The 55,182-nt window shown below is 64.7% G+C and carries 55 protein-coding genes (1 of these 55 only partly in view); 25 read left to right on the forward strand and 30 right to left on the reverse strand.

The features are described from left to right. On the forward strand, positions 1-225 hold a 225-nt coding region (locus IVB13_RS01220; protein ID WP_247487449.1), incomplete at its 5' end, for a hypothetical protein. Between the two features lie 185 nt (positions 226-410). Here the strand turns inward: IVB13_RS01220 and IVB13_RS01225 are convergent. From IVB13_RS01225 to pncA, 5 genes are all read right to left on the reverse strand, one after another. Next, a complete protein-coding gene (locus IVB13_RS01225) occupies positions 411-1,664 on the reverse strand; it encodes a DUF1236 domain-containing protein (RefSeq protein WP_204511244.1) in 1,254 nt (417 codons plus the stop codon). 92 nt (positions 1,665-1,756) lie between these two features. After that, positions 1,757-2,143 carry a GrlR family regulatory protein gene (locus IVB13_RS01230; protein ID WP_204511245.1) on the reverse strand — a complete coding sequence of 129 codons (387 nt, stop codon included), beginning with the start codon at positions 2,141-2,143 and terminating at the stop codon, positions 1,757-1,759. Positions 2,144-2,157: 14 nt separating this feature from the next. After that, complete coding sequence (locus IVB13_RS01235; RefSeq protein ID WP_247487451.1) at positions 2,158-4,188, reverse strand: NAD(+) synthase; 2,031 nt, start codon at positions 4,186-4,188, stop codon at positions 2,158-2,160. Positions 4,189-4,334: 146 nt separating this feature from the next. Continuing rightward, the gene (locus IVB13_RS01240; protein WP_247487453.1) at positions 4,335-5,450 is read right to left on the reverse strand and encodes an alpha/beta fold hydrolase; all 1,116 of its coding nucleotides are present in this window, start codon (positions 5,448-5,450) and stop codon (positions 4,335-4,337) included. 16 nt (positions 5,451-5,466) lie between these two features. Next, positions 5,467-6,105: a bifunctional nicotinamidase/pyrazinamidase gene (pncA, locus tag IVB13_RS01245; RefSeq protein ID WP_018457894.1), complete on the reverse strand. Its 639-nt coding sequence runs from the start codon at positions 6,103-6,105 to the stop codon at positions 5,467-5,469. 254 nt (positions 6,106-6,359) lie between these two features. Between pncA and glk the strand changes: the two genes are divergently transcribed. The 3 genes from glk to IVB13_RS01260 all read left to right on the forward strand — a co-directional run bounded on the left by glk (position 6,360) and on the right by IVB13_RS01260 (position 7,985). Next, positions 6,360-7,331 carry a glucokinase gene (glk, locus tag IVB13_RS01250; protein ID WP_018457895.1) on the forward strand — a complete coding sequence of 324 codons (972 nt, stop codon included), beginning with the start codon at positions 6,360-6,362 and terminating at the stop codon, positions 7,329-7,331. 143 nt (positions 7,332-7,474) lie between these two features. Then, positions 7,475-7,678, forward strand: coding sequence for a hypothetical protein (locus IVB13_RS01255; protein ID WP_018457896.1), 204 nt, complete (start codon positions 7,475-7,477; stop codon positions 7,676-7,678). 142 nt (positions 7,679-7,820) lie between these two features. Further along, complete coding sequence (locus IVB13_RS01260; protein WP_162847220.1) at positions 7,821-7,985, forward strand: hypothetical protein; 165 nt, start codon at positions 7,821-7,823, stop codon at positions 7,983-7,985. Between the two features lie 61 nt (positions 7,986-8,046). On the opposite strand, the gene IVB13_RS01265 is transcribed toward IVB13_RS01260, so the two are convergent. Both IVB13_RS01265 and IVB13_RS01270 read right to left on the reverse strand, forming a co-directional pair. Further along, on the reverse strand, positions 8,047-8,424 hold the full coding sequence (locus tag IVB13_RS01265; RefSeq protein ID WP_026233459.1) for a response regulator: 378 nt from the start codon (positions 8,422-8,424) through the stop codon (positions 8,047-8,049). 111 nt (positions 8,425-8,535) lie between these two features. Further along, positions 8,536-9,327, reverse strand: a complete 792-nt coding sequence (locus IVB13_RS01270; protein ID WP_018457899.1) for a Spy/CpxP family protein refolding chaperone — start codon at positions 9,325-9,327, stop codon at positions 8,536-8,538. 483 nt (positions 9,328-9,810) lie between these two features. Between IVB13_RS01270 and IVB13_RS01275 the strand changes: the two genes are divergently transcribed. The 6 genes from IVB13_RS01275 to IVB13_RS01300 all read left to right on the forward strand — a co-directional run bounded on the left by IVB13_RS01275 (position 9,811) and on the right by IVB13_RS01300 (position 15,944). Next, a complete protein-coding gene (locus tag IVB13_RS01275; protein WP_026233460.1) occupies positions 9,811-11,151 on the forward strand; it encodes an extracellular solute-binding protein in 1,341 nt (446 codons plus the stop codon). A 148-nt stretch (positions 11,152-11,299) separates the two neighbouring features. After that, the gene (locus IVB13_RS01280; RefSeq protein ID WP_007590928.1) at positions 11,300-12,238 is read left to right on the forward strand and encodes a sugar ABC transporter permease; all 939 of its coding nucleotides are present in this window, start codon (positions 11,300-11,302) and stop codon (positions 12,236-12,238) included. Further along, complete coding sequence (locus tag IVB13_RS01285; RefSeq protein WP_018457902.1) at positions 12,238-13,149, forward strand: carbohydrate ABC transporter permease; 912 nt, start codon at positions 12,238-12,240, stop codon at positions 13,147-13,149. Before IVB13_RS01280 ends, IVB13_RS01285 begins: the two co-directional genes overlap by 1 nt. 6 nt (positions 13,150-13,155) lie before the next feature. Then, complete coding sequence (gene ugpC / locus IVB13_RS01290; protein ID WP_247336700.1) at positions 13,156-14,256, forward strand: sn-glycerol-3-phosphate ABC transporter ATP-binding protein UgpC; 1,101 nt, start codon at positions 13,156-13,158, stop codon at positions 14,254-14,256. 33 nt (positions 14,257-14,289) lie between these two features. Next, complete coding sequence (locus IVB13_RS01295) at positions 14,290-15,279, forward strand: hydroxyacid dehydrogenase (RefSeq protein ID WP_018457904.1); 990 nt, start codon at positions 14,290-14,292, stop codon at positions 15,277-15,279. 185 nt (positions 15,280-15,464) lie between these two features. Further along, positions 15,465-15,944: a hypothetical protein gene (locus IVB13_RS01300; protein ID WP_247336703.1), complete on the forward strand. Its 480-nt coding sequence runs from the start codon at positions 15,465-15,467 to the stop codon at positions 15,942-15,944. A 33-nt stretch (positions 15,945-15,977) separates the two neighbouring features. Here IVB13_RS01300 and IVB13_RS01305 read toward each other — a convergent pair whose 3' ends face one another. Beyond that, on the reverse strand, positions 15,978-16,475 hold the full coding sequence (locus IVB13_RS01305) for a DUF1993 domain-containing protein (protein WP_018457906.1): 498 nt from the start codon (positions 16,473-16,475) through the stop codon (positions 15,978-15,980). Positions 16,476-16,613: 138 nt separating this feature from the next. On the opposite strand from IVB13_RS01305, the gene IVB13_RS01310 reads away from it, so the two are divergent. The 3 genes from IVB13_RS01310 to IVB13_RS01320 all read left to right on the forward strand — a co-directional run bounded on the left by IVB13_RS01310 (position 16,614) and on the right by IVB13_RS01320 (position 19,005). Then, positions 16,614-17,396, forward strand: coding sequence for a transporter substrate-binding domain-containing protein (locus IVB13_RS01310; RefSeq protein ID WP_018457907.1), 783 nt, complete (start codon positions 16,614-16,616; stop codon positions 17,394-17,396). A gap of 172 nt (positions 17,397-17,568) precedes the next feature. After that, positions 17,569-18,477: a DUF2147 domain-containing protein gene (locus IVB13_RS01315; RefSeq protein WP_247336706.1), complete on the forward strand. Its 909-nt coding sequence runs from the start codon at positions 17,569-17,571 to the stop codon at positions 18,475-18,477. 177 nt (positions 18,478-18,654) lie between these two features. Then, positions 18,655-19,005, forward strand: a complete 351-nt coding sequence (locus tag IVB13_RS01320) for a hypothetical protein (protein ID WP_007590916.1) — start codon at positions 18,655-18,657, stop codon at positions 19,003-19,005. Between the two features lie 143 nt (positions 19,006-19,148). Here the strand turns inward: IVB13_RS01320 and IVB13_RS01325 are convergent, their stop codons facing one another. Then, entirely contained in the window at positions 19,149-19,553 is a 405-nt protein-coding gene (locus IVB13_RS01325; RefSeq protein WP_018457909.1) for a cupin domain-containing protein, read from the reverse strand. Positions 19,554-19,578: 25 nt separating this feature from the next. Beyond that, positions 19,579-20,277, reverse strand: a complete 699-nt coding sequence (locus IVB13_RS01330; RefSeq protein WP_018457910.1) for a ribonuclease activity regulator RraA — start codon at positions 20,275-20,277, stop codon at positions 19,579-19,581. Between the two features lie 247 nt (positions 20,278-20,524). Between IVB13_RS01330 and pxpB the strand changes: the two genes are divergently transcribed. The 3 genes from pxpB to IVB13_RS01345 are packed head-to-tail and all read left to right on the forward strand — an operon-like array spanning position 20,525 to position 23,093. Then, complete coding sequence (gene pxpB / locus IVB13_RS01335; RefSeq protein ID WP_085353084.1) at positions 20,525-21,256, forward strand: 5-oxoprolinase subunit PxpB; 732 nt, start codon at positions 20,525-20,527, stop codon at positions 21,254-21,256. Then, positions 21,253-22,290, forward strand: a complete 1,038-nt coding sequence (locus tag IVB13_RS01340; protein WP_018457912.1) for a biotin-dependent carboxyltransferase family protein — start codon at positions 21,253-21,255, stop codon at positions 22,288-22,290. The genes pxpB and IVB13_RS01340 overlap by 4 nt, the downstream gene beginning before the upstream one ends. 32 nt (positions 22,291-22,322) lie before the next feature. Continuing rightward, the gene (locus tag IVB13_RS01345) at positions 22,323-23,093 is read left to right on the forward strand and encodes a 5-oxoprolinase subunit PxpA (RefSeq protein WP_018457913.1); all 771 of its coding nucleotides are present in this window, start codon (positions 22,323-22,325) and stop codon (positions 23,091-23,093) included. On the opposite strand, the gene IVB13_RS01350 is transcribed toward IVB13_RS01345, so the two are convergent. From IVB13_RS01350 to IVB13_RS01370, 5 genes are all read right to left on the reverse strand, one after another. Further along, entirely contained in the window at positions 23,094-23,246 is a 153-nt protein-coding gene (locus IVB13_RS01350; RefSeq protein WP_007590908.1) for a hypothetical protein, read from the reverse strand. A 200-nt stretch (positions 23,247-23,446) separates the two neighbouring features. Next, positions 23,447-25,054, reverse strand: coding sequence for a sulfite reductase subunit alpha (locus IVB13_RS01355; protein WP_018457914.1), 1,608 nt, complete (start codon positions 25,052-25,054; stop codon positions 23,447-23,449). Continuing rightward, positions 25,051-26,832, reverse strand: a complete 1,782-nt coding sequence (locus tag IVB13_RS01360) for a NirA family protein (protein WP_018457915.1) — start codon at positions 26,830-26,832, stop codon at positions 25,051-25,053. The genes IVB13_RS01355 and IVB13_RS01360 overlap by 4 nt, the downstream gene beginning before the upstream one ends. Before the next feature lie 331 nt (positions 26,833-27,163). Next, the gene (locus tag IVB13_RS01365; RefSeq protein ID WP_018457916.1) at positions 27,164-28,327 is read right to left on the reverse strand and encodes a CmpA/NrtA family ABC transporter substrate-binding protein; all 1,164 of its coding nucleotides are present in this window, start codon (positions 28,325-28,327) and stop codon (positions 27,164-27,166) included. Continuing rightward, the gene (locus tag IVB13_RS01370) at positions 28,324-28,914 is read right to left on the reverse strand and encodes an ANTAR domain-containing protein (RefSeq protein WP_007590901.1); all 591 of its coding nucleotides are present in this window, start codon (positions 28,912-28,914) and stop codon (positions 28,324-28,326) included. Before IVB13_RS01370 ends, IVB13_RS01365 begins: the two co-directional genes overlap by 4 nt. A 111-nt stretch (positions 28,915-29,025) precedes the next feature. On the opposite strand from IVB13_RS01370, the gene rimO reads away from it, so the two are divergent. Beyond that, a complete protein-coding gene (gene rimO, locus IVB13_RS01375) occupies positions 29,026-30,351 on the forward strand; it encodes a 30S ribosomal protein S12 methylthiotransferase RimO (protein ID WP_018457917.1) in 1,326 nt (441 codons plus the stop codon). Between the two features lie 90 nt (positions 30,352-30,441). Here rimO and IVB13_RS01380 read toward each other — a convergent pair whose 3' ends face one another. The 3 genes from IVB13_RS01380 to IVB13_RS01390 form a co-directional block, all read right to left on the reverse strand. Continuing rightward, positions 30,442-30,861 carry a carboxymuconolactone decarboxylase family protein gene (locus tag IVB13_RS01380; protein ID WP_026233462.1) on the reverse strand — a complete coding sequence of 140 codons (420 nt, stop codon included), beginning with the start codon at positions 30,859-30,861 and terminating at the stop codon, positions 30,442-30,444. Further along, on the reverse strand, positions 30,794-31,225 hold the full coding sequence (locus IVB13_RS01385; protein WP_018457919.1) for a MerR family transcriptional regulator: 432 nt from the start codon (positions 31,223-31,225) through the stop codon (positions 30,794-30,796). The genes IVB13_RS01380 and IVB13_RS01385 overlap by 68 nt, the downstream gene beginning before the upstream one ends. Before the next feature lie 125 nt (positions 31,226-31,350). Then, positions 31,351-32,298: a hypothetical protein gene (locus IVB13_RS01390; RefSeq protein WP_018457920.1), complete on the reverse strand. Its 948-nt coding sequence runs from the start codon at positions 32,296-32,298 to the stop codon at positions 31,351-31,353. Positions 32,299-32,701: 403 nt separating this feature from the next. On the opposite strand from IVB13_RS01390, the gene IVB13_RS01395 reads away from it, so the two are divergent. Beyond that, on the forward strand, positions 32,702-33,898 hold the full coding sequence (locus tag IVB13_RS01395; RefSeq protein ID WP_018457921.1) for an acetylornithine transaminase: 1,197 nt from the start codon (positions 32,702-32,704) through the stop codon (positions 33,896-33,898). A gap of 122 nt (positions 33,899-34,020) precedes the next feature. On the opposite strand, the gene IVB13_RS01400 is transcribed toward IVB13_RS01395, so the two are convergent. The 3 genes from IVB13_RS01400 to pcsA all read right to left on the reverse strand — a co-directional run bounded on the left by IVB13_RS01400 (position 34,021) and on the right by pcsA (position 36,569). Next, positions 34,021-34,995, reverse strand: a complete 975-nt coding sequence (locus IVB13_RS01400) for a quinone oxidoreductase (protein WP_018457922.1) — start codon at positions 34,993-34,995, stop codon at positions 34,021-34,023. Positions 34,996-35,070: 75 nt separating this feature from the next. Beyond that, positions 35,071-35,805 carry a TerC family protein gene (locus IVB13_RS01405; RefSeq protein WP_018457923.1) on the reverse strand — a complete coding sequence of 245 codons (735 nt, stop codon included), beginning with the start codon at positions 35,803-35,805 and terminating at the stop codon, positions 35,071-35,073. After that, positions 35,802-36,569 carry a phosphatidylcholine synthase gene (pcsA, locus tag IVB13_RS01410; protein WP_085353096.1) on the reverse strand — a complete coding sequence of 256 codons (768 nt, stop codon included), beginning with the start codon at positions 36,567-36,569 and terminating at the stop codon, positions 35,802-35,804. Before pcsA ends, IVB13_RS01405 begins: the two co-directional genes overlap by 4 nt. Positions 36,570-36,656: 87 nt before the next feature. Between pcsA and IVB13_RS01415 the strand changes: the two genes are divergently transcribed. Continuing rightward, entirely contained in the window at positions 36,657-37,841 is a 1,185-nt protein-coding gene (locus IVB13_RS01415; protein ID WP_018457925.1) for a UbiH/UbiF family hydroxylase, read from the forward strand. Between the two features lie 7 nt (positions 37,842-37,848). On the opposite strand, the gene IVB13_RS01420 is transcribed toward IVB13_RS01415, so the two are convergent. Further along, positions 37,849-38,802, reverse strand: coding sequence for an AEC family transporter (locus tag IVB13_RS01420; protein WP_247487455.1), 954 nt, complete (start codon positions 38,800-38,802; stop codon positions 37,849-37,851). A gap of 106 nt (positions 38,803-38,908) precedes the next feature. Between IVB13_RS01420 and hspQ the strand changes: the two genes are divergently transcribed. Beyond that, positions 38,909-39,238, forward strand: a complete 330-nt coding sequence (gene hspQ / locus IVB13_RS01425) for a heat shock protein HspQ (protein WP_018457927.1) — start codon at positions 38,909-38,911, stop codon at positions 39,236-39,238. Positions 39,239-39,315: 77 nt separating this feature from the next. On the opposite strand, the gene IVB13_RS01430 is transcribed toward hspQ, so the two are convergent. Further along, positions 39,316-40,140 carry an invasion associated locus B family protein gene (locus tag IVB13_RS01430; RefSeq protein ID WP_018457928.1) on the reverse strand — a complete coding sequence of 275 codons (825 nt, stop codon included), beginning with the start codon at positions 40,138-40,140 and terminating at the stop codon, positions 39,316-39,318. 260 nt (positions 40,141-40,400) lie between these two features. On the opposite strand from IVB13_RS01430, the gene IVB13_RS01435 reads away from it, so the two are divergent. The 3 genes from IVB13_RS01435 (at position 40,401) to IVB13_RS01445 (ending at position 45,091) form a co-directional block, all read left to right on the forward strand. After that, complete coding sequence (locus tag IVB13_RS01435) at positions 40,401-42,269, forward strand: extracellular solute-binding protein (protein ID WP_018457929.1); 1,869 nt, start codon at positions 40,401-40,403, stop codon at positions 42,267-42,269. A 4-nt stretch (positions 42,270-42,273) separates the two neighbouring features. Then, on the forward strand, positions 42,274-43,779 hold the full coding sequence (locus IVB13_RS01440; protein ID WP_247487458.1) for an AMP-binding protein: 1,506 nt from the start codon (positions 42,274-42,276) through the stop codon (positions 43,777-43,779). 85 nt (positions 43,780-43,864) lie between these two features. Next, positions 43,865-45,091, forward strand: a complete 1,227-nt coding sequence (locus IVB13_RS01445) for a hypothetical protein (protein ID WP_018457931.1) — start codon at positions 43,865-43,867, stop codon at positions 45,089-45,091. Between the two features lie 202 nt (positions 45,092-45,293). Here IVB13_RS01445 and IVB13_RS01450 read toward each other — a convergent pair whose 3' ends face one another. The 3 genes from IVB13_RS01450 to IVB13_RS01460 form a co-directional block, all read right to left on the reverse strand. Then, a complete protein-coding gene (locus tag IVB13_RS01450) occupies positions 45,294-45,503 on the reverse strand; it encodes a cold-shock protein (RefSeq protein WP_018457932.1) in 210 nt (69 codons plus the stop codon). 237 nt (positions 45,504-45,740) lie between these two features. Next, the gene (mfd, locus tag IVB13_RS01455; RefSeq protein ID WP_247395471.1) at positions 45,741-49,259 is read right to left on the reverse strand and encodes a transcription-repair coupling factor; all 3,519 of its coding nucleotides are present in this window, start codon (positions 49,257-49,259) and stop codon (positions 45,741-45,743) included. Then, positions 49,256-49,546 carry a succinate dehydrogenase assembly factor 2 gene (locus tag IVB13_RS01460; RefSeq protein WP_018457934.1) on the reverse strand — a complete coding sequence of 97 codons (291 nt, stop codon included), beginning with the start codon at positions 49,544-49,546 and terminating at the stop codon, positions 49,256-49,258. Before IVB13_RS01460 ends, mfd begins: the two co-directional genes overlap by 4 nt. Positions 49,547-49,728: 182 nt before the next feature. Here IVB13_RS01460 and recG point away from each other — a divergent pair, with 182 nt between their 5' ends. Continuing rightward, entirely contained in the window at positions 49,729-51,837 is a 2,109-nt protein-coding gene (gene recG, locus IVB13_RS01465; RefSeq protein WP_247487459.1) for an ATP-dependent DNA helicase RecG, read from the forward strand. Here recG and panE read toward each other — a convergent pair. The 3 genes from panE to IVB13_RS01480 form a co-directional block, all read right to left on the reverse strand. Next, complete coding sequence (gene panE, locus IVB13_RS01470; RefSeq protein ID WP_247487461.1) at positions 51,834-52,763, reverse strand: 2-dehydropantoate 2-reductase; 930 nt, start codon at positions 52,761-52,763, stop codon at positions 51,834-51,836. The genes recG and panE overlap by 4 nt on opposite strands. 66 nt (positions 52,764-52,829) lie before the next feature. Then, positions 52,830-53,660, reverse strand: coding sequence for a helix-turn-helix transcriptional regulator (locus IVB13_RS01475; protein WP_026233463.1), 831 nt, complete (start codon positions 53,658-53,660; stop codon positions 52,830-52,832). Between the two features lie 106 nt (positions 53,661-53,766). Then, the gene (locus IVB13_RS01480; protein ID WP_018457938.1) at positions 53,767-54,156 is read right to left on the reverse strand and encodes a hypothetical protein; all 390 of its coding nucleotides are present in this window, start codon (positions 54,154-54,156) and stop codon (positions 53,767-53,769) included. A 177-nt stretch (positions 54,157-54,333) separates the two neighbouring features. Here IVB13_RS01480 and IVB13_RS01485 point away from each other — a divergent pair, with 177 nt between their 5' ends. Further along, complete coding sequence (locus tag IVB13_RS01485; protein WP_018457939.1) at positions 54,334-54,849, forward strand: adenylate kinase; 516 nt, start codon at positions 54,334-54,336, stop codon at positions 54,847-54,849. Between the two features lie 28 nt (positions 54,850-54,877). Here IVB13_RS01485 and IVB13_RS01490 read toward each other — a convergent pair whose 3' ends face one another. After that, positions 54,878-55,182 carry the final stretch of an NAD(P)-dependent oxidoreductase gene (locus IVB13_RS01490; RefSeq protein WP_026233464.1) on the reverse strand. It continues 553 nt past the right edge of the window, so only the last 305 of its 858 coding nucleotides appear in the window; its start codon lies beyond the right edge, outside the window — the gene reads right to left on this strand; the stop codon is at positions 54,878-54,880.

Here is a 55,182-nt window from a genome sequence, read left to right on the forward strand (position 1 = left end):
GACCGGCAGCGTGGTCACGACGATGGTGGTCGCCGGTGCCGGCATGATGAGGGCCACATGCGCTCGCGCGCTTGCATTGGTTTCAGGCAACCGCGCGTGCAGGCGCATGCGCCGCGAAAATTCAAGCGCGATGAAATCCGTAGTGATCCGGAATGGAATCCTATTCCGATGTCGCGTACATCGCGGTACATCGATCGGCGGCCTTCCAAGGGCATCACCCTCTGATCGCGCACCACGGGGTTGGGGGACCACATGGGGCGGGGGGATCAAAGGCTGGGGCAAGGTTACGAGGTCCGGACTCCTAGGCACTCCGGACCTCGGGACTTTCTAGTTTGAACGTGATTTCGCGCCGCCGGTTTGATCAGCCGTGCGGCGCGAAGTCGTTTTGGCGTCGTTATGCCGACACGGCGCTAGCGTGTCTGCGGCTCGATCGTCACCGTGCAGTCGCCCTGCCCTTGCGTCGCGACCACGATGTTGCCCGCGGGAGCGCCGAGGGCGATCGGCGCGGATGAGCCGCCGCCGGGCATCTGGACAGTCACGCTCAGGGAGTCCGTTCGCGCGGTCGAGCCCACGGTCGAGGGTTCTGCCTGGGCCACATTACCCGAGGCGTCACGCCGCATGATCTGGCAGTTCACATTGCTGCCCCCGGCGGCCGCCATGCTCGATGAGGTGCCGCCGCTCATCTGGGCGCGGGCTCGTGAGGGATCGCGGGGCACCTGGCTGACGATGCGATGCGTCCGCGGCTCCACAATGACGACGTCGTCGCCCGTCGAAAAATATTCGTAGTCCCGATACTCGGGCTCGATCGCGACGATCTCGGGCGGAAGCCTGTGGAGGCGCACGCGCGAGGGAATGGTTTCACCGACCCGGATCGAGATGTTCAGATTACGCTCCGGCTCCGCCAGGCGTGCGCGGCTCACCGTTTCGGAGATCCGCACCTGCTTCTCGGACGTCACCTGGGTCTGCTGATTGGCCTGCGTGTTGGTCTGGGGCGTCTGATTGGCTTGATTGGTCTGCGTGCCTGAAGTGGCAGGCGCGGTCTGCGCATTGTTGGTCGGGGCCGTCCGGTTCGTGTCGGTCGCTGTGGCCGGTCGGTTGTTCTGTTGCGCCGGCTGCTGCTGCTCGGCCGCGTTGCGCGGCGGCTGGGTCTGGTTGCGCTCGTTCTGGTTGGCCGCAGCTCCCGTGCGCTCGTTCTGCTGGCCAGACGTGCCGGACTTGGACTTCTCGGACTCGGCCGTTGATTTCTGCGGCGCGGACTTGTCCTGCTTCGTCTCGGCGCTGTTCTTGCCGTCGCGTCCCGGTTTCGGGCTCTCCGCCTCACGGTTGCGATCGCGCGAAGGCTCACGAGATTCCTGGGCCTGATCCTTCGACTTCGGCTGGCTGCGCTCGGCAGAACTGGCCGGCTGGCGCTTGTCGTCACTCGCGTCCTGCTTGGCAGCGCCGCCCTTCTCCTCGCGGCCCGCACCCTGCAATCGCTCCTGGGCGCCCTGCGCGCGCTCTTGAACCCGTTCTTGGGCGCCGCCGCGTTGCGGCCCGGCACCTTTCGCCGGCTCCTCGGTCCGTCTCGGCTCGTCCCTTCGCTCACCGGGCGCCTGGGCGTAGGCGAAGCCGGAAGCAAGCATCAGTCCGATAGCCGCGGTCGATAACATCAAGTGCTTGCGCATGGTCCCTCTCCTGGAAAATTCGCAACGACAGACGCGAACGTTCTGTGGGTGCGAAGGTTCCTGATCAGGAACGAGGGCTGATCACGCGGGTCTCACATCGGGTCCTTCAGCGTGAGCCGCGCCGTGAATGTCACGCTGGTCTTGCCAACCAGCGCCATGCCTTCGACTTCGGCGCCGTCGGCGGAATAGTCGCCGGAAAAGCCGCAGGTCACTTCCCTGCCGCCGAACGCGAGCGGCTTGCCGACGGCCTCGGTGTGCTGATTGACGGTCATGTCGCCGCGCCATTTCCCGTTCCGGAAGGTGTAGCTGCCGGTGTAGTAGAAATAGCTGTCGCCGCCCATGATGCGGCCATCGCAGAGCACGACGACGCCTTTGGCCTGGCCGCGCTTGCCGTCGCGCATCTCGATCTCAAAGATGTAGAGGCCGTTGAGGACCTTCTGTGGGTTGCCGCCCTGCTCGGGCCCATCGCCGGCCGACATCGCTCATTTCCCGTTCAAACCGGCACATTCCGCTCGAGATCTTCAAGCCACGCCGCAGCGCTCGAATCCGACGGCGCACGCCAGTCGCCGCGCGGCGACAACGAGCCGCCGGCCGAAACCTTGGGTCCGTTCGGCATCGCCGAGCGCTTGAACTGGCTGAAAGCGAAGAAGCGGCGCAAGAACACCTCCAGCCAGCGGCGTATTTCCTTGAGATCGTAGGCCTTGCGCTCGGTCGGAAATGCCGGCGGCCACTCGCCCTGGGCAACGTCTTTCCAGGCCTGCAGCGCCATAAAGGCGATCTTGGACGGCCGCATGCCGAACCGCAGCGTGTAGAACAGGTTGAAATCCTGGAGCTCGTAGGGGCCGACCGAAGCTTCCGTGCTCTGCGGCTTCTCGCCCGGCTCAGCCGGAACCAGCTCCGGCGAGATTTCGGCCGACAGGATCGATCCAAGCGTTTGGTTGACGTCGTCGCTGAACTGCTTGGAAGCAATCACCCAGCGGATCAGATGCTGGATCAGCGTCTTCGGCACTCCGGCATTGACGTTATAGTGCGCCATCTGATCGCCGACGCCGTAGGTGCACCAGCCCAGTGCGAGCTCGGAAAGATCGCCGGTGCCGATCACGAGGCCACCATGATGGTTGGCGAGCCGGAACAGATAGTCCGTGCGCAGGCCCGCCTGCACGTTCTCGAATGTGACGTCGTAGACCTTCTCGCCCTTGCCGAAGGGATGGCCGATGTCCTTCAGCATCTGCGTCGCCGTGGTGCGAATGTCGAGTTCCTGCCAACTCGTCTGCAGCGCCGTCATTAGCCCCAGCGCATTGGTCTTGCTGTCGCTGCCGGTGGCAAAGCCCGGCATGGTGTAGGCGAGAATGTTCTCTCGCGGCAGGCCAAGAAGGTCGACGGCCTTGGCGGCGACGATCAAGGCGTGGGTAGAATCGAGTCCGCCAGAGACGCCGATAACGACGCGCTTGGTACCGGTCGCACGCATGCGCTGGACAAGGCCCGCGACCTGAATGTTGTAGGCCTCATAGCAGTCCTGCTCGAGCAGGCTCTCGTCGCTCGGCACGAACGGAAAGCGCTCGACCTTGCGCAGGAAGCCGATATCGGCGGCCGGGGGCTTCAAGGCGAAGCCGACTTTTCGGAAGAAGGCTTCGCGCTGCCGGCGATTGTCATCGAACGTACCCATCAGCGCGCGTTCCTGCCTGAGCAGGTCGAGATCGACGTCGGCCAGCGTGATCTGGCCGCCCTGCCGGAACCGCTCGCCCTCGGCCAGCAGCACGCCGTTCTCGTAGATCGAGGTCTGGCCGTCCCAGGCCAAATCCGTGGTCGATTCCCCTGCCCCTGCGGCGGAATAGACGTAAGCCGCGAGGCAGCGGGCTGAAGTCGATTGGCACAAGAGCGCGCGCGAGCGGGCGCGGCCGATCGTGATCGGGCTGCCCGAGAGATTGATCAGCACGCTCGCACCCGCGAGCGCGAGCTCGGAGGCCGGCGTCACCGGGATCCACATGTCCTCGCAGATCTCGACGCCGATGGTCAGGCCCGGAACGTCCTCGGCTGCGAACAGGAGGTCGACGCCGAACGGGGCATGCAGCCCGCCAAAGGCGACCATCTCTCCGACGATGCCGGCGCCGGAGGCGAAATGCCGCCCCTCGTAGAATTCGCGATAGGTCGGCAGGTAGCTCTTGGGCACCACGCCGAGGATCTTGCCGCGATGGATGACGACCGCGCAATTGTAGATCCGATTGCCAAAGCGCAGCGGCGCGCCAACGATCAGGACGGTCATCAGGGACGAGGATGCCTCGACGACGGCCACAAGCCCGCGCTCGACCGCATCGAGCAGCGGATCCTGCTTCACGAGATCTTCGATTGCATAGCCGGACAGGCCGAGCTCGGGAAACACGGCAACTGCCACCGACTGCGCGTGGCAGTCCTTCGCCGCCGCCAGAACCGCAGCTGCGTTGGCCGTCGGATCAGCCACATGAGAGGTGGTGACGCAGGCCGCCACGCGCGCAAATCCGTGGGCATAGATCGAGTGGAAACTCATCGAGCAAAGTCCCTTTGTCTCGTCGCGACCGGCCTCCGCCAGCTCTGGACTCCATTTAACCCATCGACATGGCCCCGTGCAGGTCATTCAACGGCATGCATAACGGATTTGCAGCTTCGCTGCCCGGCCGTGCCCTTGAGGCAGTCTCAGGCTCTGCGCGCCAGCATGCCGGGCAGATCGTCGCGCAGCCACTCGGCGATCCGGGGCCAGGCATGGGCGTGGGTCCGCGCGCCCATGAACAGGCCAAGATGGTTGCTGGGCTGGGAGGCCGCCGCAATGAAGGCCGGCGGTGTGCCGAGCAAGCCGGCGGTGGCGAGCGCCTGCGCAGCCGGCACGACGTCGTCATCGAGTCCGGCCAAAAGGAAGACCGGCGCCTTCACGTCCTTCAGATCAATCCCGCGGCCGAGTGCCGTGAACTGGCCGCGCGCGATCCGGTTCTCCCGGAAAATCCAGTTGACGATCTCGAGATAATAGGTGCCGGGCAGATTGAGGGGCTCGGCATTCCAGCGCTCGAAGCGCGCCAGCAGCGCCGCACCGTCCTCGCCGGAGAGGTCGCTCTGCAGCGCCGTCGCGATGTCGTCGCGGCTCGGTGCCTTCGACCAGACCCGCAGCATCTCTTCGCCGCTGACATTGCCGCCGCCGCGGGCGACGAGCTGGTCGTAGACCATCTCCGGCGCGTTGCGGGCGAGCTGCGACAGCCTGGAGTCAATGGAGAGGTCGACGGGCGCGCCAGCCAGTACCAGCCGCCGCACCTTGGCGGGAAAGCGCGCCGCATAGAGCAGCGAGAGCCAGCCACCCTGGCACAGGCCGACGAGATCGACCGGCGCGCCGATTTCGTCGATGGCGACGTTGAGATCACCGAGATAGCTGTCGATCGAGAGATAGCGCATGTCGAGTGCGGCCGAGCGCCAGTCGGTGAGATAGACCCGGTCGATGCCGCCATTTTGCAGGGACTGCACAACGCTGTGGCCGGGCGCGAAGTCGGCGATCAGGGCCCGGTGCAGCGCATAGGGCGCGCAGACCAGTGCCGGCTGGCCGGCCCCCGTCCGCGCGCAATTACGCAGGCGCATGGTCGCAAGCTCCAGCGCGACGGAGTTGGGCGTGGTCCAAGGCAGGCTGCTGTCGGCCAGCTCCGACGGGCCGCGCTCGAGCCATCCAAAGCAGGCGTCCATGGCAATCCGCGCCGCAGCGAACGGCCACAGCAGCGGGTCATCCGGGACCGGCTCCGGTGCGCGCAGCTGTTTGCCGGTCTTCTCCGCCATGGCTATCCCACGGTCCTCACAGGAAGGCCTCGAAGCTGACGAGCGAAATACCGCGCTCGCGAAAACTCTGATGGGTCGCGGCCACCGAGCCGTCGAGATCGATGCCGCGGCAGGCGTCCTCGATGACGGCGACCTCGAACCCGGCCTTGCGGGCATCGTCCGCCGAGAAGCGAACGCAGAAGTCGAACGCGAGGCCGGCGACGAAGACGGTGTTCAACTCGCGTTCGCGCAAATATCCGAGCAGGCCGGTCGGCGTTGTCCTGTCGTTCTCGAACAGCGCCGAATAGGAATCGATGCCGCGCCGAAATCCCTTCCGCACCACCAGATTTGCGCGGGTGACGTCGAGATCGCGATGAAATTCGGCGCCTGCGGTGCCCTGCACGCAATGGCTCGGCCACAGCACCTGGACGCCGTAGTCGAGCACGATGGTCTGGAACGGCTGTTTGCCCGCATGGTTCGGCGCAAAGGAGACATGATCGCGGGGATGCCAGTCCTGGGTCAGCACCACATTGGCGAATTTTTGGGCGATCCGATTGATGGCGGGGACGACCTTCTCGCCGCCGGGCACGGCGAGCGCCCCGCCCGTGCAAAAATCGTTCTGCACGTCGATGACCAGCAGCACGTCGCGGTCGGAAATCTTCATCGCAAGGTCCATTCCAGGCCATCTGCGCGAGCGGCGCCGAAGGCACGTCTGCAGTGTCGATCTTCCCGGGCTGCTTCGCAACCAACGAGAAGGTGCGGCGATCTGCGCGAATGCGCCCCGTCGGTCCCGGGATGCAACGGTTTGGGCTGATGCGTGTTGACTAGATCCACCCGGGGACGGATTCTGACAGCCGTTCGCGTCTTGCGATCGGATAGAGCGGAGGAAGCGGTTCCCGCAGCCGGAAACGCTGCGGCAGCCATACGCACATGACCATCGGCAAGACAGGACAGATTCTTCTCGCCGATATCGGCGGCACCAATGCGCGCTTCGCGCTCAGTCAGGGCGATCAGACCGGACCGATCGACTACGTCAAAGTGGCAGACTTCCCGACCGTCCGGGAAGCCATTGCCGATGTTCTCGCGCGTCGCTGCCACGGCCAACCGCCCCCAAGGGCCGTGCTGGCCGTCGCAGGACCGGTGACCAACAACCGCTGCGTCATGACCAACAGCCCATGGGTCATCGACGGCAACGAGCTTCAGCCGGCCCTCGGCTTCGACAGCGTCCATGTTCTTAACGATTTCGAGGTGGTGGCCTGGTCCCTGCCCGCCCTGCAGCCCGCCGACCTGATCCCGCTCGGCGGACAGGATGGCCTTCCCGGAGAGCCGTTGCTGGTGGTTGGCCCTGGAACCGGCTTTGGCGTGTCCTGCCTGGTCGAGCGCCACGGCTCACGGCTGGCCGTCGTCACCGAGGCAGGCCACGCGACCCTGCCGGCGGAGGACGAGCGCGAGGAACGCGTGATCGCGTGCATGCGCCGACGCCTCGGCCATGTCTCCATCGAGCGTGGCGCGTTGTCCGGTTCGGGCCTGCAAAGCCTGTACGAGGCGCTGGCCGAGGTGGAAGGCGCTCAGGTGCCGCATCGCGATGCTGCCGCCATCACGAAGGCCGCCCTGGAAGGCAGTTGCGAGCTCAGCCGCAAGACGCTGGAGATGTTTTGCGCCATCCTCGGCTCGGTCGCGGGCAATCTCGCGGTGACCTTCGGCGCACGCGGCGGCGTTTATATCGCCGGCGGAATCGTGCCGCGCTTTCCTGACTTCCTCGCAGCCTCCGCATTCCGGGCGCGCTTCGAAGCCAAGGGACGCTTCCAGGACTATCTGCGCGACATCCCGACCAGACTGGTCACGAAACCTGATGCGAGTTTCCTCGGCCTGACGATGTTCGCGGAGCACAACCAGCCTTAAACGGCGCGCGCCTCCGTCCGCGGGTTCCAGTCATGCACAGCTGATTGCGCGGCACGCGCGCGCGACGCGGGATCGTGCTTGCGCGCACGTCCCGGATGAGAAACAATCCTAGCTTGTGCGTGGCGTAGTTGCGGGGGCGTGACATGCGTAAGCAGGATCTGGGTTTCGACTATCACCGCTATCACCGCCTGCTGCTCGAGGCGGACGACGAGGGCAAGCGGCTGGCCCTGATCGAGCTCTTGATCGAGGAAAAGGCGCGTGACCGCCTCGCAGCCCAGCGCGCTTCGGACCGCGCCGCCATGACGGCCCACACCATCGCCACGGTGCTGAAGAACGGGCGCCACTGAAACGCGTGATCGCACTCCAGTGCCCGAAAATGCGGTATCGATTGCGATTTCGTTAACGATCCCTCGAAAGCTCGCGTCAAACTTTTTGCTCTAGGAGTTCCCCACCTGATCCAATTCAGGGGCAACAAAGGGGGGAATGAACATGAGCATGATTTCGATCGCCGCGATGCCGGCCACCAGCGAAACGCGTTTGGCCGATTCTTCGTTTTCTTCGTTCAAGACCATCTTGCTGTTTTGCTGCACGGGCCTGGTCGCCTCGTTCGGCCTGATGGCGCGCGGCATCGATCTCGGCGCCGGCCTGATGTGAAGCCGCGACGAATTCCGTCGCGAAATGGCCGCCCCTGTGGGCGGCCATTTTCATTTTGGTCTCAGTTCGGCGTCTTCGCTGCCGCTTCCGGAAACATCGAATCGATCATCGCCTTGAGCTGATCGATCGAAATCGGCTTGCGCAGGATCGGCCGGCGCCTGAGCAAGGACGGCAGCAGCTCCGGACCGTAGCCCGTGGCGAACAAAAACGGCTTCCCGCGACGCTCGATCAGATCGGCGACCGGATCGACGTAGAGGCCCTTGAGATTGATGTCGAGGATCGCAAGATCGTACTGCGCGGTCATGGCGAAAGCGCTGGCGTCCCGAACATTATCCGCTTCCGCGATGACGTGGTGGCCGAGTTCCTCCACCATGTCCGTCATCATCATCCGGATCAACGTCTCGTCTTCGACCAGGAAAACGGAGAGTCCGTCCGCCATATCAACCCCGCCCATCAGCTTCCCAAGCTAATCATAACCGAATCGCGAAGAGGATTCACGAATTCGTGGCGGGGTCCGTTAATTCGACCCGCCCGATCCGATTCCACTTGATCAATCCAATCCTCGTTCGTGGCTGAGCCGCACCATCTCCTGCACGAACACCTGCTTTTGTTTGTCATCGAGGCTCGAATAGAGGGGCTCGGCGGCGTCGGCGACATTGCGCTGGTCGGCAGCGCGGTCGATCAGGAATTGGGCCTCGTTGCGCATCTGCTCGACGATGTCGTCGGGAGGATCCCGCTTGGCGCGCGCAACCCGCAGGTTGAGCCGCTCGGCACCGTTATGCCCGAGGTAGTGCATGGCGCTCGAGAAACCGTACCAGTGCTTCTCCTGCTCGGGCGTGAGGTTCAGCTCGGTCTTGATCCGCTCGATATAGGAGTCGCTGTTGGTGACGATCTGGTCGGCGGTCAATTGCGGCGCGCCGGTCTGGGTGAGGACCGTGACATCCTTGTCCTGCGGCGCGTTCTTCGCCTCCTTGCTCGCCTTGGCGCCCTTGCCCGCCTTGGCGCTCTTGGCATCTTTGTCCTTGCCGGCGCCCTGCTTGGCGTCCTTGGCCGCATCCTTGCTTGCATCCTTGCTCGGATCTCTGGCGGCAGGCGCCTGATTGCCATTATTGCCAACGCCGAGCACGCCGGTGAAAACACCGACCACGCCGCCGATCGCGCCGCCAAGCACGCCGCCGACCGGACCCGCCGCCTTGTTCCCGGCCGCCGCTCCTTCCTGAACCCCTTTGACCAGGCCTTGAGCGTTCGCCACCGCGGCTGCGCCGAGCAGCAACACGAAAACGGACCCCAGCGCGAACCATCGTCGCAGGTAAAGCCGCGCGGGCGGCGCCGGGTTGATCATTCTGGTCTCCATCTCGATCTGATTAGGCTCTTGGGGATGAGAACCACCCGCCAGCTGCAACTCTATCGTTTTCACCGCTTCGAGGTCTAGGCGCCGACAAATGCTATCCACGCCCGAAAAGTGTTTGCCGCGAGGTGCTTATGCAGGCTCCTTGGAAACTGCGGCGTAATTGCGCACATGTCGGTCGGGCGCGCCAGCGCCAAGTGTGCGTCGCAAAACAACCGGCCGTGGTTCATGGTCCGCGCATGAGGTCGAGGGCGCTGCCGCGTTCCCGGACACAACGTTAGTTCTAGGCGCAAGCCGTTCGGTTTTCTCGACAGACGCAATCAATCATGATCTGATCGCGCTACCAATTTGCCTTCGAAGCCGACGGCATCAACAAGAAACGTCGAACAAGAAACTTTCGAAAAGAAAATCAAAAGCAGAACTCGGAAGAGTTCAGAGGAACGCCAGAACAATAAAACACCCAAGCGAGGAAACGAGATGTCACGCAAGACACTGACGCGACGTCAATTTGTGGCTGCCACTGCAATGTCCTCCGCGGCGCTGATCACGGCGCCCTATGTCCGAGGCGCTTACGCCGCCGGCAAGCTCTCGATCGGCTTCTGGGACCACTGGGTGCCCGGCGCCAACGATGCCTCCACCGCGCTCGTCAAGGAATGGGGCGAGAAGGAGAAGGTCGAAGTCTCGATCGACTACATCACCAGCAACAACAAGAAGATCGAGCTGACGGCAGCGGCCGAAGCCCAGGCCAAGTCCGGTCACGACATTCTCCAGATGCCGAGCTGGTGGCCGCACGCCTATTCCGAGAATCTCGAACCGCTCAACGACGTCATGGAGCCGCTCATCAAGCAGAACGGCGAGGTGAACGACACCGTCAAATATCTCGGGCGGTCGGGCGGCAAATGGCTCGCAGTGCCCGCGACGCCGGGAAGCCAGATCAAGGGCCCCTGCTCCCGCATAGATCTCATGAAGAAACACGCCGGCATCGACGTGCAGGAGATGTATCCAGTCGGCGCTCCGCCGAAAGCAGACAACTGGACCATGGAGACGTTCCTGAAGGCGGCCGAGGCCTGCCACAAGGCCGGCTTCCCCTTCGGCATCGGTCTCGGCGAGACCACCGACAGCGTCGACACCGCCGGCGCGATCTTCCAGTCGTTCGGCGCCGAGCTCGTCAACGCCAAGGGCGATATCACCGTCAAGACCGATGCAGTGCGGCAGGCGCTCGAATTCTACAAGAAGCTGATCGCCGTCCTGCCCACCGACGCGCCGTCCTGGGACGATGCCTCCAACAACAAATGGCTGATCTCGGGCCGCGGGGCGATGATCCTGAATCCGCCGAGTGCCTGGGCGGTCGCCAAGCGCGACGCACCGCAAGTCGCCGAACAGTGCTGGACGCACGGCTTCCCGTCCGGTCCGAAGGGACGTTTTGCGCCCTTCCTGCCGTACTTCTGGGGCGTCTGGGCCTTTGGCAAGAACAAGGAAGCGGCCAAGAGCTTGCTTGTTCACCTGTCCTCGCCGGCGGCGATCGAGAAGTTCGTCGCGGCAAGCGGCGGGTACGATCTCCCGGCCTACGCGAACATGACGAAGTTCAAGACCTGGGCCGAGGAAGGGCCGCCGAAGGGCACGCTCTTCCACTATCCGGATCCCTACAAGCAGCAGACGATGTCGATCGCCGCGTCTCCGGCGCCGCCGAAGATCGCCCAGCAGATCTACTTCCAGGCGACGCTGACCAAGATGGCGCTGCGCTTTGCGCAAGGAGAGAAGTTGGAAACCGCGCTCGCCTGGGCCGAAGGCGAGTGCGAAGGCTTCATGCGAACCTGAGCCGGGTATGTGCCATGGCGGTTCACGCTTCGCGCGTGAGCCGCCGAGGCCCCACTCGCTCGATCCGCTTGCCGAATGAAGCCGACGGCTGCGCCGGCTTCGCCGTCCTACATGTCCTGCTACGTGTCCTGCAAAAGAGGCTAACGTCATGGCCGATGTCGTCGTTGAGCAAGGCCGTCCCGCTCGAGCTGCGAGCCCGCGCAAACGGGCGAGCCTGCGCAATGCAATGGGACGGAAATCGACCGTCGCGTTCTTCCTGACGCTGCCGCTGATCCTCCTGATCGCCCTGCTCGTGCTCTATCCCGCCTTCTATTCGGTCTACCTGGCGACGCTGAACAAGGCGATGACGAAGTTCGTCGGTCTCAGCAACTTCACCTTCCTGTTCAAGCGCGAAACGTTCTGGATGGTGGTGAGACAGTCCTGCATTTTTGCGATTACCGCCGTGGTCTTCAAGGCGCTGATCGGCTTCATCGTCGCGCATTTCGTCCACAACATTCCCGGCAAGAAGCAACGTAAATGGCGCGGCATGCTGCTGGTGCCTTGGGTGATCCCACCGGCGATGAGCACGCTGGCATGGCTGTGGCTGTTCGATCCCTCCTACAGCGCCTTCAACTATACGCTGTCGTTCTTCGGCATCGGTCCGATCCCGTGGCTCGGTGACACCTTCTGGGCGCGTTTCTCCGTCATCCTCGTCAACGTCTGGTACGGCGCGCCGTTCTTCCTGATCATGTACCTGGCCGCCTTGAAATCCGTACCCGACCAGCTCTACGAAGCCGCAGCGATCGACGGCGCCAATTGGTGGCAGAAGATCTGGCACATCACCCTGCCGATGATGCGCAACATCATCGCCATCACCACGCTGTTCTCGCTGATCGTCACTTTCGCCAATTTCGACATCGTGCGCATCCTCACCTCCGGCGGTCCGCTGGACCGGACGCATTTGTTCGCCACCTGGGCGTTCCAGGTCGGCATCCAGAGCAGCGACATTCCGCTCGGCGCCTGCGTCTCGCTGTTCATGGTGCCGATCCTCGCCGTCGCAGCGGTCTTCATCCTGCGCGATGTCAACAAACGTGGGAACGAAGCCTGATGAGCACGCTCGCAATCGACAAGGCCGGACCGACACGCAAGGTCAAGCTTCGAAGCATGAGCCGCGACCGCACCTGGGCGTTGCGCTGGTCCTACTTTTTCCTGGTGCTGTTTGCGATCTTCTTCCTGATCCCGCCGATCTACATGCTGATCACCTCGCTCAAGAGCAGCGCGGAGATCTCGGCCGCCACCAATCCGTGGTGGGTATTTCATCCGACGCTGTCGAACTATGTGGAGCTATTGACCTCGAACCAGTTCCTGCGATTCTTCTGGAATTCGTCGATGATCTCGATCGTGGTCGTGATCGTGACGATGCTGATCAGCATTCCGGCGGCGTTTGCATTGGCGCGGATGAAGTTCTGGGGCTCGGCGACGCTCGCGACCGGGGTCTTTCTCACCTATCTGATCCCGGACAGCCTCCTGTTCATTCCCTTGTTCAAGATGCTCGCGGTGGTCCAGGACGTCACCGGCATCACCCTTCTCAACCGCTGGTACGTGCTGGTGTTCATCTATCCGACGCTGACCGTGCCGTTCTGCACCTGGATCATGATCGGTTATTTCGCCTCGATCCCGAAGGAGCTGGACGAGGCGGCTCTCATCGACGGCGCCTCCTGGCTCCAGACCCTGACGCGGATTTTCATTCCGGTTGCCCTCCCTGGCCTGATCGCAGCGACCATCTTCGCCTTCACCGTGTCCTGGGCGCAGTTCCTCTATCCGCTGGTGTTCACGACATCCATCGACCAGCTCGTGCTGCCGGTCGGCATCACCACCACGCTGATCAAGGGCGACGTCTTCAACTGGGGGCAGATCATGACCGGCGCGCTGCTTGGCGCTGCCCCGCCGCTGGTCATCTACGCCTTCCTGATGGACTATTACATTGCCGGCCTGACCGCCGGCGCCACAAAGGGTTGATGTCTTATGGCTGAGGTTGCGTTGCGGAAGGTGGTCAAGCGTTACGACGACGTCGAGGCGGTGCGCGGCATCGATCTCGACATCTCTGACCATGAGTTCATCGTGCTCGTCGGCCCCTCCGGCTGCGGCAAGTCGACGACCTTGCGGATGATCGCGGGACTCGAGGACATCACCGACGGCGACATCATGATCGGCGGGGACGTCGTCAACGACGTGCCGCCGAAGGACCGCGACATCGCGATGGTGTTTCAGAACTACGCGCTCTACCCGCACATGACGGTCGCGGAGAACATGTCGTTCGGGCTGCGGCTCAAGCACTATCCCAAGGCCGAGATCAAGGCGCGGGTGACGGAAGCCGCCCGCCTCCTCGACATCACCGACCTGATCGACCGCAAGCCGAAGCAGCTCTCCGGCGGCCAGCGCCAGCGCGTCGCCATGGGGCGGGCCATCGTGCGCAACCCAAAGGTCTTCCTGTTCGACGAACCGCTGTCCAATCTCGACGCCAAGCTGCGCGTGCAGATGCGGATCGAGATCAAGAAGGTGCACCAGAAAGTGCGCACCACGACGGTCTACGTCACCCACGACCAGGTCGAGGCGATGACGCTGGCTGATCGCGTCGTGGTGATGAACAAGGGTCGGATCGAGCAGATCGGCACCCCGAACGAGCTCTACCACAAGCCGGCGACGCGCTTCGTCGCGGGCTTCATTGGCTCGCCGGCGATGAACTTCATTCCGTGCCGTCTCGAGGACGTCGGCGGCAAGCTCAACGTCCGCCTGACGGATCGCATCTCATTCCCGTTGCCGCCGGCCCGCGCCGCCCGTTACAGCGCGCTGCCCCGATCTGAAAACCTGTTGCTCGGCATCCGTCCCGAACATCTCACGGAATCGCATGCGCATCTCGAGCCGGGTGTCGAGACCTTCGACACCGTGCTTGATGTCACCGAGCCGATGGGAATGGAGACGCTGGTCTATTTCGGACTGGAAGGCACGCCCGTCTGCGGCCGTGTCGATCCCAATGCGGGCGCCAAGGACGGAGCACCCATGCGTTTGGCGATGGACCTCAACAATATGCACCTGCTAAACGAGGCGACCGGCGCCGTCTTGTGACGGCCGGCCAAGAAACTCGCGCAGGTAGGGACGATGTCGACCAACAAGAAGAAAATTTTTGTCACGCAAACTTTGTCGCAAGGGGCGCGCGCCCTCCTCACCCAGCGAGATGATATCGAGCTCATCGAGTTTCCGAACCTGATCTCCGCCAGGGATTTCGAGGCCTTGCTGAAGAGCCACGCGCCGGTCCATGGCGTGGCGCTCGGCGCCACCGCTTTCGGCGAGACCGAGCTCGAAGCCTCGAAGGACATGAAGGTGGTGACCCGGATCGGCGTCGGTTACGACGCCGTCGACGTCCCCGCCCTCTCCCGCCGCAAGGTGCCGCTGATGGTCGCCGGCAGCGCGAACTCGCCCTCGGTCGCCGAACAGGCGCTGTTCATGATGCTGACACTGGCAAAACGCGCGCAGGAGATGCACGCCTGCGTGAAAGACGGCAAATGGGCGGACCGTCTCGGCATGCTGCCGTTCGATCTCTACGGCAAGACCGTCCTCATCATCGGCTTCGGCCGCATCGGCACCCGCACCGCCAAGCGCTGCCTGGCGATGGACATGAATGTGCAGGTCTATGATCCCTACAAGGCAGCCGCAGAGATCAAGGCAGCAGGCTGCGAGCCGGTCGCCGATCTCGATGCCGCGCTGCCTCACGCCGATTTCGTCACCATCCACTGCCCGAAGACGCCGGAGACAGTCGGCCTGTTCGATGCGGCGCGGATCGGCCGGATGAAGCCGAAATCCTACCTCATCAACACCGCACGCGGCGGCATCGTGAAGGAGGCGGCGCTGTACGACGCGCTGGTCTCGGGCAAGCTCGCCGGTGCCGGCATCGACGTGTTCGAGGTGGAGCCGCCACCGGTCAGCAACGCGCTGTTCGCGCTGCCCAACGTCATCATGGCTCCCCACGTCGCCGGCGTGACGGTCGAGGCGGTGAGCCGGATGAGCGAGCAGACCGCGCGCAACATCCTGAGTGTGCTGGACGGCGATCCTATCCGGCAGAACATCATCAATCAGGATGTCCTGGGCTGAGCGCATCTCCGGGCTAGGCGGTTCTCCTGGGCGGGCGGCTGCCCCCCGCCTTCGGAACGCCAGAATGAGTCCCATTTTGGTGCAGATCGAGCCCTCACTCAGCCTTAATCAAACCCGCGTAATAGGTCCGGCCGCGGCGGCGGTGGGACAGACTTGCCGGCCGCGTCGAGCTGGAGGATGGACCCTTGTCAGAGATCGACCCGACCGACCACGCGTTGGCGACCATCGCCAGCATCCTGGAGCATCCTGAACCCGTCCTCGTCGTGCGCGAGACCGAGACTGTCACCGTGACTGAAATGGTGGTTGCTGGTGAGCATGGGGTCGCGGACGAGCACCCGATGGTCGACGAGCATCCGGTGGTCGAGGAGCAGCCGCTGGTGCCGGAGCACGCCGACGCCGACGGCTACAGCAAGGTCGGCCCCGGGCCGATGGTGGCGATCCGTCTGAAATGGACGGTCCATCGCGGCGATGACGGCCAGTTCTACGTCCACGAGACCATCGGCGAGCAGTCCGTGCCCGTGGTCAGCGGCCCGATGACCGGCGAAGCCGCGGTGCATTTCGTCGACGCGCATGAGGACGAGGCGCATCGGCGCTTCGAAGAGCTGCGCAGCGAGATCGCCGGCCGCAGCTCGCTCGCCGATTACGAGCGCAAGGGCGAAGCCTAGCGCGCTCTCGCGCGAAGTGGATGCCGGTTCGGCTTATCGTCGTCCGAGATAATCCTTCTTCACGAGCTCGACGCCTGCGTGCCGTAACAGGTCGTAGGCGGTCGTGACGTGAAAGAAGAACTGCGGAACGCTGAAGGTCAGCAGCAGCGTCCGCCCGGTGAAGGGCAACTCGGTCCCGTTCTTCAGCCTGAAGAAGACATTCCGCTCCGCCGCAGCATTGATCTCTGCGCGCGGCAGGCTTTCGATGAACTCGATTGACGTCGCGATGCGGGCCTGGAGCCCGGCCATGTCGTGCTCCAGCACCGGCAGCGCCACCGGCTCGCGGTCGGCGAGCAAGGCCGCGGCGACCGTGGCGTGGCGACAGGCCTCGCCGATCTGTTGCGCCAGATCGTACATGTCGGGCGCCATGCGCATGCCGAGCAGGACGGCCGGGTTGAACTTCCGGGCCTCGGCATAGGCAACGCCCTTGTCGAGCAATGCGGAGAGGTTGCGCAGATACGGCACGAAGAGTCCGACCGAGGCGTCATACATTGAGATCGTCACTTCAAAATTCCCTTCAATTCCGCCTCGCCAGAGACGGGCATCTGGTCTAAATCCAGGCCTCAAGACAGGCCTCGAGAGCTGCACAATGACAGCTTGGACATGGGTGGAAAAGAGATGATCGTTCGAATGACCATTCGAATTCTGGCGACTTTGGCCGTGGTCCTGCTGGCAAACCTTTCGGCCCACGCACAGCAGACGGCGCCGTCCCGCCTCGACGAGATAGTCAAGCGCGGCACTTTGCGCGTCGGCATGACTGGCGACTACAAGCCCTTCACCTATCTCGACAAGACGACGCAGCAATTCAGTGGCTTCGATGTCGACATGGCGGAGGCACTCGGCAAGGCGCTCGGCGTCAAGGTCGAATTCGTGCCGACGGCCTGGCCGAAGCTGATGAAGGATTTCGAGGCCGATCAGTTCGACATCGCCATGGGCGGCGTCTCGGTCACGCTCGACCGGCAGAAGAAGGGCTTCTTCTCCACGCCGATCATGCGCGAGGGCAAGACGCCGATCGCGCGCTGTGCCGATGTCGGCAAATACCAGAGCATCACCGACATCGACAAGAAGGGCACCCGCGTGATCGTCAATCCCGGCGGCACCAACGAGCGCTTCGCGCGTGCCAACATCAAGGACGCCGACATCACCGTCTTCCCGGACAATACCGTGATCTTCGACGAGATCGCCAAGGGCAATGCCGACCTGATGATGACCGACGCCTCGGAGACGCGCTACCAGCAGAAGCAGCATCAAGGCGTGCTCTGCGCGGTGCATCCCGACAAGCCGTTCGATTTTTCCGAGAAGGCCTATTGGCTCCAGCGCGACATGGCGCTGAAGGCCTTCGTCGATCAATGGCTGCATATTTCGATGCAGGACGGCAGCTACAAGAAGATCTACGCCGCCTGGTTCGATTAGGGCCGCGTCCTCCTGTCGCTTGTGCCGGCCAAACTTTGGACCGGCTCCGGTGTTATTGAACCCGAAACGCAGAAGCCACGACTCATACGGTGACAGTGATCTAGATCACTTTTTGCGATCGAACCGGGGCGTATGCGTCGGTGCGGGGACCACCTGTTTCAGGAGATGCGAAATGAGGAAGCTGTTGGCCACGGCCGCATTCCTTTTGGCGAGCACCGCTGCGCAGGCGCAGTACACCTTCGACTATGGCGGGCGCACCATCCGCATTGATCCCGACCGCGGCACGGTGCAAATCCCCGGCGTCTACGACAACACCGGCCAGGGCAAGGCGAAGAAAGCCAAGAACGATGCCAAGGGGGCTCCCAAAGCGGACCCGCAGGCACCGCAACAGGCCAAGGCTGATCCGCAGCCGCCTGCCAATCCGGCGCCGGCCCCAACACCTGTCACGGCGCCGCCCGCGGCCGAGCAGGCCCCTGTCCAAGCTCCCGTCCAAGCCCCCGTGGCCGTGGCGCCTCCTGCCCCGCCAGCGCCTCCGGCCACCACGGCTAACAAGGCTCCGGCCGAAGAGGCGCTTGTGCCGCCGCCTCAGCCGGCCCCAAGTGCTGCCCCGACGGTGGCCGCAGTACCGCCCGCCCCGCCTCCACCGCCCGCCCCGACGGTCGCAGTCGCGCCGCCGGCGCCATCTCGGCCTCCCGTCCCGGCGCCTGCTCCCGTTCAGTCGGCCGCCGTCGCGCCGCCGGCTACCCCAACCGCGGCCACGCGCGACCTCAATTCACCGCTCGGCGTCTGGCTCACCGAGGAGAAGGAAGGCAAGGTCCGCATCGAGCAATGCGGCAGCAATCTCTGCGGCTACTCGGTCGATTCGAAATCGAACCAGAATGGCGAGCAGGTTCTGATCAACATGAAGCCCGGCAAGGACCAGAACAAGGACCCAAAATGGTCCGGCCGGATCCTCGATCCGAACTCCGGCTCGACCTACGATTCAACCATCGCGCTGAAGGGCACCGATCGCCTGCGCGTGCAGGGCTGCGCCTTCGGCGGCATGTTCTGCGGCGGCCAGACCTGGACGCGGGTGAACTGACTTCCCGCGACACTCTGACCGAGACAAAGGGCCCGCAATGCGGGCCCTTTTGCTTTTGCCCCTCGATTTCCGGGATGTGCGCGACATCACAGAGCCCGTCGCGCGCGTGACAGCCCTCACATCGCCGGTTCCGCGTCCGTGACACGATCCCCGCATGATCAACCCTAGGGGCGTGTCATGAACGGATTTCGCAAGGCTCTCTTCGCCACAATCATAGTCATCGCGTTGCCGGCCGCGCAGGCCAGCGCCAGCACATTCGACGGCGCATGGAATGTCCGCATCTCGTCATCGAGCGAGACCTGCGGCAACGGCTCGACCGTCGCCATCGGCATCAACAACGGTCAGATCGCCTCGAGCAGCGCAATGGTGACGGCGTCGGGCCGCGTCGCGGATGCCGGCAGCATCAATGTCACCTTGAGCACCGGCATCAAGCGCGCCGTCGGCTTCGGCCGCCTCAGCGGCACCTCCGGCTCCGGCACGTGGCGCGGCAGCATGTGCACGGGAACGTGGACCGCCGAGCGGATGTAAGGTGTCGTGCCCCGGACAAGCAGCGACGAGAAGCGTTGCTGCGCAGAGCCGGGACTCAGCAGTCCTGATGCCGTCAAAAGTTTTGGGCCCCGGATCGGCGACGCATCGCCGCGGGGCGATGCGTCTTGTCCGGGGCACGAGAGCTAGCCCAACGCGGCCCCATACTCCGCGTCGCTCACCGGCTCCAGCCACGTCGAATAGACGCCGTCGAGCGCTTCTTGCATGGCGATATGGCACATGCCGTTGGTCGGCGATCCGCCGTGCCAGTGCACCTCACCCGGCGGAATCCAGACGGTGTCGCCGGGACGGATCTCCCTGACGGGCCCGCCTTTGGTCTGAACGCGGCCGACACCGGAGATGACGTAGAGGGTCTGCCCGAGCGGATGATGATGCCAGTTGGTGCGTGCGCCAGGCTCGAACGAGACACGCGAGCAGTTCAGCCGTGCCGGCGCGGGCGCCATGATCACCGGGTCCTGCCAGACGGTGCCGGTGAAATTTTCCTTGGGCGCGCGGCGGGTCAGCCGCGTGCCTGCAACAGTGATCTCCATTGGGATTACCTCGCTTCTTTCCCGATTACTTCTTGCTTGCTGCGTAGCGCGCCTTGGTCTCGGCGTTCATGGGATAGAGGCCCGGGAGCACCGCGCCATTGTTCACCTCGTTGACGATCCAGGCTTCCATCCGCTCCTGCTCGACACCCTCGTTGAGCACTTGTTCGAGCATCGCCTGCGGGATCAGCACGCAGCCGTCCTGGTCGGCAACAACGATGTCGTTCGGGAACACCGCAACGCCGCCGCAGCCGATCGGCTCGCCCCAGCCGACGAAGGTCAGACCGGCGACTGACGGCGGCGCGGCATAGCCGTCGCACCAGACCGGCAGGTTGGTGCCGAGCACGCCCTCGACGTCACGCACGACACCGTCGGTGACGAGTGCGGTGACGCCGCGCTTCATCATGCGCGCGCATAGGATGTCGCCAAAGATGCCGGCGTCGGTGATGCCCATGGCGTCGACCACGGCGATGCAGCCCTCCGGCATTGCCTCGATCGCGGTGCGGGTCGAGATCGGCGACGACCATGACTCCGGCGTCGCCAGATCCTCCCGCGCCGGCACGAAGCGCAGCGTGAAGGCCGGTCCCACCAGGCGCGGCAGACCCGGACGCAGCGGACGCGCGCCGCGCATCCAGATGTTGCGCAGGCCCTTCTTCAGCAGGACCGTGGTGATGGTGGCAGTGGTGATGCCGGCGAGGGTCTTGCGGGCTTCGGGGGACAGCGACATGGAAACAGACGAGCTCCGGATGGGCGGGAAAGAACGCGCGCATCTTGCGGGGTGCGGGCCTTGCGTCAAGGGCCAATAGGATACCAATCATGCAGGGCCGCAGCGCAGTTATGCGTCGCGATAACAAGGGTTTATCGCCTCCCCCTGCATTAATTTATTGGACTTGCGGGCGCATTTACGCGAAGCAGGGACAAGCGGAGCTCAAGGCCGAGCCCGCGTATCTCCAGAAGCCCGATTTCGACAGCCCATGTCCGCGACGCTTCCCCCGCCCCGCCTGCTGCCCAGTGGCGACAGCGCCGTCACGGTCGAGTTCAGCCGTACCATCGACGACGACGCCAACCAGCGCGTGCTGGCGCTCGACAAGGCGCTCGCAGCGAGTCCGATCGATGGCATCACCGAGTCCGTGCCGACCTATCGCTCGCTGCTGGTGCATTACGATCCCGGCAAGATCGGCTTTGATGAACTTGGCGAAAAGCTGCTCGCGCTCGCCAGCCAGCCGCTGCCGCCGGCCACCAAGGCCCGCCGATGGCGAATTCCCGTCGCCTATGGCGGCGAGCACGGCATCGACCTCGAGGACGTCGCGAAGGCGCTGAACACCACACCCGACGACATCGTCGCGCGCCACGTCGCCGGCGACTACAAGGTTGCCATGATCGGCTTCACGCCGGGCTGGTCCTATCTCAGCGGCCTCGACAAATCCCTGCAGATGTCGCGGCGGCAGAATCCACGGCTGCTGACGCCTGCCGGCACGATCTCGATCGGCGGCATCCAGGCCGGAATCCAGTGCCTGGCGGCCCCGAGCGGCTGGCACCTGCTCGGCCGCACGCCGGTGCGGACCTATCAGCTCCACCGCAATCCGACCTTCCTCACCGAACCCGGCGATCGCGTGACGTTTTTCGCGATCGACCACAAGACATTCGAGGAACAGGACCGCGCTGCCGAGGCCGGCGAGATCATTGCCGAGCAGGTGGTGGCATGAGCCGGCTCGTGATCGCCAGCATCGGGCCCGCAAGCTCGGTCCAGGACGGCGGACGCCATGGCGCGCAACGCTATGGCCTGACGGTCAGCGGAGCGATGGACCGCCTGTCGCTCGCGGCGGCGAACACGCTTGTCGGCAACGAACCGTTCGCAGCCGCTGTCGAGGTCGGCCCGTTCGGCGCCGCGTTCACCGCGCGCGACGGTGCCGTGCGCGTCGCGATCTCAGGCGCGCCGCGCAATGCGGACATCGCCGGCAGTCCGGTCGCCACGGACACATCGGTGACGCTGAAAGACGGCGAGACGCTGACGCTGGGTTTTGCTCGCGGCGGTGCGTTCACCTATCTGGCGATCGAAGGCGGGATCAAGGGCGAGCCGGTGTTCGGCAGTCTCGCAGTCAACGCCCGTGCCGGTCTCGGCAGCCCCTACCCGCGCCCGCTGCAGGCCGACGACGAATTCAGCGTCGATGCCGCAAGCGGTGCACCGGAACAGCGCATCGAACTGCCGAAGCCGTCGAGCGGTCCGATCCGCGTCCTGCTGGGTCCGCAGGACGACGAGTTCGACGACGCCAACAAGGCGCTGTTCCTCGACAGCGAGTGGAAGATCTCGGCGACCTCCGATCGCATGGGCTACCGGCTGGAAGGTCCCGCGATCAAGCATCTGCACGGCCACAACATCGTCTCCGACGGCACGGTCAACGGCAGCATCCAGGTGCCCGGCAACGGCGCGCCGATCGCGCTGATGATGGATCGCGGCACCTCCGGCGGCTACCCGAAGATCGCGACCGTGATCACGGCCGACGTCGGCCGTCTCGCGCAGACCTCAGCGGGAACGGCGTTCCGCTTCAAGGCGGTCAGCATGGCCGAGGCGCAGGACGAGGCGAAGAAATTTGCGCAGCTGATCCGCAACCTGCCCGATCGCCTGCGTTCTGCCGACACCGTGGCGCTCAACATCGAAGCGCTCAGCGATGCCAACGTCGCGGGCTATGCTGTCAGTGCCGTCGACGCCGGGACCTGGCAGGTCGCGGCCGAGCCGTAAACGACAAGACGACCAGAGACGGAGAGCAACCCATGAAGACGATCGATCTGAATTGCGATCTCGGCGAAGGTTTTGGCGCTTGGGAGATGGGCAATGATGCCGCCATGATCGAGCTGGCGAGCTCGGTCAACGTCGCCTGCGGCTTCCACGCGGGCGACCCCGACATCATGCGCCGAACGGTCGAGCTGGCGAAGGCGCGCGGCGTCTCGGTCGGCGCGCACCCTGGCTATCGCGACCTGCACGGCTTTGGCCGCCATCCGATCGCGGGTCTGAAGGCCTCCGAGATCGAGAACCTCGTCGCCTACCAGATCGGCGCGCTGCAGGCGATCGCGACCGCGGCCGGCCACAAGGTAACGCATGTGAAGGCGCATGGCGCGCTCTCCAACGTCGCCTGCGAGGACGACATGACGGCGAAGGCGATCGCCGCCGGCATCAAGGCGGTCGACCCGAGCCTGATTTTCGTCGTGCTCGCCAATTCCAAGCTGGTGAAGGCCGGCGAAGCCGCCAATCTGCCGATGGTGCACGAGGTGTTCGCCGACCGCGCCTATGAGGACGACGGCAATCTCGTCTCGCGCAAGAAGCCCGGTGCAGTGCTGCATGACGCCAAGGCCATCGCCGACCGCGTGGTGCGCATGGTGCAGGACGGCGCGGTGGTCTCGGTCACCGGCAAGGTCATCAAGATGCGCACCGACACGGTCTGCATCCACGGCGATACGCCGGGCGCCGTCGACATCGCGCGCGGTCTGCGGCAGGCTTTGAAGGATGCAGGGATCGAGGTCGCGCCGTTCAAGCGCGGAGCGTGATCAGAACGGGTGTACCGACAGCGTGCCGAACACGATCGCGGCGATGACGGCGAAGGCGCTGTACATTGCGGCATGATGCACGCTCGCACCGGTCCGCCGCGAGAGCGAGCGCGCGTAGAAGTGCAGCCTGGCTTCCGCCGATAGTTCGCGCATGGTCGATCTCCAACGCCCCATTCGGACGATTATGAAGGATCAACCGGGGTGGCGGGCAAGAGACCGGCGGAAATAGCGATGCGGGTTCTCTGAAAACCCCCCATCGCAGGAGCAAATTCTCCTCGCCCGCCACTTCCGAGAATCTTATTCGCTCAAATCCGAGCCAGTTGGAACCGGCTCGGATGACCGTAGGATGACATCTAGTAGACGTCAGCCTGGAAGCGGCCCGTCTTCTTGAGTTCTGCGACAAAACTGACGGCTTCGTCGGTCGAACGCGCCCCGAATTGGGCGACGATATCGACCAGTGCACGCTCGACGTCCTTGGCCATGCGTTTGGCATCGCCGCAGATGTAGAAATGCGCCCCCTCGGCGAGCCACGTCCACACCTCGCGGCCGACCTCGCGCATGCGGTCCTGCACATAGAACTTCTTCTCGCCGTCGCGCGACCAGGCCAGCGACATACGCGTGAGCAGGCCCGAGGTCTTCATCGCGTTGAGCTCCTCCTGGTAGAAGAAGTCGCAATCGCTGCGCTGATGGCCGAAGAACAGCCAGTTCTTGCCAGGCGCACCGGTCGCCTTGCGGTCGAACAGGAAGGCGCGGAACGGCGCAATGCCGGTGCCGGGGCCGATCATGATGATCGGCGTCTTCGGATCCTGCGGCAGGCCGAAATTGTGCGCCTTCTGCACATAGACCTTGAGCTTCTCGCCCTCAGCGATGCGCTCGCCGAGGAAGGTCGAGGCAACGCCGATGCGCTTGCGTTTGCCGATCACGTAGCGCACGGAATCGACCGTCAGCGACAGCTTTCCAGGCGTCGCATTGTGCGAGGACGAGATCGAATAGAGCCGCGGCTGCAGCGGCTCGAGCGCCTCCACGAAGGCTTCGGGATGCGGCCGCGTGCCCGAGAACTTCTGCAGCGCCGCCATGACGTCGAGCGTTGCGGCATCGCCATCGGGATCCTCGCCCTGTGCCAGCGCCCGCGCCTTCTCGCGCTGCGCGCCGCCGGTGATGAAGGAGAGCAGTTCGAATAGCGTGTCGGGCGCCGGCGACAACGAGACGTCGTCGATCAGCACCTCGCGCAGCGTCTTGCCGTTGACCTTCGTGGTGTGGGAGGCACCGAGCAACGCGATGACCTGGTCGACGAGGCCGAGCTCGTTCCGCGCGAACACGCCAAAACTGTCACCGACGACGTAGTCGAGTTTGCTCTCGGAGAGATCGAACTCGACGTGATAGGTTTCCTTCTCGGACTTTCCCTTGTTGAGAAGACGGCGCGACAGGAAGGTCGCCGCAACGGGGTTGTCCCGCGAGCGGCCGGGCTCGGCGATCGTCACGGTCACGGCGGGGGCCGCCACCGCGTCTTGCTTGTCAGCCGGCTTTGCCGCCGGCGCCTTATCCAGCTCTTCGTGCAACGACTTCAGCATCCGTGCGGTTTCCTTGCCACCGGGGACGCAGAGGTTGAGGCGCGCTTCACTGCGGCTCGCGATCGCCTCCGAATAGTCGTGGCAATTGTAGCCGCACTGCCCGCAATCCTGCTGCGCCATCGCCGCCATCATCTTGCGCCGCACGGGACGGCCTTCGGCGAGCTTCATCCGATCGGCGATCGGCATGGTCTGGTCGTGCCACGGCGCTTCACCGTCGTCACCGTCACCAGCCTGCATGACCGCGGCGCCCTGCTCCGCCGACAGCGGCGTGGCCGCCTCAGGCGACAGCAGCCCGGCAAAGAAGCCGTTCAGCCAGGAGCGTTGCGCGTCGGAGAACGGGGCGCTCGTGGGAATAATGTCGAGTTTGGGTGGAGGGCTGATCTGGTTCATGAGGACACCTCGGCATCGGCAAGCTTGCGCAGCGTCTCGCCGTCGTGGCGGCGCGCAAAGGACAGGAAGGTTTCGTCAGGAGACGAGCGATGGGCGATATAGGCCTTGAGCAGCCCTTCGACCGTCTTCGGCGCGTCCTCGGCCTTGAGGTCGTGATAGACCTCCTGACCGACGTCGGCGTCAGGACCGAACCCGCCGCCGGTGAAGAGATGATAGCCCTCCACCGTGTCCTCCTCGTTGACAGGCACGCGCGCCCCGATCAGACCGATGTCGCTGATGTAGTGCTGGGCACAGGAATGGTGGCAGCCGGTGACGTGGATGTTGACCGGCTTGTCCATCTCGACGCGCGGCTCGCACCATTCGCCGATCTCGGCGGCGTGACGCTTGGTGTTGGAGGCGGCAAAGCGGCAACCGGCATTGCCGGTGCAGGCGATCAGGCCGGCGCGGATGTGCGAGGCCTCGGCCGCGAGCCCGATCTGCTTGATCGCCGCAACGGCAAGCTCGACATTCTCGTCACGCACCCCTGATATCAGCAGGTTCTGCCAGACGGTCAGACGGATCTCGCCGTCACCGAGGTCCAGCGCCACCTTGGCGAGACCCCGCATCTGATCGCAGCTGATCTTGCCGAGCGTCAGCGACACGCCGATCCAGTTCAAGCCGTCCTGCTTCTGCTTGTGCACGCCGATATGCGCCATGCGGTCCGCGGCCGGCCGCGGCGCAAACGCCTCTTCCGTCACGCGCGTGAACGGCGTCTTCAGCCGCTCTTCGACCAGCTTGAGAAAGCCGTCATGGCCCATGGCGTCGAGCACGTATTTCAACCGCGCCTTGTTGCGGTTGGTGCGGTCGCCGTGCTCGATGAAGACGCGCACGATGGCGTCGGCAACGGCGGTAGCGTCTTCAGGCTTGACGACGATGCCGGAATATTTCGCAAAGTCCTTGTGGCCGGTGATGCCGCCGAGGCCGAGGCGGAACCAGATCCCGGGTTCGACGCCGAACCCATCCTTCACCTCATACGCCGTGAAGGCGATGTCGTTGGTCTCCTCGAGCACCGCGATCTTGCCGGCGCCGTCGAAGGCGACGTTGAACTTGCGCGGCAAGCCATACAACGAGCGATCGTTCAGGATGTGGTAGTGCCACTCGCGCGCATAAGGCCGCGTGTCGATCAGCTCCTGCGGATCGATGCCCGCCGTCGGCGTTCCCGTCACGTTGCGGATGTTGTCGGCGCCGGAGCCGCGCGAGCACAGGCCGAGATCCTGTATGCCCTCGATCAGCTTCACGGCGTTCTTCGGCGGGATCTCGCGAAGCTGGAGATTGGCACGCGTCGTGACGTGGCTGTAGGGCCCGCAGGTTTCATCGGCGAGGTCGGCAAGGCCGGACAGTTGCCAGTGCTTCATGATGCCGTTCGGAATGCGCAGACGGCACATGTAGGAGTCCTGCGTCGGCGCGACGTAGAAGATGCCGTAATAGCGCCAGCGGAAATTGTCCGCCGGGCTTGGCGGCGTATTATCGAGCGCCTGCTGGCGGAGACGCGGATAGGCATCGAAGGGATGCTCGTCGCGCTTGACCTTCTCCTGGTCGGCGAGCTTCTTGCCCGCGGCGATCACCTTGTCCTGCGCCTTGATGTGCACGGCATCGGGACCGGTCGGCTCGGCGTTCGCCTTGCCGGCGCCGCCGCCGAGACCGCGACCGACGCGACTGATCTGCAGACCGGTCGTGAAGCCTTCAAGGTAGCGTTTCTGGTCGTCGGTAAAGTCGACTGAGACGGTGTCGAGTTTCATGGTCAGTAACGAAGCTCCTGCGGCCACCTGGGTGGTATCGACGGAAAGTGCACGACCCGCGAGGAGCTCGGCTGGCTCGAGAGCCGGCTGCGCACCCAGCGGTCCGAACAGCTTCGTTGCTGGGGACTGGCGCAGCAGGCATCTGTGACAGGCTGGCCGCACTGCAACATTCAAGTTGCGTGCCAGCTTCGATGAAATGAAAATGTGTGAGGTATCAGGTAATTAAGAGCGCGCCGGGGAACTCTGGGCTCCGGAACTCTTATGAAATTCGAGCAGTCGGCCTAAAATTTAGACTCGGATCTCCAGCGCTCAAAAACGATGCAGACCCGAATCACACCTTCCAGCGGCCCACCTCGAAGGCCTCGAGATGCCCCCGAATATTGGCGGGATCGAAGGCGGGGCCGGCGAATGCGCCGAATGCCGCGGGGGCTTGGGCGGGCGGCCGGCGCCCGAGGGCGCCGTCGTAGAGATCGGGCCTGAACACGGCCATCGCCGTCTTGACGCCGTCGGGCGTCAGCGTCGTCTGCCCCCAGCGCACCATCTGCGCATAGAGCCAGGCGGCCTGGACCGGATCGGGGCGCCCTGCTTCCTCGCGTCCCACCAGGAGGTAGCTGCCGCTCTCGCGAAAGGTGCCGTCCGGCGAAATCTTGAGGCGCCCCGTGAGGGTGCGCTGGATGACTTCGGCATCGACGCCGATCCGCTCCGGCTGCGCCAGGATCTGCGCCGCTTCGGTCCGGTTTTCGGGATGCTCGATGAACTCGGCGGCTTTCACCGCCGCGCGCACCAGGCTGGCTACCACGTCGGGATTCTTGTCGGCCCAGACCTGGCGGAGCGCCAGCACCTTCTCCGCCGCATGGGCCAGGATGTCGGAGACGAAATGCAGGATGTGGCCGATCCCGAGATCGACCGCGATCGAATTCCAGGGCGCACCGACGCAGAACGCATCGACATGCCCATTGGCAAGACTGTCGACCATATAGGGCGGCGGCAGCACGACCAGCCGCACGTCCTCGTCGGGATCGACGCCGGCCGCCGCCATCCAGAACCGCAATTGATAATTGTGGGTCGAGAACGGGAAGGTCATGCCGAAGGTCAACGGATCGGCCCCAGCCTTGCGCCGCTTGGTGACCACGCGCGCCAACGCTTTTGCCGTGGCGAGCGGATCGAAGCGGTCGCCGTCGATCTCCTCCATCAGCGCGGTATGAAGCGCCGGCGAGACCGTGATCGCGTTGCCGTTGATGCCGAGATTGAAGGGCGCCGCGATCGGCACCTTGACGTGGCCGAGCCCGAGCGAGGACGCAATCGCGACGGGAGCGAGCAGATGCGCGGCGTCGAACAAGCCGATATTGAGCTTGTCGCGGACGTTGGACCAGGAGACCTCGCGGACCAGTTCGACCTCGAGCCCTTCAGCCGCGGCAAATCCCTTGTCGACGGCAACGATCAGCGCTGCGGCATCGACCAGCGGAATGAACCCGATGCGGAGGGGAGCGGTCATTTCAGCATCTCCGACGCGGTGATGATCGACTGGGCGATCTCGCCGATTTTCTTCTTCTCGCGCATCGCAGTGGAGCGCAGCAGCACATAGGCCTCGTCCTCGGTGAGGCCTTTCACCTTCATCAGGATGCCCTTGGCCTTCTCGATGACCTTGCGATCCTCGAGCTGCGACTTGGTACGCTCCAGTTCCTCCTGGAGTTTTGCGAAGGCATTGAAGCGCGACACGCAGAGGTCGAGGATCGGCTTGATGCGCTCCTTCCTCAGCCCGTCGACGATATAGGCGGAGACCCCCGCCTCGACCGAGGCCTGGATCGAGGATGAATCGCTCTGGTCGACGAACATCGCGATCGGCCGCTTCACGGCGCGGCTGACCTGGAACATCGCTTCCAGCACGTCGCGGCTGGGGTTTTCCAGATCGATCAGGATGATGTCGGGATCGACCGCATAAATCCGGGCGAGCAGGCTCTGCATCTCGCGGATATGGACGATCTGCGTAAATCCGGCCTCCCGCAACCCTTCTTCGAGGATCGCAGCCCGGATCGGGCTTTCGTCGACGATCACGATTTTGGGCGACTGTTCGGCGCTCATTGCTCACTCACCACCAGTGATTCATCCATAGCATGCCCGCGAGCCATGCAAAGGGTTGTAATTATGGGCAATTGGGACTAGCTCAACCCTGTCAATCAGGCAGATTTGGATATGGATCAGACGGCTGCGCCGAAGGTCAGCTTCGTGTCGCTCGGGTGCCCCAAGGCTTTGGTGGATTCCGAGCGCATCATCACGCGTCTGCGCGCCGAGGGCTACGAGCTCGCCCGCAAGCATGACGGGGCCGACATCGTCATCGTCAACACCTGCGGCTTCCTCGACAGCGCCAAGCAGGAATCGCTCTCGGCGATCGGCGAGGCCATGGCCGAGAACGGCAAGGTGATCGTGACCGGTTGCATGGGGGCGGAACCCGAGCAGATCGAGCAGGCCTATCCCGGCGTGCTCTCCATCACCGGCCCGCAGCAATATGAGAGCGTGCTGGACGCCGTGCATCGCGCGCTGCCGCCCGCCCACAATCCGCATCTCGATCTGGTGCCGCCGCAAGGCATCAAGCTGACGCCGCGGCACTACGCCTATCTGAAAATCTCCGAGGGCTGCAACAACCGCTGCACCTTCTGCATCATCCCGAAGCTGCGCGGCGACCTGGTCTCGCGACCGGCCAACGACGTGCTGCGCGAGGCCGAGCGCCTGGTCGACGCCGGCGTGAAAGAGCTGCTGGTGATCTCGCAGGACACTTCGGCCTATGGCGTCGATCTGAAATACGCCGAGAGCCCGTGGAAGGATCGCCAGGTCCGCGCCAAATTCATCGACCTCGCGCGCGAGCTCGGCGAGCTCGGCGCCTGGGTCCGGCTGCAATATGTCTACCCCTACCCGCATGTCGACGAGGTCATCGCGCTGATGAACGAGGGCAAGGTGCTGCCCTATCTCGACATCCCGTTCCAGCATGCGAGCCCCGAAGTACTGAAGGCCATGAAGCGCCCGGCGGCGCAGGACAAGACGCTGGCGCGCATCAAGCGCTGGCGCGAGCAATGTCCTGATCTCGCTTTGCGCTCGACCTTCATCGTCGGCTTCCCCGGCGAGACCGATGCGGACTTTGCCTATCTCCTCGACTGGCTGGACGAAGCCGAGATCGATCGGCTCGGCTGCTTCAAGTACGAGCCGGTCGCCGGCGCCACGGCGAATGCGATCGAGAACCCCGTGCCGGAAGAGATCAAGCAGGAGCGCTACAATGCACTGATGGCGCGCCAGCAGAAAATCTCTGCGCGCAGGCTGAAGCGCAAGGTCGGCACGCGCCAGCAGATCATCATCGACGAGGTCGGCCCGACCGTCGCAAGGGGCCGCTCCAAGGCTGATGCGCCCGAGATCGACGGCGCCGTCTACCTGTCGAGCCGCCGCCCCTTGCGCGTCGGCGAGATCGTCACCGCCAAGATCGAGCGCGCGGACCAGTACGACCTCCACGGCAGCGTCGCGGGATTCTGAGATTCCGGTCGCGGCACGCCGGCAAGACCGGCGCGCCTTAGGCATTTTCCACCAGCCGGCGTTCAGGCTGGGCGTGCCCGAACTACGAGGTCATGTCGCTTCTCCCGACGCCTGCTGTTCGTCGCGTGCGGCGAACACTTCCTTGGCTGCGAACAGCCCGTTCAGCGCCGCCGGGAAGCCCGCATAGACGGCCATCTGCATCATGATCTCCACGATCTCGTCGCGAGACAGGCCGACGTTCAGACCCGCCTCGAGATGCACTTTGAGCTGAGGCGCGGCATTTCCGAGCGCCGTCAGCGCGGCGATCGTGGCGATCTCTCGATCGCGCAGGCCGAGGTCCGGGCGGCAGTAAATGTCGCCGAACGGAAACTCGATCACGTATCGTGCGAAATCCGGAGCTATGTCGGCGAGTGAGGCGACGACCTTTTCGCCGGCACTGCCGTCAATACGTGACAGGGCCCGCTGACCGCGATCGAAGCGGCTTTCGTCTTGTGTTTGGGCGTGCGTCATTTTCCTTCGTCCTCTGTTCGTCGCTGGCATAGCCGGCGATCTTGGTATCAAGGACGAGCAGGCATTCCTGGAGTTCGGCAATCTGCGTGCGTACCTGTTCCCGGTGGACTTCCAGAATCTGCCGCCGGCTTGTGCCGGTAGCGTCGCCTTCATCCCGAAGCGCCGCGTAACGCAACATGTCCCGGATCGGCATTCCCGTGGTCTTGAGCCGCCCAAGGAATGCGATCCATGTGAGGATCGATGCGTCAAAGTCGCGCTGGCCGGAGCGATCCCGGTCGGCGTATGGAAGCAGCCCGATGCGCTCATAATAGCGCAGCGTGTGCGTCGACAGGCCGGTCCGTTTTGCGAGGTCGCCGATCTTCATGTGTGCCCGTTCTCGTACTGACGCACGTACAGATACCCCTTCGAGCGCGCTCTAAGTCAAGGGGGATCGAAGGTGCAAAGATTTCGGCGCGCCGGCTGGGCGGCAGCGTCGCGGCACTCCGAGCTTCAAGATTCCGCCAGCCATTTCGGCACCCAGCGCTCCGGGCGCGGGGCGCGGGCAAGATCGGCTTGCGCCTCCGACAGCTTCGCGGGCTCGCCCTCGATGGTCGGGCGCACATCATATTCGAAGTTCGGCATGACGCGGCCGTCGGCATAGAGACCGAATTTCATGGCGTACCACAGCCCGAGCTCGGGCTGTGCGCGGCGCATCTCCTCACGCAGATCGCGCAGCAGGGATTCGATCGAGGCGGCTTCCTCGAACGGCTGCGGCCCGCGCGACAGGACGCGCGCCTCGTACTGCTTGCCGACGATCGCGACCTCGAAATGCGTCTTGTCCCAGGCGTTCTTGCCCTTGGGGAGATGCGCGGTCAGGCGCCAGCCGAGCTCGGCCATCAGGCGATGATTGGCCCAATAGTCTTCGCGCTCCCGGCTCCATCTTTCCATGAAGCCGCGAAAGTCGGGCAGCTCCGAGGGATGGTTATCGGCCGCCGCCGTCTCCCCGGTCGGCCGTCCTGTCAGCCACTGCGCGAGTTCGACCGTCTGGCATTCGACCTCGTCATGTGGCTTCAGATCGCTCCAAGCGTTGTCGAATTGCTGTGATGTCAGTTTTGCCAGCAGACCATCGAGGCTCGGCGCCAGCAGCTCGTGATCGCCCTCGGACCCAAGCCCCACGATCGGCGGATTGTCGCGGTCGAGACCCGCGCCATACCAGCCGCCAACAGCCGAGCCATCCGACAGCCGCATGAACAGCGAAAACCGGTCGCGCAAGGGACTGCCGTCAACAATAGGCGCCTGATCGGAAAACTGGCCCTGCAGCGAGAAGCAGCCGACGCTGCCCCAGGGCCGTCCCTTCAGCCAGCCGGCAAAGTCCAGCAACAGCGGCGGCGCCTCGATGCCCGGCGGAAACGCGCCGCGAATGCTGTCGAGGTCGATCGAATAAGGCGTGTCGGACAAGGCTTAAAACTATCTGGTTGGTCCCGCCCCTCTTGGTCCGAACCGTCATCCGTTCGGTTCGAGCCAATTCGCGTTCGCTGATCACAAACGCGCTAGAGACGTAATGGTTTCCAGCCGCCCATCTCTCTCCTGCCCCATGCACGCTGGGCGTGTGGTCTGCAAGGCGGCGCTTGACAAGCCCGGCCATTCGCATGTATTGCCGCGCCCCATGATCAACGCTCGGACCCATCAGCGCACCGAAATGCTCCGCCGTCGCTTCCGCGACGATGAGAGGGTGCGCCATGTCCGACGACGCCGCTGAAGCACTGAATTCAGCGTAGGTTTTCGAGAAGGCCGCACCCGCAAGGTGCGGCCTTCTTGCTTTTCGCGCCCCCTTTTCCACCCGCCTCCAGAGGAGTTCGACATGACCACCGCCACCCATCCGTATGACGCGTTGATGGACATCACCGCTCGGCCCAAGGCCGTGTTCGTTCGCGGCGCCGGCTCCTACCTCTGGGACGACAGCCGCAAGCGCTATCTCGATTTCGTACAGGGCTGGGCGGTCAACTGCCTCGGCCACTCCCCGCCCGCGATCGCCAACGCGCTTGCCGTGCAGGCCAAGCGGCTGCTGACGCCAAGCCCCGCCTTCTACAACGAGCCAAGCCTGAAGCTCGCGCAGGCGCTGGTTGCAGACAGCGCGTTCGACCAGGTGTTCTTTGCCAATTCCGGCGCGGAAGCCAACGAGGGCGCGATCAAGCTCGCGCGCAAATATGGCAGCCTGCATCGAGGTGGCGCGTACGAGATCATCAGCTTCGAAGGCGGCTTTCACGGCCGCACCTTGGCGACGATGTCGGCCTCGGGCAAGAAGGCCTTTGAGCCGCTGTTCGAGCCAAAGGTCGCCGGCTTCAAGAAGGCGAAGCTCAACGACATCGCCTCGGTCGAAAAGCTGATCAACGACAACACCGTCGCTGTGATGCTCGAGCCGATCCAGGGGGAATCAGGCGTATGGCCGGCGACCGACCAGTTCTTGCAGGAGTTGCGCGCCCTCACCGACGCGCACGGCCTCCTCCTGATCTTCGACGAGATCCAGACCGGGATGGGCCGGAGCGGCAAGCTCTTCCACTACGAGCACACCGGCATCGCGCCCGACATCATGACGCTCGGCAAGGGCATCGGCGGCGGCGTGCCGCTCGCGGCGCTGCTCGCGACCGAACGCGCGGCCTGCTTCGAGCACGGCGACCAGGGCGGCACGTTCAACGGCAACCCGATCATGTGCGCGGCGGGGCTTGCGGTGCTCGACGAGGTCAGCAAGCCGGAGTTCCTGAAGACGGCGACCGAAACCGGGCTGCTGCTCGAAAGCGAGCTGCAGAAGGTCTCGGCGCGGCATGGGCTCGGGGAAGTGCGAGGTCGCGGGCTCCTGCTCGCGCTCGACCTCAAGCTGCCGATCGCGCCCGGCATCGTCGCGCAGGCGTTCGAGGCCGGCGTCCTCCTCAACGCGCCGCAGGTGGACACGTTGCGCTTCATGCCGGCGCTGAACGTCACGCGGGCCGAGATCGCCGAGATGATCGATTGTCTCGACGGGATCTTGACCAGAGCCGGCGCGGCACGGCGGGTGGCGTAGACGGCCCGCTCTCTTCTCCGTCATGGCCGGGCTTGTCCCGGCCATGTACGCCTTGAGGCGCGGCACGAAGAGCGTGGATGCCCGGCACAAGCCCGGGCATGACGACTTCGGCAAGACGTTCTCTACGGCTTCAAGATCGACGCGCCCGTGGTCTTGCGACTCTCGAGATCGATATGCGCCTTGGCGGCGTCTTTGAGCGCGTAGGCATGGTTGATCGGCACGTGCAGCTTGCCGTTAATGACGGCGGCGAACAGCGTGTCAGCGCCTTCCAGCAACTCCTTGCGCGTTCCGATATAGTCGTTGAGCTTGGGCCGGGTCGCAAACAGCGAGCCGTGGGTGTTGAGCTCGGCGATCGAGAACGGCGGCACCGGGCCTGAGGCATTGCCGAAGGAGACGAACATCCCGCGCGGCTTCAGGCAGGACAGCGAGCCCGGGAACGTCGCCTTGCCGACACCGTCATAAACCACGTCGCAGCCCTCGTTGCGGCTGATCTGTTTGACGCGCGCAACGAAGTCTTCCTCGTTGTAGAGGATCACATGGTCGCAGCCATTGGCCTCGGCAAGCGCAGCCTTCTCGCGCGAGCCGACGGTGCCGATGACGTGGGCACCCATTGCCCTCGCCCATTGGCAGGCAAGCAGGCCGATGCCGCCGGCCGCGGCATGGATCAGCACGCGATGATGCGGCTCGACCTTGAAGGTCTTGTGCAGGAGATACCACACCGTCAGCCCCTTCAGCATCAGCACGGCGCCCTGCTCGTGGGTGATGTGGTCGGGCAGCTTGACCAGCCGCTCCCAGGGGATGTTGCGCTCCCCGGTATAGGCGCCGAGATTGTGGTAGTAGGCGACGCGGTCGCCGGGATGGAAATTCGTCACGCCCGGCCCGACCGCGACGACCTCGCCCGAGGCCTCGTTGCCGGCGATGAAGGGCAGCCCCGGCGCCTTGTAGAGGCCGGTGCGGTAATAGACGTCGATGAAGTTCAGGCCGACGGCATGCTGGACGATGCGCACCTCGCCGGGCCCGGGCGCCGGAACATCGACGCTCTCATAGACCAGGGCTTCGGGGCCTCCGACCTTGTGCACACGGACGGCTTTGGTCATCACCTGACCTCCTTTTCTCGCGGGCCAGCGAAAGACATCGCGCCCGCCTTGTCAACTCGACGCGGGCTGGAACGCCTAGACCGACGGCTTGCCGGTCTTCCTGCGGTTGCGTTTCGCTAACACGTTGAAAAACTCGACCGCTGCCGAGAACGCAATCGCGAAATAGATGTAGCCGCGCGGGATGTGGAATTGGAATCCGTCCGCAACCAGCGCGACGCCGATCAGCACCAGGAAGGCCAGAGCCAGCATTTTCGTGGTCGGATGCTCCGCGACGAACCGCGACACCGGTCCGGCCGAAATGTACATGATGAGACAGGCGATCACGACGGCCGCGATCATGATTTCGAGGTCCTGCGCCATGCCGATCGCCGTGATGATCGAGTCCAGCGAGAACACGATGTCGATGATCACGATCTGGACGATGACCCAGAAGAAAGCGTTACGAGGTGACTTCTCGCCGCCCTCGCCGTCATCGGCTTCGACCTCGCCATGAATCTCGTGCGTCGCCTTCGCAATCAGGAACAGACCGCCGCCGATCAGGATGAGGTCGCGCCAGGAGAAGCCGTAACCGGAAAACGAAAACACCGGCGCGGTCAGGCCGATCAGCCAGACCAGGAGGCTGAGCAGGATGATGCGGAAGATCAGCGCCAGCGCGAGCCCGATCTGGCGGGCGCGGTGCGCCTGCTTCTCGGGAATGCGCGAGACGATCACCGACAGGAAGATGACGTTGTCGATGCCGAGCACGATCTCGAGCGCGGTCAAGGTGAGGAGCGCGGCCCAGGCTTCGGGGCTGGTCAACAGGTGCATCATGCGAAGGATCTTGTCAGCCGGATCAATGCGTCGCTGAAGCTGATCCAGAGCGCGATCGCGCAGAGCGCGACAGTCACACCGGTGCCGACGCGAAAGTCCATCTGCAGCGTGTAGAAGGAGAGCAGAGCCCAGATGGCGATCAGCGACATCGTCAGCCAGCGCAGCCGCACGACGCGCACCGGATGCAGCACGTGGAACGGCACGAAGGTCAGCACCACCAGGGCCGCTACTAGCAGCGTCGAGAGCAGCGGCGGCCAGTGCAGCAGAAACAGATAGAACGCCGCCGCATTCCACAGCGCCGGAAAACCGCGGAAATGATTGTCGTCCGCTTTCATGCGCAGATCGGCGAAATATAATGCGCTGGTGACGATGATGGCGACGCCGAGCAGGGGAGCGGCGACCGGCAGCAGCAAGCCGCTGGCCACGATCGCATAGGCCGGCACGAAGACGTAAGTGACGAAATCGACCACGAGGTCGAGCACGTCGCCCGACCAGTTCGGCTGCACGTCCTTGACGTTGAGCCGGCGCGCGATCGGCCCATCGATCGCGTCGATGATGAGGGCGACGCCCAGCCATTGAAACATCGCCGCCCAGTGCTCACGCACGGCCTCAAGCATCGCCAGCAGCGCGATCGCCGCACCGAACGCGGTGAAGATGTGCACCGAGAAGGCAGCGGCGCGGATCGCGGGCCTGGGCTTCAGGGAATCCTCTTGGCTGTCCATGACTTCTGCTATCAGAATGACACCGGTTTGCACATAAGCCATTGCGGCGCCTGGTCGCACAATTCGTCATAAAATCAGGGAAATATGAGTGGGCTTGAATTTGCCGCGGGGCATGTCCAATGTCGTTCCATGACAGATGCATCGACACTCTTTGACGCGGCCGTGATCGGCGGCGGACCGGCGGGACTGAGCGCCGCCATCGCATTGGCGCAGGCGGGCGCACGGACCGCGCTGGTGGCGCGTCGCATGCCTTATGCCGACAATCGAACCACGGCGCTACTCGGTGCCTCCGTCGATCTGCTGGAGAGCCTCGACGTCTGGCCGCGCTGCAAGGACAAGGCGGCCGCGCTCGAAATCATGCGGCTCGTCGACGACACCGGCCGGCTGTTTCGTGCGCCGGAGGTCCGGTTCTCCTGCCACGAAATCGGCCTCGATGCCTTCGGCTACAACATCGACAACCGCTCGCTGATGCTGGCGCTGGAAGCGCGCGCGGCCGAACTGCCCGATGTCGTCCGTTTCGACGACGAGGCCGAAACTGTCGTCATCGAAGCCGATGACGTCGCGATCCGCACGGCCGCTGCGCAATTTCTCTCGGCCCGCCTCGTGGTCGGGGCCGACGGCCGGCATTCGCTGTGCCGCGAAGCCTCCGGCATCGCGGTGACGCGGCGCGAGCTGACCCAGACGGCACTGACTTTCAACGTCGGGCACGCGCGGCCCCACCGCAACGTCTCGACCGAGTTCCACACCCCGCATGGTCCTTGCGTGTTCGTGCCCCTGCCCGGCGATCGTTCCAGCGTCGTCTGGGTCTCGGCGCCTGCGGACGCCGAGCGGCTTCGCGGCCTGAGCGATGAGGAATTGTCCGCCGCGATCGAGAAGCAGTCGCATTCGATCCTCGGGCGCATGACGGTGGAGCCGGGCCGCCATCTGTTCCCGCTGGCGATCGAACGTCCCAAATCCTTCGGCGGCGACCGCATTGCGCTGGTCGGCGAAGCCGCCCATGTGGTTCCCCCGATCGGCGCCCAGGGTCTCAATCTCGGCCTCCGCGATGCCGCCGACATTGCGAGGCTTGCAGGCGAGGCCATCGCATCAGGCCAAGATCCCGGCGCAGCAGACGTGCTCAAGCGTTATGACCGGGCGCGGCGTCCGGACATCCTGAGCCGGACCTTTGCGATCGACATCGCCAACCGCTCGCTGCTCAATGATTTCCTGCCACTCCAGCCCGTCCGCGCGGTCGGCATGCACCTGCTCGGCGCGATCGGCCCGCTCCGGCGTTTTGCGATGCGCGAGGGGCTCACGCCGACTTGGCGGAAGTAACCGCCGCTCAAGGAAACGCCAGCCGGCCAGTCTGGATCGCCCACATCACGCTGGTCAGCGTGACCACGGACGCAAACGTCCCGAGCAGCACCGCGACGGAGGCAGACTCGATCCAGGCGTCGTTCTGCCGGGCGATGACGAACACGTTTAGCGCCGGCGGCAGCGAGGCCATCAGCACGGCGGTCGCGGCCCAGGGCTGCGCAAACGGGCCGAGCGCCAGCATCAGGCCGAAAGCTGCAAGCGGATGGACCAGGAGCTTGATCGCGATCACGCCCGGCACTTCCCACGGGACCCGATCGAACGGGCGGAGCGCCACGGTCACGCCGAGCACGAACAGCGCGGTCGGAGCGGCTGCGTTCTGGAGGAAGGTGATGGTGCGATCGAGTGCGACGGGCATCTCGATATGCAGCGATGCGAAGGCCGCGCCAAAGCAGGCCGACATGATCAGCGGGTTGAGCACGATCTGCTTCAGCACGACGCCGAAGGCATGCACGATCGAGGGATGATCGCGGTCGGAGAGCTCGATCAGCAACGGCACGATCGTGAACAGGAAGATGCTGTCGCAGCAGAAGATCAGCGCAGTCGGCGCGGAGGCCTTCGGCCCGAGCACGGCGAGCGCCAGCCCCGGTCCCATGTAGCCGATATTGCCGTAGCTGCCGGAGAGCCCGGCGAGCGTCGCCTCGCGCAGCGTCAGCCCGCCCAAAACCTTGCCGACGACCAGCGCGAGTGTGAACGCCGCAACGGTCGACAGGGTGGTCGCGACCAGGAACGGCGGGTTGTTCAATTCCGAAAACGGCGTCTTCGACATGATCGCAAACAGCAGCGCCGGCAGCGACACATAGAGCAGGAAGAAGTTCATCCAGGCGAGGCCCGATTCCGGCAGGGATTTGACCTTGCCACAGGCGAATCCAACGAAGATCAAGCCGAAATATGGTAGAGCCAGATTGAGGATATCGACCATTGATGAAGTGTTTTCTGAAGATTGGGGGCCTATCTGCCCCGCAACCGCGGGTTAATTCCAGATCAGGGCACTAGCATCGGCCACAATCCTGGTCTATCGACGGGGAATGATTAAAGCGCGGACCGCCAAATTCCAGATCGGACAGGTCGTGCGCCACCGGATCTTCTCGTTCCGGGGCGTGATCTTCGACATCGATCCGGAATTCAACAACACCGAAGAGTGGTGGCTGTCGATCCCCGAGGAGGTGCGGCCCCACAAGGACCAGCCGTTCTATCACCTGCTCGCGGAGAACTCGGAGTCGGAATACGTCGCCTATGTCTCCGAGCAGAATCTCGTGCCGGACGATTCCGGCGAGCCGGTCCGGCATTCCCAGGTCGCCGAGATCTTCGTCAAGGACAAGACCGGCTATCGCCCGCGCAATCCTTCGCTGAACTGAGTTTCGAAGCCATCAACTGGCCAGCAAAAAAGGCGCTCGAACCGAGCGCCTTTTTCATGTGCGGGATTGATCCCTGATTACTTCTGTCCGGCCGGAGCGGCGCCAGGCGCTTGCTGCTGCTTCTTCTGCAGCTCTTCAGCCTTCTTCTGGAGCTCTTCCTGCAGCTTCCTCTGGGTTTCCTCGAACACCTTCGGATCGGTCGGCGGGCCGTCATAGGCCTTCTGGAATTCGCCGGCGAGCGGCAGCGGCAGCGTCAGCGGTGCGCCGTTGGCATTGATCGCCTGAACAACCAGGTTCTGGCCCTTCTTCATGTTGTTGATGAACTCGGGCGTGGCTTCGTAGTCGGACATGCAGCCGTTCTGGAAGCAGATCACATACGGGCTCTGCAACGGCGGATTGTTGTCCACGATGATGCGGGTGCCGTGCACCAACTGCATGCCGAGCGGCAGCGTCACGCGCAGGATCTTTTTCGGCTCGCCTTCTGGCTCGATGATGACGGCCGCGATGACCGGCTGGCCCGACTCGATACGGCCGTCCTTGCCGGTGAAGCAGACCTGCTTGGCATTGGCGTCCTGGCCCTTGAGGCAGAACTTGGTCCAGGGGGCGTAGATCAGCTGGATTTGCTGATCGGCCGGCTGGGCCGCGCCCTGCTGCGCTGGAGCGCCCTGCGCCGGAGCGCCCTGGGCGGGTGCCGGCTGGGCCGGTGCCTGAGCGGCCGGCGCCGGAGCCTTGGGGGCAGCCTTCGGAGCGGCCTTCGGGGTCGCCTTGGGCGCGGGCGTGCCCGGAGCTGGCGCGGGAGCCTGGGCCTCGGCGGCAAACGGGACGGCCAACGCCGTCGCCGTCAACAAGGCGAGAAGTCGCCCGCGCGGCCGGACGGACGCGGCCAAGTAACGGAAATTCATTGCGGAAAACCCTTTCTGAACGGGAAGTGCCCGAACCGCTTCGACGCACCGAGCCTGGCCGCGTTGGGCGCGGCTCTCTCCCCGTCAAATGAGGCAGATAAGTGACGGGCTCGGCGCTCTTGCGCGATTGCGTGCCTTCTTAACGTGGCCGACGAAAAGATCAATGCCGACAAGCGCCTTTGACCGCGCGTCGGCGTGCGCCCCCGGGAAAATCCCTGTGATAGGATTCAGGCCTGCGGTCCTCGAATCAACGTGTCCACATGTTCATGTTCCAGCGCCTTCTCGAGGGCCGTCCTGAAGGTCTTTGCGTCCGCCTCTGTGTCCTGGCTTTCGCCTTGGGGCTCCCGTTTTCCTTGGGGCTTCCGGCCAGCGGCGCAGAGGCCGAGGAAGCCCACGCCATCGCCATGCACGGCAAGCCGGCGATGCCTGCCGGTTTCACCCACATCCCTTACGTCAACCCTGACGCCCCCAAGGGCGGCCGGCTGACCTGGGGCGTTCTCGGCACCTTCGACAGCCTCAATCCCTTCATCGTCAAGGGACTGGCCGTGCAGCCGGTCCGGAACTACGTGGTCGAGAGCCTGCTCGCGCGCGGCAATGACGAGCCGTTCACGCTCTACGGACTGCTCGCCAGATCGGTCGAGACCGATGACGAGCGCAGCTTTGTCACGTTCCACATCGATCCCCGCGCGCGCTTCTCCGACGGCAAGCCGGTCCGCGCCGAGGACGTGCTGTTCTCCTGGCAGTTGCTGCGCGACCACGGCCGCCCCAACCACCGGCAATATTACGGCAAGGTGGCAAGGGCCGAGGCGCCGGATCCCCTCACCGTCCGCTTCGACCTTGCGGGAGCCAATGACCGCGAACTGCCGCTGATCCTCGGCCTGATGCCGATCCTGCCGAAACATGCGGTCGACGTCGCGGCTTTCGAGGAGACGACGCTGTCGGGCCCGGTCGGCTCCGGCCCGTATCGCGTCACCGCCGTGAGGCCCGGTGCCAGCGTGACGCTCACCCGCAATCCCGACTATTGGGGCCGTGACCTCGCCATCAATCGCGGGCTCTACAATTTCGAGGAGATCAGGCTCGACTATTTTCGCGAAGCCAACGGCCAGTTCGAAGCTTTCAAGCGCGGCCTCTATGATTTCCGCATCGAGCACGAGCCGCTGCGCTGGCACGACGGCTACGACTTTCCCGCGGCGAAGAATGGCGACGTGATCCGCGACACCTTCAAGCCGGGCGTGCCGCAACCTTCCGAATTTCTGGTGTTCAACACGAGGCGTCCCATATTCGCCGACATCCGCGTGCGCCAGGCCTTGACGCTGCTGTTCGATTTCGAGCTGGTGAACCGCAACTACTTCTTCAACCTCTACTCGCGCGTCGCCGGCTATTTTGCCGGCTCGGACCTCTCAGCGTATGGCAAGCCTGCGGATGCGCGCGAGCGCGAGTTGCTCAAGCCGTTCGCCGCGCAGATCCCGCCTGACATAATGGACGGCAGCTACCGCCTGCCGGTGACCGACGGTTCGGGCCGCGACCGGACCACGCTGCGCGCGGCGCTGAAGCTGTTGTCGGAGGCCGGCTACGATCTCGACGGCACCGTGCTGCGCAACCGTGCGACCAAGGCGCCCTTCACCTTCGAGATCCTGGTCACGACCCGCGACCAGGAACGCGTCGCGCTTGCCTTTCAGCGCGACCTCAGGCGCGCCGGCATCGAGCCCAGCGTGCGATCGGTCGATCCCGTGCAGTTCGACCAGCGCCGGCTCGCCTACGAATTCGACATGATCCAGAACCGCTGGGACCAGTCCCTGTCGCCCGGCAACGAGCAATATTTCTACTGGGGGAGCGCTGCCGCCGACAGTCCGGGCACCCGCAACTACATGGGGGCCCGGGATCCCGCGGTCGATGCGATGATCGCCGCACTGCTGGAAGCCCGTGAACACACGGATTTCGTATCCGCGGTGCGGGCGCTCGACCGCGCTTTGATCTCCGGTTTCTATACAATCCCCCTGTTTAACTTATCCGAGCAATGGATCGCGCGCTGGAATCGGATAGAACGGCCAGAGGCCACCTCGCTGTCCGGCTATTTGCCGGAGACCTGGTGGTCGAAGGGGCAGCCGCAAGCTCATCAAGCAAAGTGACGCCGTGAACCAGCCAGCCGTATCGCCGACGCTCGACACACTGTTTCAGCGCACGCTGATGCGGCAGCCGCACGCGACCGCTCTGCTCGACCCCCTGAACAAGTTCCGCGTGACCGGGCACGAGCCGCGGCGGATGAGCTATGCCGAGGCTGACACCGCCATCGAGGCGCTGTCCGCCTTTTTCGTCGAATCAGGCCTGCCGGCCAATTCCGTCATCGCCATCCAACTGCCGAATACGGTCGAGTTCGTGCTCACCGTTCTCGCCGCCCATCGCGCCGGTCTTGTCGTCGCCGTGCTGCCGCTGCTCTGGCGCCATGCCGAACTGACCGCCGCTCTCAATCGTACCGCGGCGCGCGCCATCGTCACCATGAGCACGGTCGACGGCGTCAGCTATGCCGATCTCGCCATGCACGCGGCCGCGGAAGCCTTCTCGATTCGCCATGTCTGCGGCTTCGGCACCAACCTGCCCGAAGGCATGGCCTCGCTCGACGACGTGCAGGCCCGTCCGCCCGGCACAGCGCGCGCCGTGATTCAGGATGGCCGCAAGGCGGCGATGATCTCCTTCGACGTCACCGCGGAAGGCTTTCGTCCGGTGCCGCGGCCGCATTTCAGCCTGATCGCCGGGGGGCTCGCGATGTCGCTGGAAGCCGACATCAGGCAAGGCGCAACCGTGATGGCGGCGTTCACGCCGATGTCGTTCGCAGGGCTCGCCTCCTCGCTCGCGGTGTGGCTGCTGTGCGGCGGCACGCTGGCGCTGCATCACCCCTTGGAGAACGACGTGCTGGAGCAGCAGATCAATGCGCACGAATGCGACGTGCTGATCGCACCGGCACAGTTCGCCCAGCGGCTCGGCGATTCCGAGCTGGCGGCGCGGATGCCGAGCTTGCGCAACGTCATCGGCCTGTGGCGCGCCCCCGAGCAGGTGTCGGCGAGCGAGGCATGGATTGCGCCGCATGCGCCTTTCACGGACGTCTATCTGTTCGGCGAGGCCGGATTGTTCGGCGCCCGGCGTGGCGAGGACGGCATGCCGGTGCCGGTGATGCCGGGACCGCACGGCGCGCCGCGCGAGCAGTCGGGTTCGTCGATCGCCGGCGAGATTCTGCTGACGCCGAAGGGCACGCTCGGGCTGCGCGGCCCTATGGTGCCGATCGCGGCCTACGCCCCGCCGCCGCCGCCGGTCGGCGACACCCTGATCGCGCAACCGCCACGCGACTATGTCGATACCGGCTATGCCGCGCGGCTCGATCGTCCGAGCGGCGCGATCTGCATCACCGCGCCGCCCTCCGGGATCATGGCCGTCGGCGGCTACCGCTTCCTCTCCAACGACCTGCAGGAATGGGCGCGCCGGCTCGGCCAGGGCGCCCTGCTGACCGCGCTGCCTGACCGGCTCTCCGGTCACCGGCTCGCGGGCCGCGCCCAGGACAATGCCCGCGCCCGCGAGGCGCTCAGCGAACTCGGGCTTAACCCCCTGATGGTCGAAGCTTTTCGCGACCGCTCCGGGCCGGTCTAAGCGTAGTTTCGACCGTTCCATTGACGCTGCATTAAGGCGGCCGGACTAGATTGCGCGGCACCTGTCGCGTGATCAGAGTCTCTCGATGTCCCAGGCCGGCCCGATCCTGTTTGTGTCCAATGGCGAGCGGCCGGCCTTCATTGCGGCGCTGGACGAGGCGCGCTTCTTTCCCGTGATCGACACCGGCTGGGCCGGCGCGGTGCGCGCGGTCGAAGAGGTGCAGCCGGCCGTGGTTCTCGCCGCGATGCATGCCGGGCACGAGCCGCATCTGGCGCCGCTCGCCAGCAAGATTGCGGAGCAATCCCCTTACCTTCCCTTCGTGGCATTGGATGCGGCGGGCGCGCTCCCGCACAACGTCCTGCCCTTCTCTTCCTCGCGCGCCGGCCATTCCGAACGCCTGATCGCGCGGCTTCGCGCCGCTCTACGGATTCGTACCCTTCACGCCACGGTGCTGCGCCGGCTGCCCGAGGTCAAAGTCGCGCTGCCGGAGGCTGATCCCGTTCGCGATGCCACGGTGCTTCTGATCGGCCGCGGCGCGGCTTACCCCGCGCTTTCCGTCGCGCTCGGCGAGCGCGTCGGCGTCATCGGGGCGCTCTCGATCGAGGCAGCGGCCAAGCATCTCAACACCCGCGACCTCGACGGCGTCGTGCTCGCCGAAGGTTTTACCCCCCGCGTGACCGATGCCTTTCTCACGGTGCTCGCCGAGGACACCCGCTTCCGCAGCCTGCCCGTGGTCGTCACTGCGCATCAGTTGACGCAGACTTACGACCTGCCCAATCTCGAACTGATCCCCGGCGAGTCAGCGAAGGTCGCCGCCAACGCGCTGCCCCTGATCCGCCAGCACGCCATGGAAGCCCAGCTGAGCCGTACGCTGCGCTCGATCGATGCCGGCGGCTGGCTCGACCCGCGCAGCGGCCTGCTCACGGCGGAAGCTTTTGCGCGTGATTTTGCCAAGGCGGTCGAGCAGACGCTGGCTCGCGGCGGCGGCCTCTCGGTCGCACGCTTCGCCTTCGATCCCGGCAATTCCCGCGCCCAGCTCGATGCCGCGCGCATTCTCAGCCGGCTGATGCGGCAGATGGATTTTGGCGTGGCGCAGAAGGACGGCTCGGTCGTCGTCGTGTTCGCGGAGACCGACTTCCGCACTGCGCACATGATCGCCCGCCGCCTCTCCGCGGTGATGCGGCACACGTCGAACGGCAAGCACGAGATGCGCAGCGATCCCGTCGTTTCGGTGGATTCGCTGTCGCCCTCGGATACGGCAAGGTCGCTGCTTGGGCGGCTGTCGGCCGAGGCATCGCGGGCGGCGTCGTAATCATCCGCGAGCGCTCGCTGCCGTCGGAGCTCGACTGCTCACATGTGGAAGCTTTACGCGAAACGCACCGTTCGCATTCTCATTCGCGAGGGCCGGCCGCTGGCGCAAAAAACCCGCGGCCGGTAAACGGTCGCGGGTCAAAAAATCAGAAGCTCTGCCAGTACATCCGTGGTCAAAGCAACGTCATTGGGATTGCGACAGCCTATGCGGCGCGCAGATCTTCAGCAGCAGACTTGCCGGTCTTGCGATCTGCAACGATTTCAAAAGAAACCTTCTGCCCTTCGTTGAGGGTATTCATGCCGGCGCGTTCAACGGCGCTGATGTGAACGAAGACATCCTGGCTGCCCTCGTCCGGCTGAATGAATCCGAAGCCCTTTTGGCTGTTAAACCACTTCACAGTTCCCGTCGTCATGGGGATCGTCCTTTAAGATAGATAAACGTTTAGCCGCGCTCAGAAGCGCGGTGGGTGTCGTCGAGATCTGGAGGGAGGGTCGTCAGTCAGGCGCGCTTTTCAGCGGCGAGGCCAAGTCGTTCGGCCGAAACTCGATAGACCGAACCTAGCAACTGTTCGATCATTGCGCAAGTGATCATATGTCGCTGTTCCGAGATCCGAGTGCGGCGCGTCGTTTCGCGCCGCCTCCGGAAACCTCTACGCCGCCTTCTTGCTCTGCGCGAGCTGCGCCAGCTGGCGCATGATCTCGGTGGTGCCGGCCAGACGCTCTTCCGGCGTCTCCCAGTCCTGCAGGAACACCACCTTCATGTCGGGCCGCACCTTCGCGGCCTGGCCGTGGCTGCGGATGAAGCTCACCAGCCGGTCGGGATGGGCGAAGGAATTGTCGCGGAAGGCGATGACGGCGCCCTTCGGACCGGCGTCGATCTTGCCGACATTGGCTTGGCGGCAGAACGCCTTGATCGCGGCGACCTTGAACAAATAGCGCACCTCGTCCGGCAACACGCCGAACCGGTCGCGCATCTCGGCGCCGAAGTTCTCGATCTCCTCCTCGCTGTCGAGGTCGGCGAGCCGGCGGTAGAGTGACAGCCGCACCGAGAGATCGCCGACATAATCCTCCGGAATCAGCACGGGCATGCCGATGGTGATCGTCGGCGACCAGCGGTCGGCCGCGGGCTCGGACACGCCAGCCTTGAGGTTGACGATCGCCTCCTCCAGCATCGATTGATAGAGCTCGAAGCCGACCTCCTTGATATGGCCGGACTGCTGCTCGCCCAGGATATTGCCCGCGCCGCGGATGTCGAGATCGTGCGAGGCGAGCTGGAAACCCGCGCCCAGCGTCTCCAGCGATTGCAGCACGGTGAGCCGGCGCTCGGCCTGCGCCGTGATCTTCTGCTGCGCCGGCAGCGTGAACAGCGCATAGGCCCGCAGCTTGGACCGGCCGACGCGGCCGCGGAGCTGATACAGTTGGGCAAGGCCGAACATGTCGGCGCGATGCACGATCAGCGTGTTGGCGTTGGGGATGTCGAGGCCGGATTCCACGATCGTGGTCGACAGCAGGATATCGAACTTGCCGTCGTAGAACGCCGTCATGATATCCTCGATCACGGCGGGCGGCATCTGCCCGTGCGCAACCGCAACCTTCATCTCCGGCACGTTCTTGTCGAGGAAATCCCTGACCTCGGCGAGGTCGTCGATGCGCGGCACCACGTAGAACGCCTGGCCGCCGCGATAGCGCTCGCGCAGCAGCGCCTCGCGGATCATCAAGGGGTCGTGCGGGGCGACGAAGGTGCGGACCGCGAGGCGGTCGACCGGGGGCGATGCGATGATCGAGAGCTCGCGCACGCCGGTGAGCGCCAATTGAAGTGTGCGTGGAATCGGCGTGGCCGACAGCGTCAGCACGTGCACCTCGGCGCGGAGCTGCTTCAGCCGCTCCTTGTGGGTCACGCCGAAATGCTGCTCCTCGTCGACGATCAGCAGGCCGAGATCCCGGAACTTGATCGACTTGCTGAGCAGCGCATGGGTGCCGACGACGATGTCGACCGAGCCGTCGGCGAGGCCCTTCTTGACCAGATTGAGCTGCTTGGCGGGCACCAGCCGGGAGGCCTGCGCGACCTGGACCGGGAAACCCTTGAAACGGTCGGTGAACGTCTTGTGATGCTGACGGGCGAGCAGCGTGGTCGGCACCACGACCGCGACCTGCTTGCCTTCGAGCGCCACCGCGAAGGCGGCGCGCAGCGCCACCTCGGTCTTGCCGAAGCCGACGTCGCCGCAGATCAGCCGGTCCATGGGACGGCCGAGCTCGAGGTCCTTCAGCGTGGACTCGATCGCACCAAGCTGATCCTCGGTCTCGTCATAGGGGAAGCGCGCGCAGAACTCGTCGTAGAGGCCCGGCTGCACCGGCAGCTTCGGCGCCTCATGGAGGTGGCGCTCGGCGGCGATCTTGATCAGCTCGCCCGCGATCTCACGGATGCGGTTCTTGAGTTTGGCCTTGCGCGTCTGCCAGCCCGAACCGCCGAGACGATCAAGTTCGACCGTGGTCTGGTCGGAGCCATAGCGCGACAGCAGCTCGATGTTCTCGACCGGCAGGAACAGCTTGGTCTCGGCGGCATAATGCAGCTCGAGGCAGTCATGGGGCGCGCCGGCGACGTCCAGCGTCTGCAGGCCGATGAAGCGGCCGATGCCGTGATCGACATGGACCACGATATCGCCGGCGGCGAGGCTCGTCACCTCCGAGATGAAATTGTCGAGCTTGCGGCTCGCCTTGCGCGGTCGGACCAGGCGATCGCCAAGGATATCCTGCTCGCTGATGACAGCGATCTCGTCGGTCTCGAATCCGCTTTCGAGGCCGAGCACGGCCAGCATGGTCTCGTTGCGCGGGGTCGCCTGCACCGTGCGCCAGCTGTTGACGCTGGTCACGGGGGTGAGCTTGTGATCGCGCAGCATCGAGGTCATGCGGTCGCGCGAGCCCTCCGTCCAGAGCGCGATGACCACCTTCTTGCGGTTTGTCAGTAGCCCATGCACATGTGCGACGACGGCTTCGAAGACATTGATCTTGTTATCGTTGCGCTCCGGGGCGAAGTCTCGTCCCTTGCGCGCGCCGGCATCGACCACGCTGGTACCATCAGCGGGCACCGAAAACTGGGTGAGCCGCACCAACGGCATCCCGCTCTCACGCTTGCCCCACTCCTCCTCGGTCAGGTAGAGCCTGTCAGGCGGCAGCGGCTTGTAGATGGCACCGCCGCCCGGATGCTCCATGGCGTCGCGGCGGGCCTGGTAATAATCGAGGATCTGCTTGAAACGCTCGCGGATGGCGTCCTCGGCCTGCGGCTCGATCGCGACGCAAGCTCCTTGCAGATAGTCGAACAGCGTGTCCATCCGGTCCTGGAACAGCGGCAGCCAATGCTCCATGCCGGGATGGCGGCGGCCCTCGCTGACGGCCTCGTAGAGCGCATCGTCGCGCTCGGGCGCGCCGAACTCAGCGACGTAGCCCATGCGAAAGCGGCGGATGGTCTCGGTGACGAGCTGGAATTCGGAGATCGGCACGAGATCGAGCGCGCGCATGTCGAGCAGCGTGCGCTGGGTCTCGGCATCGAAGGTGCGGATCGATTCCAGGCTGTCGCCGAAGAAATCGAAACGGACGGGCTGGTCCAGGCCGGCCGGAAACAGGTCCAGAATGCCGCCGCGCACCGCGTATTCGCCGGCCTCGCGCACGGTCGAGGAGCGGTTGTAGCCGTTGTGCTCGAGCCAGGCGATGATGGTATCCATCGGCACGACGTTGCCGGGGGCGACCGACAGCGCCTGCGCCGCGACGAGCTCGCGCGCCGGCACGCGCTGTACCACGGCGTTCACCGTGGTCAGCACGATCAGCGGCTTGTCGCTACCGGTCAGTGACGCCAGCCGCGCCAGCGTCGTCAGGCGCTGCGCGAGGACGCCACCATGCGGCGAGACGCGGTCATAGGGCTGGCAGTCCCAGGCCGGGAAGGTCAGCACGGGCAAATCGGGCGCGAAGAATTGCAGAGCACGTTCGAGCTGCTGCATCCGCGGCCCGTCGCGACAGATCACCGCGAGGCTGACAGCCGGCTTCTTCGGCCGCGCCGCGATGGCGCGCGCGAGATCAGAGATGACGAGGCCCTCGGCACCCTCGGCAACATTGGCAAGCGTGAGCGCGCGGCCGGGCGTGAGCAGCTCGGCCGGCGATTTCATCCCCTGCTTCATACGTCGCGGTCCGCGATCGGAAACCCCTTGATGCGCGCAAACAGCGGGCCGATGACGTCGGCGGCAAGCACCTTGTCGCCGGTGATGGCGGCATAGAGGTCGGGATCGGCCTCTTCGAGCAGGGTCTCGAGCTGCGTCAGCTCGTCATCGGACAGATTGCCGATCTCGGCATCCGCGAACCGGCCGAGGATCAGGTCCATCTCGCGCGTGCCGCGGTGCCAGCAGCGGAACAGAAGCCGCTTGCGGCGGTCGTCCAGCCCGTTGCTCGATCGTGTCGTTCCCGTCATGTCTCAATTCCAGTCAAACGCCAAAAGCCCGGACGTGCCGGGCCGGGGTGATATAGCCACTCGGGCGGGCCCTGTCAGCCCTCGATTTGTCATGGCCCGCTGCCCCGCAAGGGCACGAAAAACACGTGGATGCCGGGCATAAAGCCGGGCATGACGAGCGAAAACGGTCCTAGATTCGCCTGATGCGCCCCAGCCTGCTCAACCCGCTGTTTGCCCCCGTGACCAGCCTGCCCGGCGTCGGTCCGAAGCAGAACAAGCTGCTGCAATATCTGCTCAGCCGCAATGAGACGCCGCGGCTGGTCGATCTGTTGCTGCATTTGCCGAGCCAGGTGATCGACCGTCGCGCCCGGCCGAAGATCCGCGACGCCGTGCAGGGAACCATGGTGACGCTGGAGGTCACGGTCGACCGCCACCGCCCGCCCCCGCCGCGCAATGCGCGCGCGCCCTACCTCGTTTACGCCAGCGACGACACCGGCGACGTCGTGCTGACGTTCTTCCGCGCAAAGCCCGGCTATGTCGAGAAGCTGCTGCCGATCGGCGAGAAGCGCTTCGTCTCCGGCACGCTCCAGATGTACGACGCCGTCCCGCAGATCGTGCATCCCGACCGGGTGCTGGACGAGGAGGCGATTTCCAAACTCTCCGGCATCGATCCCGTCTATCCCTTGACCGAGGGCCTTGCACTCGGCTCGCTGCGCCGTGCGGTCGCGCAGGCGCTGCAGAAGCTCCCGGCACTGCCGGAATGGATCAGCCCGGAGGTGCTGCGCCGCTGCGGCTTCCCGCCGATCGCCGAGGCGCTCACCCGCGTGCACCAGCCGGTCGAGCTCACCGACATTCTGCCCGACCAGCCGTTCTGGTCGCGCCTCGCCTTCGACGAACTCCTGGCCGGGCAACTTGCGCTTGCCCTGATCCGCGCCCAATTGCGACGCCCGGCCGGTGTGCGCAACGCCGGCGACGGGCACCTCCGCAACAAAATCATCGATGCCCTGCCCTATGCGCTGACAACCTCCCAGCGCGACGCAGCAGCCGCCATCGCCAATGATCTACAACAGCCGGTGCGCATGTTGCGCCTGCTCCAGGGCGACGTCGGCTCCGGCAAGACCGTGGTCGCGCTGCTGGCCGCCGCTGCCGTCACTGAGGTCGGCAAGCAGGCCGCCTTGATGGCGCCGACCGAAATTCTGGCTCGTCAGCATATCAAGACCATCGCGCCGCTCGCCGAGCGCGCGGGCATGCGGGTCGCGATCCTCACCGGCCGCGAAAAGGGCAAGGAGCGGCGTGACCTGCTGGCACAACTCGAAGCCGGCGAGATCGACCTGCTCGTCGGCACCCATGCGCTGATCCAGGACGACGTGATCTTTAGCGATCTCGCCCTCGCCGTCGTCGACGAGCAGCATCGTTTTGGCGTGCGCGAGCGGCTGGCGCTGACGGCAAAGGGCGAGGCCGTCGACGTGCTGGTGCTGAGCGCCACGCCGATTCCGCGCACGCTGGTGCTGACCTATTTCGGCGACATGGACATCAGCGAGCTCAGGGAGAAGCCGGCCGGCCGCCAGCCGATCGAAACTCGCACCATATCGATGAGCCGCCTCGGCGAGGTCACCGACAGCATCGGCCGCGCGCTCGAATCCGGCAAGCTGGTCTACTGGATCTGCCCGCTGGTCGAGGAATCCGAGGCCGAGGGTACCGAGCACCTGACCAATGCGACCAAGCGCTTCGAAACCCTGCAAAAGCGTTTCGGCGACCGTGTCGGCCTCGTCCACGGCCAGATGAAGGGCACCGAGAAGGACCGCGTCATGGGCCAGTTCGCCGCCCACGAGATCGGTCTGCTGGTCGCGACCACCGTGGTCGAGGTCGGTGTCGACGTGCCGGCGGCGACCATCATGGTGATCGAGAACGCCGAACGCTTTGGCCTCGCCCAGCTTCATCAATTGCGCGGCCGCATCGGGCGCGGCTCGGAGGCCTCGACCTGTCTGCTGCTCTACTCCGAGCCGCTCGGCGAGATGTCGAAAGCACGGCTGAAGGTGATCCGCGAGACCACCGACGGCTTTCGGATCGCCGAGGAAGATCTGAAGCTGCGCGGCGAAGGCGATGTGCTCGGCGTGCGCCAGAGCGGCCTGCCCGGCTACCGCATCGCCCGCTCGGAGGTGCACGGCCAGCTCATCACGCAGGCCCGCGACGAGGCGCTGCGCATCCTGAAGGACGATCCAAAACTCAAGGGCGAGCGCGGCGAGGCACTGCGCTGCCTGCTGTATCTGTATGAGCGGGATGAAGCGATCCCGCTGATCGGAGCGGGTTAGCTGGCCGCTCGTTGCCGCCCAATCTCATAAGCCGCCACATGCGCCCGGGCGAGATCCAGCAGGGGCGTGTCGATGCCGAGTGCACGAGCCCGGTTGGCCATATCGCCGAGGATATGCTCCGCCTCGGTGACCGAGCCGCGCTCGATATCACGCAGCATCGAGGCCTTGAGCGGGGAATCCGGGGTCGTGAACAGCTTCCGGTCAAACTCGATGAAAGGCGCTCGCGGCTCAAAACCCGAGGCCGTGGCGACGGCGCAGCATTCGGCAAACAGGCGGAAGATGGATTGCTCGCCGTTCGGAACGGCCAGAATGTCTCCGATGCTTGCACGCATCAGGCAGGTGATGCCGGCGAGCGTCGAGAGCTGGACGAATTTCTCCCACATGTCCTGCATGATCGCTTCGCTGGCGCGCACGTCGATACCGGGCACGTGCAGCAGCGTCTCCAGGGCGAGCACACGCTCGCTCAACGACCCCCCGACTTCGCCGAAGACGATGGTCTGATTGGCCATGAACTGAACGACGCGACCATCCGCATCGAGCCCGGCACTGACGTTCGCGAGCCCGCCGAGAACCTGAGCGGCGCCGAACCGCGCCGTCAGGGCGTCGACATGTTTCAGCCCGTTGAGGATCGGAAAAATCATCGTGTGGGCGCCAACGGCCGGGGCAAACTGGGCCATCGCATCGTCGAGCGAGTAGGATTTCACCCCGACGAGCACGACGTCGAACGTTTCCTTGAGGTCGTTGGCCAGGATGATCTTCGGCTGCACGGCGAAATCGCCCTGCGGGCTCACGACCTGCAATCCATTCCGCCGCAATTGCTCCGCACGCCCGGCCCGCACCAGAAAGTTCACGTCGCCGCCGGCTCGGACCAGGCGCGCTCCGTAGTAGCCTCCGAGCGCTCCCGCGCCGATCACAAGCACTCTCATTCGAACTCCCATTGCGGAGTGACCGCTTTCGCTGAAACAATAACAGATGAGCCTCGCGACGTCTCCTCAACCGGCGTGCGCGCGCAAGAACCTGCCGTGCTCGGCTTCGGTCCCCTCGTTGGCGGGGAACATGCACTCGAGCCGCAGCTCCTCCGCCGTCACCGTCTGCGGCGTTCCAACCGTCGTGATCAGGGAGAAGTAGTCCAGCGTCACACCGTCCTTGACGAAGGACAACGGGATCATCGGCATCGCATCGGATGCCGACGGCGCACGCCATTCCGGCTTCACCCCGGGGTATTGCGACAGCTCCTCCAGCAACGCCTTCGTCCTGATGTCAACCACGTGTCCGACTGCCTCGCGATACACCCGCGCCAGCAGCCCGCGTGCGGTCTGCGGCCAGTTCGCGATAAAAGGGCGCATGCCCTCCGGATCGAACATAAGATGCAGCAGGTTTCGTGGCGCCGGCCGTGCGGACATGTCGATGAAGCAATTGAACAGAAGCGGCGCGGCCTCATTGGTCATCAGCACGTTCCAGTACCGGTCCATGACGATGGCGGGAAACGGCTCGTGCTGACGCAGCATGCGTTGCAGGGCACGGTTGATGCTCGTCATGCCGGGCGCCTCGAGCGCGGGCTCGGAATAGGACGGCGCATAGCCGGCGGCCAGCAGCAGCTCGTTGCGTTCGCGCAAGGGCACGTCGAGGGCTTGCGCAAGGTCGAGCAGCATCTGGCGGCTCGGAACGCTGCGGCCGCTCTCGACGAAGCTGATGTGCTTCTGCGAGACGCCGGCGTCGAAGGACAGGTCGAGCTGCGTCTTGCCGCGAATGTCCCGCCATTGACGCAGCAGCGCGCCCGCGGAACTGGCGCGCGTCTTGAGGGCACTGGCCGTCGCTTTCATGGCCGACTGATCCTTCCTGTCGATGTGCGGCATCGTCAACGCGCATCGGCGGCGGTACGTCGGCTTGTCCGAGGCACCACCGCCGATGGTAGCAGGTTCGTGGCGATCAACCGAAGGCGACCGGCCCCACGGCACCGACCCAGTGCCGTACCTTGGTGTCGTTCCTCTCGTCCATGTAGAAGAAGTGCGTCATCGTGGGATGAACCGTCTTCATTGAGGGATCATCGGGTGTCATGTCCACGACACCCCGAAACACCTTCAGCGACCCCGCGTCCCAATATTCGGTGATGTGATGGAGCGCGGTGAATCCGGTGTCGATGAAGGCCTTCAGATTGCCGCGGATCGCCTCGCGCCCCTTCCAATCGGCGACGCCGAGGTTGCAAACGGCATCTTCCGTAAAACAGTCGAAGCCTGGTCCGAAGGTCTTGTTGTCGATCTCCCGCCACATGTCGAGCAGCCATTGCGGCGGCTCCTTCTTCGTAAACACGACTTGCATAGCTCTCTCCTCATGCACCGACACACACGCGACAGGAGGCTTGATGGAATGCTTCCTGTCGGGTGAATGACCGGGACAGTAGCCAGGCTGCAGATGGGCTCAATTACATGCCAGGTAATAAGGCGCGTTCGGAGGCCTCCTCTTTCCCTTCGCCCGACTTTATGGAACCCTACGACGATGCGCCGGATCATCGTTGTAGGCTGTCAGGGTAGCGGAAAGACGAGCCTCTCCCGAAATCTCGGGCAAAAGCTCGCGCTGCCGGTGGTGCATCTCGACGTGCTCTACTGGCGGCCGGGATGGAAGCCATCCGACAAACCGAACTTCCGAGCACGGGTTACCGAGGCGATCGCGGGCGACGCATGGGTTGTCGACGGCAGCTTCTCGGGACTTGCCTTCGATCTCACGCTCGCGCGCGCCGATACGCTGGTCGTCATCGACCGCCCGCGCTGGCTCTGCCAGTGGCGCATTCTCCTGCGATCCGCCTTCGATCGCGACAAGGCCCGGCCTGATCTCCCGGAGGGGTGCCCCGAGCAGTTCGACTGGAAATTGATGCGCGAGGCGTGGCGCTACGACACCGAGCGCGCGCCTGTCATCGAGGCCGAGCGTATGCAGTATGGCGCTGACGTTCCGGTCGTGCGCTTGAGACGCGATCGAGACATCCAGGGGTTTCTGGATTCGCTGCACGGCACATGATGGATGGCGGTGACGTGAGACCGGACGATCAGGATTTCTTCTGCGCGATGCGCGCGGCGAATGCCTTCATCAGGTCGGTATCCGCCGCCTCGCCTTTCGCATCCTCGGCGAGGTGCTCGAACCAGCGCGCAAAGCCTTCGTAAACCTGGCTCGCCGGATGATCGGGGCCGAGGAAGCCGGAAATCTCCCGCATCTCCGCGACCCAGCGATAGGCTTTCGGAATCATGTCCGGCAGCGCGACTTCGAGCCGGGCCAGAACCGCGGGCTGGCTGAGTGCGAGTTCGTCGCGCAGCGCATCCGCAGCCCCCGCTTTCGTTGCCGCGACCACCATCG

Origin of the sequence: Bradyrhizobium sp. 17, assembly GCF_023073515.1 — a bacterium.
Taxonomy (GTDB): Bacteria; Pseudomonadota; Alphaproteobacteria; order Rhizobiales; family Xanthobacteraceae; genus Bradyrhizobium; species Bradyrhizobium canariense_D.

What these genes read in the sequence shown, in the direction of transcription:
- IVB13_RS01225 (WP_204511244.1), bottom strand. Translation starts at nt 1,664, where the DNA reads ATGCGCAAGCACTTGATGTTATCGACCGCGGCTATCGGACTGATGCTT.
- IVB13_RS01230 (WP_204511245.1), bottom strand. Translation starts at nt 2,143, where the DNA reads ATGTCGGCCGGCGATGGGCCCGAGCAGGGCGGCAACCCACAGAAGGTC.
- IVB13_RS01235 (WP_247487451.1), bottom strand. Translation starts at nt 4,188, where the DNA reads ATGAGTTTCCACTCGATCTATGCCCACGGATTTGCGCGCGTGGCGGCC.
- IVB13_RS01240 (WP_247487453.1), bottom strand. Translation starts at nt 5,450, where the DNA reads ATGGCGGAGAAGACCGGCAAACAGCTGCGCGCACCGGAGCCGGTCCCG.
- pncA (WP_018457894.1), bottom strand. Translation starts at nt 6,105, where the DNA reads ATGGACCTTGCGATGAAGATTTCCGACCGCGACGTGCTGCTGGTCATC.
- glk (WP_018457895.1), top strand. Translation starts at nt 6,360, where the DNA reads ATGACCATCGGCAAGACAGGACAGATTCTTCTCGCCGATATCGGCGGC.
- IVB13_RS01255 (WP_018457896.1), top strand. Translation starts at nt 7,475, where the DNA reads ATGCGTAAGCAGGATCTGGGTTTCGACTATCACCGCTATCACCGCCTG.
- IVB13_RS01260 (WP_162847220.1), top strand. Translation starts at nt 7,821, where the DNA reads ATGAGCATGATTTCGATCGCCGCGATGCCGGCCACCAGCGAAACGCGT.
- IVB13_RS01265 (WP_026233459.1), bottom strand. Translation starts at nt 8,424, where the DNA reads ATGGCGGACGGACTCTCCGTTTTCCTGGTCGAAGACGAGACGTTGATC.
- IVB13_RS01270 (WP_018457899.1), bottom strand. Translation starts at nt 9,327, where the DNA reads ATGATCAACCCGGCGCCGCCCGCGCGGCTTTACCTGCGACGATGGTTC.
- IVB13_RS01275 (WP_026233460.1), top strand. Translation starts at nt 9,811, where the DNA reads ATGTCACGCAAGACACTGACGCGACGTCAATTTGTGGCTGCCACTGCA.
- IVB13_RS01280 (WP_007590928.1), top strand. Translation starts at nt 11,300, where the DNA reads ATGGCCGATGTCGTCGTTGAGCAAGGCCGTCCCGCTCGAGCTGCGAGC.
- IVB13_RS01285 (WP_018457902.1), top strand. Translation starts at nt 12,238, where the DNA reads ATGAGCACGCTCGCAATCGACAAGGCCGGACCGACACGCAAGGTCAAG.
- ugpC (WP_247336700.1), top strand. Translation starts at nt 13,156, where the DNA reads ATGGCTGAGGTTGCGTTGCGGAAGGTGGTCAAGCGTTACGACGACGTC.
- IVB13_RS01295 (WP_018457904.1), top strand. Translation starts at nt 14,290, where the DNA reads ATGTCGACCAACAAGAAGAAAATTTTTGTCACGCAAACTTTGTCGCAA.
- IVB13_RS01305 (WP_018457906.1), bottom strand. Translation starts at nt 16,475, where the DNA reads ATGTATGACGCCTCGGTCGGACTCTTCGTGCCGTATCTGCGCAACCTC.
- IVB13_RS01310 (WP_018457907.1), top strand. Translation starts at nt 16,614, where the DNA reads ATGACCATTCGAATTCTGGCGACTTTGGCCGTGGTCCTGCTGGCAAAC.
- IVB13_RS01315 (WP_247336706.1), top strand. Translation starts at nt 17,569, where the DNA reads ATGAGGAAGCTGTTGGCCACGGCCGCATTCCTTTTGGCGAGCACCGCT.
- IVB13_RS01320 (WP_007590916.1), top strand. Translation starts at nt 18,655, where the DNA reads ATGAACGGATTTCGCAAGGCTCTCTTCGCCACAATCATAGTCATCGCG.
- IVB13_RS01325 (WP_018457909.1), bottom strand. Translation starts at nt 19,553, where the DNA reads ATGGAGATCACTGTTGCAGGCACGCGGCTGACCCGCCGCGCGCCCAAG.
- IVB13_RS01330 (WP_018457910.1), bottom strand. Translation starts at nt 20,277, where the DNA reads ATGTCGCTGTCCCCCGAAGCCCGCAAGACCCTCGCCGGCATCACCACT.
- pxpB (WP_085353084.1), top strand. Translation starts at nt 20,525, where the DNA reads ATGTCCGCGACGCTTCCCCCGCCCCGCCTGCTGCCCAGTGGCGACAGC.
- IVB13_RS01340 (WP_018457912.1), top strand. Translation starts at nt 21,253, where the DNA reads ATGAGCCGGCTCGTGATCGCCAGCATCGGGCCCGCAAGCTCGGTCCAG.
- IVB13_RS01345 (WP_018457913.1), top strand. Translation starts at nt 22,323, where the DNA reads ATGAAGACGATCGATCTGAATTGCGATCTCGGCGAAGGTTTTGGCGCT.
- IVB13_RS01350 (WP_007590908.1), bottom strand. Translation starts at nt 23,246, where the DNA reads ATGCGCGAACTATCGGCGGAAGCCAGGCTGCACTTCTACGCGCGCTCG.
- IVB13_RS01355 (WP_018457914.1), bottom strand. Translation starts at nt 25,054, where the DNA reads ATGAACCAGATCAGCCCTCCACCCAAACTCGACATTATTCCCACGAGC.
- IVB13_RS01360 (WP_018457915.1), bottom strand. Translation starts at nt 26,832, where the DNA reads ATGAAACTCGACACCGTCTCAGTCGACTTTACCGACGACCAGAAACGC.
- IVB13_RS01365 (WP_018457916.1), bottom strand. Translation starts at nt 28,327, where the DNA reads ATGACCGCTCCCCTCCGCATCGGGTTCATTCCGCTGGTCGATGCCGCA.
- IVB13_RS01370 (WP_007590901.1), bottom strand. Translation starts at nt 28,914, where the DNA reads ATGAGCGCCGAACAGTCGCCCAAAATCGTGATCGTCGACGAAAGCCCG.
- rimO (WP_018457917.1), top strand. Translation starts at nt 29,026, where the DNA reads ATGGATCAGACGGCTGCGCCGAAGGTCAGCTTCGTGTCGCTCGGGTGC.
- IVB13_RS01380 (WP_026233462.1), bottom strand. Translation starts at nt 30,861, where the DNA reads ATGACGCACGCCCAAACACAAGACGAAAGCCGCTTCGATCGCGGTCAG.
- IVB13_RS01385 (WP_018457919.1), bottom strand. Translation starts at nt 31,225, where the DNA reads ATGAAGATCGGCGACCTCGCAAAACGGACCGGCCTGTCGACGCACACG.
- IVB13_RS01395 (WP_018457921.1), top strand. Translation starts at nt 32,702, where the DNA reads ATGACCACCGCCACCCATCCGTATGACGCGTTGATGGACATCACCGCT.
- IVB13_RS01400 (WP_018457922.1), bottom strand. Translation starts at nt 34,995, where the DNA reads ATGACCAAAGCCGTCCGTGTGCACAAGGTCGGAGGCCCCGAAGCCCTG.
- IVB13_RS01405 (WP_018457923.1), bottom strand. Translation starts at nt 35,805, where the DNA reads ATGATGCACCTGTTGACCAGCCCCGAAGCCTGGGCCGCGCTCCTCACC.
- pcsA (WP_085353096.1), bottom strand. Translation starts at nt 36,569, where the DNA reads ATGGCTTATGTGCAAACCGGTGTCATTCTGATAGCAGAAGTCATGGAC.
- IVB13_RS01415 (WP_018457925.1), top strand. Translation starts at nt 36,657, where the DNA reads ATGACAGATGCATCGACACTCTTTGACGCGGCCGTGATCGGCGGCGGA.
- IVB13_RS01420 (WP_247487455.1), bottom strand. Translation starts at nt 38,802, where the DNA reads ATGGTCGATATCCTCAATCTGGCTCTACCATATTTCGGCTTGATCTTC.
- hspQ (WP_018457927.1), top strand. Translation starts at nt 38,909, where the DNA reads ATGATTAAAGCGCGGACCGCCAAATTCCAGATCGGACAGGTCGTGCGC.
- IVB13_RS01430 (WP_018457928.1), bottom strand. Translation starts at nt 40,140, where the DNA reads ATGAATTTCCGTTACTTGGCCGCGTCCGTCCGGCCGCGCGGGCGACTT.
- IVB13_RS01435 (WP_018457929.1), top strand. Translation starts at nt 40,401, where the DNA reads ATGTTCATGTTCCAGCGCCTTCTCGAGGGCCGTCCTGAAGGTCTTTGC.
- IVB13_RS01445 (WP_018457931.1), top strand. Translation starts at nt 43,865, where the DNA reads ATGTCCCAGGCCGGCCCGATCCTGTTTGTGTCCAATGGCGAGCGGCCG.
- IVB13_RS01450 (WP_018457932.1), bottom strand. Translation starts at nt 45,503, where the DNA reads ATGACGACGGGAACTGTGAAGTGGTTTAACAGCCAAAAGGGCTTCGGA.
- mfd (WP_247395471.1), bottom strand. Translation starts at nt 49,259, where the DNA reads ATGAAGCAGGGGATGAAATCGCCGGCCGAGCTGCTCACGCCCGGCCGC.
- IVB13_RS01460 (WP_018457934.1), bottom strand. Translation starts at nt 49,546, where the DNA reads ATGACGGGAACGACACGATCGAGCAACGGGCTGGACGACCGCCGCAAG.
- recG (WP_247487459.1), top strand. Translation starts at nt 49,729, where the DNA reads ATGCGCCCCAGCCTGCTCAACCCGCTGTTTGCCCCCGTGACCAGCCTG.
- panE (WP_247487461.1), bottom strand. Translation starts at nt 52,763, where the DNA reads ATGAGAGTGCTTGTGATCGGCGCGGGAGCGCTCGGAGGCTACTACGGA.
- IVB13_RS01475 (WP_026233463.1), bottom strand. Translation starts at nt 53,660, where the DNA reads ATGAAAGCGACGGCCAGTGCCCTCAAGACGCGCGCCAGTTCCGCGGGC.
- IVB13_RS01480 (WP_018457938.1), bottom strand. Translation starts at nt 54,156, where the DNA reads ATGCAAGTCGTGTTTACGAAGAAGGAGCCGCCGCAATGGCTGCTCGAC.
- IVB13_RS01485 (WP_018457939.1), top strand. Translation starts at nt 54,334, where the DNA reads ATGCGCCGGATCATCGTTGTAGGCTGTCAGGGTAGCGGAAAGACGAGC.